57 protein-coding genes and 1 tRNA gene (2 of these 58 cut by a window edge) are annotated in these 56,013 nt (G+C 68.3%); 18 read left to right on the plus strand and 40 right to left on the minus strand.

Annotated features, from left to right (window positions below; translation table 11 throughout):
• The 4 genes from HCX50_RS04850 to HCX50_RS04865 all read right to left on the minus strand — a co-directional run.
• Positions 1-1,370, minus strand: partial view of a DUF4135 domain-containing protein gene (locus HCX50_RS04850; RefSeq protein WP_167633194.1) — the 5' portion only. It extends 1,366 nt beyond the left edge of the window; only the first 1,370 of its 2,736 coding nucleotides appear in the window; it begins with the start codon at positions 1,368-1,370; its stop codon lies beyond the left edge, outside the window.
• A gap of 6 nt (positions 1,371-1,376) precedes the next feature.
• Entirely contained in the window at positions 1,377-1,670 is a 294-nt protein-coding gene (locus HCX50_RS04855; RefSeq protein WP_029263682.1) for a hypothetical protein, read from the minus strand.
• Positions 1,671-1,751: 81 nt separating this feature from the next.
• Positions 1,752-2,336, minus strand: a complete 585-nt coding sequence (locus HCX50_RS04860; RefSeq protein WP_167633195.1) for a GNAT family N-acetyltransferase — start codon at positions 2,334-2,336, stop codon at positions 1,752-1,754.
• Between the two features lie 72 nt (positions 2,337-2,408).
• On the minus strand, positions 2,409-3,722 hold the full coding sequence (locus HCX50_RS04865) for a M50 family metallopeptidase (protein ID WP_029263684.1): 1,314 nt from the start codon (positions 3,720-3,722) through the stop codon (positions 2,409-2,411).
• A gap of 65 nt (positions 3,723-3,787) precedes the next feature.
• Here HCX50_RS04865 and HCX50_RS04870 point away from each other — a divergent pair, with 65 nt between their 5' ends.
• The 3 genes from HCX50_RS04870 (at position 3,788) to HCX50_RS04880 (ending at position 6,878) form a co-directional block, all read left to right on the plus strand.
• The gene (locus HCX50_RS04870) at positions 3,788-4,372 is read left to right on the plus strand and encodes a hypothetical protein (RefSeq protein ID WP_091033677.1); all 585 of its coding nucleotides are present in this window, start codon (positions 3,788-3,790) and stop codon (positions 4,370-4,372) included.
• 109 nt (positions 4,373-4,481) lie between these two features.
• Positions 4,482-5,159 carry a YcnI family copper-binding membrane protein gene (locus HCX50_RS04875; protein WP_167633196.1) on the plus strand — a complete coding sequence of 226 codons (678 nt, stop codon included), beginning with the start codon at positions 4,482-4,484 and terminating at the stop codon, positions 5,157-5,159.
• 96 nt (positions 5,160-5,255) lie between these two features.
• On the plus strand, positions 5,256-6,878 hold the full coding sequence (locus HCX50_RS04880) for a Mur ligase family protein (protein ID WP_205828792.1): 1,623 nt from the start codon (positions 5,256-5,258) through the stop codon (positions 6,876-6,878).
• Positions 6,879-6,918: 40 nt separating this feature from the next.
• Here the strand turns inward: HCX50_RS04880 and dxr are convergent, their stop codons facing one another.
• Together dxr and HCX50_RS04890 are read right to left on the minus strand one after the other, a co-directional pair.
• A complete protein-coding gene (gene dxr, locus HCX50_RS04885; protein ID WP_167633197.1) occupies positions 6,919-8,001 on the minus strand; it encodes a 1-deoxy-D-xylulose-5-phosphate reductoisomerase in 1,083 nt (360 codons plus the stop codon).
• Positions 8,002-8,038: 37 nt separating this feature from the next.
• Positions 8,039-8,995, minus strand: coding sequence for an FKBP-type peptidyl-prolyl cis-trans isomerase (locus tag HCX50_RS04890; RefSeq protein WP_167633198.1), 957 nt, complete (start codon positions 8,993-8,995; stop codon positions 8,039-8,041).
• Positions 8,996-9,118: 123 nt separating this feature from the next.
• On the opposite strand from HCX50_RS04890, the gene HCX50_RS04895 reads away from it, so the two are divergent.
• Complete coding sequence (locus HCX50_RS04895) at positions 9,119-9,919, plus strand: lysophospholipid acyltransferase family protein (RefSeq protein ID WP_167633199.1); 801 nt, start codon at positions 9,119-9,121, stop codon at positions 9,917-9,919.
• An 18-nt stretch (positions 9,920-9,937) separates the two neighbouring features.
• Here the strand turns inward: HCX50_RS04895 and HCX50_RS04900 are convergent, their stop codons facing one another.
• On the minus strand, positions 9,938-10,432 hold the full coding sequence (locus tag HCX50_RS04900) for an OsmC family protein (RefSeq protein WP_029261852.1): 495 nt from the start codon (positions 10,430-10,432) through the stop codon (positions 9,938-9,940).
• A 67-nt stretch (positions 10,433-10,499) separates the two neighbouring features.
• On the opposite strand from HCX50_RS04900, the gene HCX50_RS04905 reads away from it, so the two are divergent.
• Complete coding sequence (locus HCX50_RS04905) at positions 10,500-11,495, plus strand: asparaginase (RefSeq protein WP_091033694.1); 996 nt, start codon at positions 10,500-10,502, stop codon at positions 11,493-11,495.
• Between the two features lie 39 nt (positions 11,496-11,534).
• Here the strand turns inward: HCX50_RS04905 and HCX50_RS04910 are convergent, their stop codons facing one another.
• The 17 genes from HCX50_RS04910 to prmC all read right to left on the minus strand — a co-directional run bounded on the left by HCX50_RS04910 (position 11,535) and on the right by prmC (position 28,294).
• The gene (locus tag HCX50_RS04910) at positions 11,535-14,273 is read right to left on the minus strand and encodes an FtsK/SpoIIIE domain-containing protein (protein ID WP_167633200.1); all 2,739 of its coding nucleotides are present in this window, start codon (positions 14,271-14,273) and stop codon (positions 11,535-11,537) included.
• Positions 14,274-14,330: 57 nt separating this feature from the next.
• Positions 14,331-15,128 (minus strand): protein phosphatase 2C domain-containing protein, encoded by a 798-nt coding sequence (locus HCX50_RS04915; RefSeq protein ID WP_167633201.1) that lies wholly within the window; start codon positions 15,126-15,128, stop codon positions 14,331-14,333.
• Between the two features lie 81 nt (positions 15,129-15,209).
• Positions 15,210-16,193, minus strand: coding sequence for an aldo/keto reductase (locus HCX50_RS04920; RefSeq protein ID WP_167633202.1), 984 nt, complete (start codon positions 16,191-16,193; stop codon positions 15,210-15,212).
• Between the two features lie 89 nt (positions 16,194-16,282).
• On the minus strand, positions 16,283-17,074 hold the full coding sequence (locus tag HCX50_RS04925; RefSeq protein WP_205828793.1) for a DUF5684 domain-containing protein: 792 nt from the start codon (positions 17,072-17,074) through the stop codon (positions 16,283-16,285).
• A gap of 142 nt (positions 17,075-17,216) precedes the next feature.
• Positions 17,217-17,963 carry a peroxide stress protein YaaA gene (gene yaaA, locus HCX50_RS04930; protein ID WP_167633203.1) on the minus strand — a complete coding sequence of 249 codons (747 nt, stop codon included), beginning with the start codon at positions 17,961-17,963 and terminating at the stop codon, positions 17,217-17,219.
• A gap of 76 nt (positions 17,964-18,039) precedes the next feature.
• On the minus strand, positions 18,040-18,300 hold the full coding sequence (locus tag HCX50_RS04935) for a F0F1 ATP synthase subunit epsilon (protein ID WP_017830988.1): 261 nt from the start codon (positions 18,298-18,300) through the stop codon (positions 18,040-18,042).
• 2 nt (positions 18,301-18,302) lie between these two features.
• Complete coding sequence (gene atpD / locus HCX50_RS04940) at positions 18,303-19,757, minus strand: F0F1 ATP synthase subunit beta (RefSeq protein ID WP_017830989.1); 1,455 nt, start codon at positions 19,755-19,757, stop codon at positions 18,303-18,305.
• A 21-nt stretch (positions 19,758-19,778) separates the two neighbouring features.
• The gene (locus tag HCX50_RS04945) at positions 19,779-20,675 is read right to left on the minus strand and encodes a F0F1 ATP synthase subunit gamma (protein ID WP_029261860.1); all 897 of its coding nucleotides are present in this window, start codon (positions 20,673-20,675) and stop codon (positions 19,779-19,781) included.
• Between the two features lie 19 nt (positions 20,676-20,694).
• Positions 20,695-22,335, minus strand: coding sequence for a F0F1 ATP synthase subunit alpha (gene atpA, locus HCX50_RS04950; protein WP_091033706.1), 1,641 nt, complete (start codon positions 22,333-22,335; stop codon positions 20,695-20,697).
• A gap of 47 nt (positions 22,336-22,382) precedes the next feature.
• Positions 22,383-23,174 (minus strand): F0F1 ATP synthase subunit delta, encoded by a 792-nt coding sequence (locus HCX50_RS04955; RefSeq protein WP_167633204.1) that lies wholly within the window; start codon positions 23,172-23,174, stop codon positions 22,383-22,385.
• Entirely contained in the window at positions 23,174-23,728 is a 555-nt protein-coding gene (locus HCX50_RS04960; protein WP_029261863.1) for a F0F1 ATP synthase subunit B, read from the minus strand. Before HCX50_RS04960 ends, HCX50_RS04955 begins: the two co-directional genes overlap by 1 nt.
• 27 nt (positions 23,729-23,755) lie before the next feature.
• Positions 23,756-23,992, minus strand: a complete 237-nt coding sequence (atpE, locus tag HCX50_RS04965) for an ATP synthase F0 subunit C (protein ID WP_017830994.1) — start codon at positions 23,990-23,992, stop codon at positions 23,756-23,758.
• 43 nt (positions 23,993-24,035) lie between these two features.
• Complete coding sequence (gene atpB, locus HCX50_RS04970; protein ID WP_258134098.1) at positions 24,036-24,755, minus strand: F0F1 ATP synthase subunit A; 720 nt, start codon at positions 24,753-24,755, stop codon at positions 24,036-24,038.
• A 210-nt stretch (positions 24,756-24,965) separates the two neighbouring features.
• The gene (locus HCX50_RS04975; RefSeq protein ID WP_091033711.1) at positions 24,966-25,484 is read right to left on the minus strand and encodes a hypothetical protein; all 519 of its coding nucleotides are present in this window, start codon (positions 25,482-25,484) and stop codon (positions 24,966-24,968) included.
• Positions 25,484-26,653, minus strand: a complete 1,170-nt coding sequence (locus HCX50_RS04980) for an MraY family glycosyltransferase (protein WP_029261866.1) — start codon at positions 26,651-26,653, stop codon at positions 25,484-25,486. Before HCX50_RS04980 ends, HCX50_RS04975 begins: the two co-directional genes overlap by 1 nt.
• Complete coding sequence (locus HCX50_RS04985) at positions 26,650-27,381, minus strand: L-threonylcarbamoyladenylate synthase (protein ID WP_091033712.1); 732 nt, start codon at positions 27,379-27,381, stop codon at positions 26,650-26,652. The genes HCX50_RS04980 and HCX50_RS04985 overlap by 4 nt, the downstream gene beginning before the upstream one ends.
• 52 nt (positions 27,382-27,433) lie before the next feature.
• The gene (gene prmC, locus HCX50_RS04990) at positions 27,434-28,294 is read right to left on the minus strand and encodes a peptide chain release factor N(5)-glutamine methyltransferase (RefSeq protein WP_091033715.1); all 861 of its coding nucleotides are present in this window, start codon (positions 28,292-28,294) and stop codon (positions 27,434-27,436) included.
• Between the two features lie 100 nt (positions 28,295-28,394).
• Here prmC and cysK point away from each other — a divergent pair, with 100 nt between their 5' ends.
• Both cysK and epsC read left to right on the plus strand, forming a co-directional pair.
• Positions 28,395-29,333 carry a cysteine synthase A gene (gene cysK / locus HCX50_RS04995; protein ID WP_167633205.1) on the plus strand — a complete coding sequence of 313 codons (939 nt, stop codon included), beginning with the start codon at positions 28,395-28,397 and terminating at the stop codon, positions 29,331-29,333.
• Between the two features lie 7 nt (positions 29,334-29,340).
• On the plus strand, positions 29,341-29,910 hold the full coding sequence (epsC, locus tag HCX50_RS05000; RefSeq protein WP_091033719.1) for a serine O-acetyltransferase EpsC: 570 nt from the start codon (positions 29,341-29,343) through the stop codon (positions 29,908-29,910).
• A 21-nt stretch (positions 29,911-29,931) separates the two neighbouring features.
• Here epsC and HCX50_RS05005 read toward each other — a convergent pair whose 3' ends face one another.
• The 6 genes from HCX50_RS05005 to lysA all read right to left on the minus strand — a co-directional run bounded on the left by HCX50_RS05005 (position 29,932) and on the right by lysA (position 37,348).
• On the minus strand, positions 29,932-30,339 hold the full coding sequence (locus HCX50_RS05005; RefSeq protein ID WP_091033721.1) for a phage holin family protein: 408 nt from the start codon (positions 30,337-30,339) through the stop codon (positions 29,932-29,934).
• 28 nt (positions 30,340-30,367) lie between these two features.
• Positions 30,368-31,447: a peptide chain release factor 1 gene (prfA, locus tag HCX50_RS05010; RefSeq protein WP_091033724.1), complete on the minus strand. Its 1,080-nt coding sequence runs from the start codon at positions 31,445-31,447 to the stop codon at positions 30,368-30,370.
• A gap of 11 nt (positions 31,448-31,458) precedes the next feature.
• Positions 31,459-33,474 (minus strand): transcription termination factor Rho, encoded by a 2,016-nt coding sequence (gene rho, locus HCX50_RS05015; protein WP_167633206.1) that lies wholly within the window; start codon positions 33,472-33,474, stop codon positions 31,459-31,461.
• A gap of 164 nt (positions 33,475-33,638) precedes the next feature.
• Positions 33,639-34,601: a homoserine kinase gene (gene thrB / locus HCX50_RS05020; RefSeq protein ID WP_167633207.1), complete on the minus strand. Its 963-nt coding sequence runs from the start codon at positions 34,599-34,601 to the stop codon at positions 33,639-33,641.
• 2 nt (positions 34,602-34,603) lie between these two features.
• Complete coding sequence (locus HCX50_RS05025; protein WP_091033731.1) at positions 34,604-35,908, minus strand: homoserine dehydrogenase; 1,305 nt, start codon at positions 35,906-35,908, stop codon at positions 34,604-34,606.
• Positions 35,909-35,929: 21 nt separating this feature from the next.
• Positions 35,930-37,348, minus strand: a complete 1,419-nt coding sequence (gene lysA / locus HCX50_RS05030) for a diaminopimelate decarboxylase (protein WP_167633208.1) — start codon at positions 37,346-37,348, stop codon at positions 35,930-35,932.
• Positions 37,349-37,495: 147 nt separating this feature from the next.
• On the opposite strand from lysA, the gene HCX50_RS05035 reads away from it, so the two are divergent.
• The 4 genes from HCX50_RS05035 to HCX50_RS05050 are packed head-to-tail and all read left to right on the plus strand — an operon-like array spanning position 37,496 to position 40,795.
• The gene (locus HCX50_RS05035) at positions 37,496-38,542 is read left to right on the plus strand and encodes a YihY/virulence factor BrkB family protein (protein ID WP_167633209.1); all 1,047 of its coding nucleotides are present in this window, start codon (positions 37,496-37,498) and stop codon (positions 38,540-38,542) included.
• A 57-nt stretch (positions 38,543-38,599) separates the two neighbouring features.
• A complete protein-coding gene (locus HCX50_RS05040; RefSeq protein WP_167633210.1) occupies positions 38,600-39,499 on the plus strand; it encodes an alpha/beta fold hydrolase in 900 nt (299 codons plus the stop codon).
• Positions 39,477-40,061 carry a TetR/AcrR family transcriptional regulator gene (locus HCX50_RS05045; protein WP_091033743.1) on the plus strand — a complete coding sequence of 195 codons (585 nt, stop codon included), beginning with the start codon at positions 39,477-39,479 and terminating at the stop codon, positions 40,059-40,061. The genes HCX50_RS05040 and HCX50_RS05045 overlap by 23 nt, the downstream gene beginning before the upstream one ends.
• A complete protein-coding gene (locus HCX50_RS05050) occupies positions 40,058-40,795 on the plus strand; it encodes an alpha/beta fold hydrolase (protein ID WP_237682348.1) in 738 nt (245 codons plus the stop codon). Before HCX50_RS05045 ends, HCX50_RS05050 begins: the two co-directional genes overlap by 4 nt.
• An 18-nt stretch (positions 40,796-40,813) precedes the next feature.
• Here the strand turns inward: HCX50_RS05050 and HCX50_RS05055 are convergent, their stop codons facing one another.
• Positions 40,814-41,662, minus strand: a complete 849-nt coding sequence (locus tag HCX50_RS05055; RefSeq protein WP_091033745.1) for an LmeA family phospholipid-binding protein — start codon at positions 41,660-41,662, stop codon at positions 40,814-40,816.
• Between the two features lie 40 nt (positions 41,663-41,702).
• Positions 41,703-43,367 carry an arginine--tRNA ligase gene (gene argS / locus HCX50_RS05060; protein ID WP_091033748.1) on the minus strand — a complete coding sequence of 555 codons (1,665 nt, stop codon included), beginning with the start codon at positions 43,365-43,367 and terminating at the stop codon, positions 41,703-41,705.
• 92 nt (positions 43,368-43,459) lie between these two features.
• Between argS and HCX50_RS05065 the strand changes: the two genes are divergently transcribed.
• Both HCX50_RS05065 and HCX50_RS05070 read left to right on the plus strand, forming a co-directional pair.
• The gene (locus tag HCX50_RS05065; RefSeq protein WP_237682349.1) at positions 43,460-44,275 is read left to right on the plus strand and encodes an SGNH/GDSL hydrolase family protein; all 816 of its coding nucleotides are present in this window, start codon (positions 43,460-43,462) and stop codon (positions 44,273-44,275) included.
• A 16-nt stretch (positions 44,276-44,291) separates the two neighbouring features.
• Positions 44,292-44,364 (plus strand) — tRNA-Arg (locus tag HCX50_RS05070).
• A 115-nt stretch (positions 44,365-44,479) separates the two neighbouring features.
• On the opposite strand, the gene HCX50_RS05075 is transcribed toward HCX50_RS05070, so the two are convergent.
• Positions 44,480-44,806: a DUF2188 domain-containing protein gene (locus HCX50_RS05075; RefSeq protein ID WP_167633211.1), complete on the minus strand. Its 327-nt coding sequence runs from the start codon at positions 44,804-44,806 to the stop codon at positions 44,480-44,482.
• A 35-nt stretch (positions 44,807-44,841) separates the two neighbouring features.
• On the minus strand, positions 44,842-45,186 hold the full coding sequence (locus tag HCX50_RS05080; protein WP_140403341.1) for a hypothetical protein: 345 nt from the start codon (positions 45,184-45,186) through the stop codon (positions 44,842-44,844).
• A 277-nt stretch (positions 45,187-45,463) separates the two neighbouring features.
• Between HCX50_RS05080 and HCX50_RS05085 the strand changes: the two genes are divergently transcribed.
• Positions 45,464-46,417, plus strand: coding sequence for an HAD family hydrolase (locus HCX50_RS05085; protein WP_167633212.1), 954 nt, complete (start codon positions 45,464-45,466; stop codon positions 46,415-46,417).
• Positions 46,418-46,475: 58 nt separating this feature from the next.
• On the opposite strand, the gene HCX50_RS05090 is transcribed toward HCX50_RS05085, so the two are convergent.
• The 4 genes from HCX50_RS05090 to HCX50_RS05105 all read right to left on the minus strand — a co-directional run bounded on the left by HCX50_RS05090 (position 46,476) and on the right by HCX50_RS05105 (position 49,863).
• On the minus strand, positions 46,476-47,861 hold the full coding sequence (locus tag HCX50_RS05090; protein WP_167633213.1) for a hypothetical protein: 1,386 nt from the start codon (positions 47,859-47,861) through the stop codon (positions 46,476-46,478).
• A 57-nt stretch (positions 47,862-47,918) separates the two neighbouring features.
• Positions 47,919-48,266: an SHOCT domain-containing protein gene (locus HCX50_RS05095; RefSeq protein ID WP_091033761.1), complete on the minus strand. Its 348-nt coding sequence runs from the start codon at positions 48,264-48,266 to the stop codon at positions 47,919-47,921.
• Between the two features lies 1 nt (position 48,267).
• Entirely contained in the window at positions 48,268-48,702 is a 435-nt protein-coding gene (locus tag HCX50_RS05100) for a DUF6325 family protein (protein ID WP_167633214.1), read from the minus strand.
• 87 nt (positions 48,703-48,789) lie between these two features.
• Positions 48,790-49,863 carry an AI-2E family transporter gene (locus tag HCX50_RS05105; RefSeq protein WP_167633215.1) on the minus strand — a complete coding sequence of 358 codons (1,074 nt, stop codon included), beginning with the start codon at positions 49,861-49,863 and terminating at the stop codon, positions 48,790-48,792.
• Positions 49,864-50,106: 243 nt separating this feature from the next.
• Here HCX50_RS05105 and HCX50_RS05110 point away from each other — a divergent pair, with 243 nt between their 5' ends.
• Together HCX50_RS05110 and HCX50_RS05115 are read left to right on the plus strand one after the other, a co-directional pair.
• Positions 50,107-50,493: an SHOCT domain-containing protein gene (locus tag HCX50_RS05110; protein WP_091033769.1), complete on the plus strand. Its 387-nt coding sequence runs from the start codon at positions 50,107-50,109 to the stop codon at positions 50,491-50,493.
• A 22-nt stretch (positions 50,494-50,515) separates the two neighbouring features.
• Positions 50,516-50,941, plus strand: a complete 426-nt coding sequence (locus HCX50_RS05115; RefSeq protein ID WP_167633216.1) for a DUF6325 family protein — start codon at positions 50,516-50,518, stop codon at positions 50,939-50,941.
• A gap of 48 nt (positions 50,942-50,989) precedes the next feature.
• Here the strand turns inward: HCX50_RS05115 and HCX50_RS05120 are convergent, their stop codons facing one another.
• Positions 50,990-53,446: a LuxR C-terminal-related transcriptional regulator gene (locus HCX50_RS05120; protein ID WP_167633217.1), complete on the minus strand. Its 2,457-nt coding sequence runs from the start codon at positions 53,444-53,446 to the stop codon at positions 50,990-50,992.
• Between the two features lie 148 nt (positions 53,447-53,594).
• Positions 53,595-54,662: a DUF998 domain-containing protein gene (locus HCX50_RS05125; RefSeq protein ID WP_167633218.1), complete on the minus strand. Its 1,068-nt coding sequence runs from the start codon at positions 54,660-54,662 to the stop codon at positions 53,595-53,597.
• Between the two features lie 188 nt (positions 54,663-54,850).
• On the opposite strand from HCX50_RS05125, the gene HCX50_RS05130 reads away from it, so the two are divergent.
• Entirely contained in the window at positions 54,851-55,735 is an 885-nt protein-coding gene (locus HCX50_RS05130) for a mechanosensitive ion channel family protein (RefSeq protein WP_167633219.1), read from the plus strand.
• 74 nt (positions 55,736-55,809) lie between these two features.
• A protein-coding gene (locus tag HCX50_RS05135; protein ID WP_167633261.1) for an AI-2E family transporter crosses the window boundary here: on the plus strand, positions 55,810-56,013 show its beginning. It continues 936 nt past the right edge of the window; the window shows 204 of its 1,140 coding nt (coding positions 1-204); it begins with the start codon at positions 55,810-55,812; the stop codon falls past the right edge of the window.

Raw genomic sequence — 56,013 nt, forward strand, 5'->3', positions numbered from 1 at the left:
GGCACGCAGCCGTCATCGAGCTGCCGTGCCTCTTCCTGCAGGATCCACGCGACCTCTGCGCTCGAAGGCGAGGCCCCGGCCGTCCGCTCGCCGTGCGGCGCCTTCACCTGGAGCAGACTGACGAACGACGCCGTGGAGCGCGTGAGGATCCGGCACCTCAGTTCGTCCCGGCGTGCGACGGCGGTGATGATGCGCTCCTGCACGTCCGGATCGCTCAGGCGGGCCGACGCGTCGCCGAAGCCCTCCTCGAGATCGGCGACATGATCGGCGAACGGGGCGCGGGTCGAGCCGATGTGGGGCTGACTCCCGAACACCTGAGGCTCGAGCAGCCGCTCGTACGATGTGCGCAGCACTCCGTCTCGGCGCGTGATCCTCCGCACCTGCGCCTGCCGCGCAGGGTCGGCGAACGCACCGAGGGCACTCGCGTCGTACGGATCGGCATCCTCGAAGCGTTTGCCCCAGTTGGGGACGAGGAGCGTCGTGAGGAGGCTGGGGGCGTTTCGGGCGAAGTACCCGTCGTCGGCCGGCGACGAGGAGGACAGCCCGGAACCGAACGCGCACTCCGCGTCGATGACGTACGGCGCACCCCGCGCGCACTTCACGTTCTCGTAGTGGAGGTCCTGCATGCCGAGGGCGCTCGCGACCGCGATCAGTGCACCGAATCGTCGGTAGTAGACGGCACGCTCCCGGTCTGTCTCCACGTTCTCGAAGACGATGTACTCCTGCCAGCCGTGCGTCCCGCGATCGAGAGTCCGCGGGATCCTCGGCGGATCGGGCAGCTCCAGGATGCCGAGGATCTCGTCGATGAGCACATCCGGTGCGAGCGAGCGCGGCTTGTACACCAGCACCGGGCGTCCCTCGGCATAGATGCCGAGGACCGCTCCGCGCGGATGCACGTCTCCGAGGACCTTCAGGTGGCTCACAGAGGCGAGCAACTCCGCTGCCCAGGATCCCGACGCGAGTTCGGCACGGAGATCGTCGACGAACAGGCGCGCAGCGCGGCGGAAGACGGTTCCGAGCCGCTCCGCTCTCGGAACGAGATCGCCGAGATCCATCAACTCCGCCCAGCGGTGCCCGGACTCGGCGAACTCGTCCCACATCTCACGGCCGTCGTCAGGGATGGAACGTCCACTCACCCGCTCGTACTCATCCTGCGCAGCAAGCGAGAGAAGCGTCGTCGCCTGCGAAACGAACGAGCTCGCGAACGCGCCCACCAATGCGCCCTCCGCAAGGACGTCACACGTGCGCTCGAGCTCGGACAACTCCTCGCACAGGTCGCTCACCTGGGACCAGATCAGCAGGACGGGCCAGTTATGGCGTTCCGAGTCCCCGATGTCCTCGACCCACGCCGCGGGGGTTGGGCCTGGCATCCGGTGCTAGGCGCGCCAGCCGAACGTCACCGGGGCAGCGGGTTCCGCTGCGAATGTCGGACCGACGGCGCAATTGCACACCGTGTTGTTCTGGCAGGTGGGCCCCATGATCGTCGTGCACATCTGGGGGTTGTTGGTCTCGGTGGCGGACACGGTCGTGTCGATCGCCTCGGTGTCACGGCCGACCAAACTGCGGAAGATGGCCTCGTCGATCGTCTCCCGCCCCGACGAGATGTCGTTCGAGGCTGCGGAGTCCGACGCTTCGCGAACAGCGATCCTGAGATCAGCGATACTCGTCATTTCGTCTCTCCTTCGTTTCGACTGACTGTGCGGCAACTGCGCCGCTCTTCCCTGCCACGGTACGCAGGCACCCGCCGAGAGTCAACGAAGCGCGCTGCCCTCGGCGGTCTCGTCCCGCTTCGTCTGCGTGGCGCGGCCGGCCTCCCACTCCTCGCGGAGGATGGCGTAGATCACCACGTCGTTCCAGCGCCCGTCGCGCCACTGCGCGCTTCTCGCGATTCCCTCCCGCGACATACCGCCAGGACGGGCCGAGGGGTTCTTCGGTGCTGCCGTCGCCGCCGTCGCCGCCTCGATCCGGTGGGTGGCGGTCGTCGAGAACAGGTAGTCGATGAGCAGCACCAGACCACTCGACGCCGCGCGCGTGCGGCGGTGCTCCGGAAGCACGAGGAGACCGATCCCCCAGCCCCGATGACGAGGAGAGCCACCGTAGTCGTACCCGGGAAACCAACTCACCTGGCCGATCGTCGCGCGATCACGCACCAGACGCATCCGACCGCCGTCCGGCGTGATCATCCCCAGCCCCGGGCTCTGCGGCCCGAACGGCGGCACCTGGGTGTATCCGAAGCCGAACCAGTTGTTCGGCTGCCAGGCCTCGGGGTCACGAAGACGCTCCGCCATCTCCGCCTCGGACTGGGGGTCGTATGGTCGCAGTGAGTATCCGTGCATGGGTGCCTCCAGGGAGCGTTCGGTCGATCCACGCTTCACTCTGCCATCCATGACGCCGATCACGGCGACCGGCTACTGGAACAGGGACACCGGCTTCACGATGTCGGCGATCAGGAGGAGCGCACCCATAGCGATGAGCACCACCGAGACGACCACCGTGAGAGGCACGAGGCTCGTGGCGTCCACCGGCGCCGGAGGCGGTCGACGGAAGATCTTCGCCCAAATCCTGCGGATGCCGTCCCAGAGCGCGACGACGATGTGGCCGCCGTCGAGGGGAAGCAGCGGTATCAGGTTGAAGACGAACAGCGCGATGTTGAGCATGCCCAGCAAACTCAGGAGGCCCGCCCATCGATCCAGGACGGGCGCATCCACGGAGGCGACCTCTCCGGCGAGTCGGCCGACGCCCACGACGCTCAGCGGACCGTTCGGGTCACGGTCCGCGCCCGCGAACACCGATGCGCCGATGTCCCACAGGCGCGCCGGGAGGTTGAGGATCATGGTCGCCACGCGTCCGGCGGAATCGACCGCCATCTCCGGTCCGGCCGAGAGCGGCTGCTGGATATAGCCCATCTGGGAGTACATCCCCGCGTAGCCGACCTCCTTCACCACCGGGTCGCCGTTCTCGTCCTGCAGCGGCCGGCCGCTGGCGTCCGTGATCGTACGTTCGGCGGCGATGGGAGTCAGGCTCAGCGACTCGTCGGAGCCGTCACGGCGCACGACGACATCCAGCACTTCGCCCGGCGAGGCCTGAATGATGGCGGTCGCATCGGCGAACGTCGACACCGGCTGTCCGTCGACGGAGAGGATCACGTCGCCGGGCTGCACTCCGGCCTCGGCAGCCGGAGACTCAGGGTCGTCAGGCGAGCACTCGGTGGCCGTGGACGCGGAAGGCACCACGCACTCACTCACCGCGGATATCGTCGTGGTGCCCTGCTGGAGGCCGATCCCGGAAAGCAGGATCGTGAAGATCACGGTCGCGAGCAGCAGGTTCATCACCGGCCCGCCGAGCATCACGATCACTCGCTTCCACACCGGCAGGCGGTAGAAGACGCGATCCTCCGCGCCGTCGGCGATGGTCTCGTCGTTGGCGGATCGGGCGTCCTGGATGAGCGACCGGAAGAGACCGGATGCGGGGCCCGAGCTCTTCGAGGGCGGGTACATCCCGGACATCGAGATGAAGCCACCCAGCGGCAGCATCTTGAATCCGTACTCGGTCTCGCCGATGCGCTTCGACCACAGACGCGGTCCGAAACCGATCATGTACTGGCCGACGCGCACGCCGAAGAGCTTCGCGGGGACGAGATGGCCGACCTCGTGCAGACCGATCGAAAGGCCGAGGCCGATCAGCATGAAGAGGATGCCGCCCAGATAGAGCAGGAATTCCACGTGCCAACGCTACTGCCCCCAGCTAGGAATCCGCCCGACGACGCGGGCGCGGCTAGGGTGGAACCGTGAATGCCCGGCAGCTGCGACTCGTACGCGCCGCCGCCGTCTCATCCGTCGCGACACTGCTCGCCGCGCTCTCGCACACGTTCGGCGGCGGTGCCGCACCGCATCCGCTGCTGATCCTCGCGGTCGCGACCCTGCTCACACCGTTCTCGGCCCTGCTCGTGGGGACCAGACAGTCACGCGGTCGCGTGGCATCCGCCGTCTTCGTCGCGCAGGCCGCGTTTCATGTGCTGTTCCAGGCGCTGGGATCGCCGACCGGCGCCGACACGCTCGGCGGCGTCGGCCACGCCCACCACCTGAATCTCGATCTGCTCGGGCCCGCGACCTCGCAGACGTCCCTCAGCGCGACGATGCTGCTCGCGCACCTCGCCGCCGCCGTGCTCACCACTGTGCTGGTCTGGCACGGCGAGACACTCCTGGGGAGCATCGTGCGGTGGGTCGAGGCGATGTTCCGGCGTGCCGCCGCAACTGCGCCCGCACAACACCGCCGACCGCCCCGCCTGCGCTCCACTCTCCTGCCTTCCTTCAATGCCGCCGTCGCGGCTGCTGTGCCCCGACGCGGGCCTCCTGCGCTCTTCCGCGACTGATCCACACGGATCCGTCGCACCGGAGCAGGCCGCCGTCCTGGCGGAACAACCCCCTCGCCGGGTGCGCCGTCGTCGCGCGCCCGCTCTTTCGAGCACCAGGAGATTCTTCATGTCCCGTACCACCCGTACCCGCACCCACCGCGCAGCCCTCGCCACCGCCGGCATCCTCGGTGGCGCCGTCCTCGCCCTCGCCGTCCCGACGATGGCGGGCGCGCACGTCGGCGTCAGCCCCGATGAACTCGCCGCCGGAGACCATGGCGTACTCACCTTCTCGTTCTCGCACGGATGCGACAACTCCCCCACCACGGCCCTCCGCATCACGATGCCGGACGGACTCGCTTCCGTGGCGCCGACGATGGACGGCGACTGGAACATCGCGGTCGAGCGCGGTGATGACGGCCTCGTGAGCGCAGTCACCTACACCGCGCTGACGCCCGTACCGAACGATCTCCGCGGGGCGGTGAGCATGTCCGTCGGGCTCGACGAGAGCACCCCGGAGACGCTGGCCTTCCCCGTCGTGCAGGAGTGCGTCGACGGCGCGACCGAGTGGACCCAGCTCGCCGAGAAGGGTGAGGACCCCCACAGCCTGGACGCCCCGGCACCGGTGGTCTCCGTCACCGACGCCGCGACCGACGGGCACGGTGATCATGGCTCCGCCGGATCCACCGACGAGGCAGCGGCAACGACGACGACCGATCCGCTGGGGATCGCGCTCGGAGCCGGCGGACTCGTCGCCGGGATCGCCGCACTGATCGTCGCCGTCCTCGCCTACCGCCGCCGCGCCTGACGCCGTCCGACTCCTCGTGCTCCGCTCACCCGGGCGCACGAGGAGTCGTGCCGCGGAGAGGTGTTCACCGTGCCGTCATGAGATCATGGATCCGACATGTCGATTGAACAACAACCGAGCCTGCCTCCCGTGCTCCGCCCCGCGAACCCGCCCCGGCGTGAGCTGTCCGAACTCGCTTCCCGTTTCGCCCGCAGTGTGCGCGGCGACATCGACGGGATCGCCCTCTCCGGCATCACACTCGCCACTGCGGACCTTCGTCCGGGCGAGGCCTTCGTCGCGATCCTGGGCGTCAACAGGCACGGTGCGGATTTCGCCGTCGCCGCGGCCGAGAAGGGCGCCGTCGCCGTCATCACGGACGAGCCCGGCGCTGCGATCGCCGGATCCGCGGGGCTGCCGATCCTCGTGGTCGACGACCCGAGAGCGGTGCTCGGCGACCTGAGCGCCTGGGTGTACGGCACAGGGGCGGATGATCCGCTTCCGCTGCTCTTCGCCACGACGGGAACGAACGGGAAGACCAGCGTCTCCCACCTGCTCGAGGGCATCCTCGACCAGATCGGTGTCGTCACCGGGCTCTCGTCGACCGCCGAACGTCACATCGCCGGCGAAGTCATCGTCTCGCGGCTGACGACCCCCGAGGCCTCCGAGATGCACGCGCTCCTGGCCCTGATGCGCGAGCGCGAGGTCGAAGCCGTCGCGGTCGAGGTCAGCGCTCAGGCTCTGTCACGCCACCGGGTCGACGGGATCCGATTCGACGTCGCCGGCTTCACCAACCTCAGCCACGATCACCTCGACGACTACGCCGACATGGAGGAGTACTTCGAGGCGAAGCTCCCGCTCTTCCGGCCGGACCGCGCCAAGCGCGGCGTCATCTGCCTCGACTCGCCGTCCGGCGCGATCGTGGTCGACCGCTCCGAGATCCCCGTCGTGACGGTGGGGACGCCCTCGATCGCCGCCGACCCCGAGGCGGCGGCCGCCGCGGACTGGGTCGTCGTCATCGACGACGAGCGTGCGGCGGGCACGACTTTCACGATGACCGGCCCCGCAGGCTCCCTCACGACCACGGTTCCGGTGATCGGCCCGCACATGGCCGCGAACGCCGCGCTCGCGATCGTGATGCTCCTCGAGGGCGGCTACGACTGGCAGCGCATCGTCGATGCTCTCGCCCGCGATGAAGGCATCCGCGCCTATCTCCCCGGCCGTACCCAGCTGGTGTCCGGGGAACGCGGGCCTGCGGTGTTCGTCGATTTCGGCCACTCCCCCGACGCGTTCGAGAAGACGCTCGCCGCTGTGCGCCGCGTGACACCGGGCAAGGTGCTGATGCTCTTCGGCGCCGACGGCGACCGCGACGCGAGCAAGCGGTTCGACATGGCGCGCACCGCGGTCGAGGGCAGCGACATCCTCGTCGTCACCGACCATCACCCGCGCTTCGAGGATCCGGCCTCCATCCGCGCGACCCTCATCGAAGGCGCGCGCACGGCGAGACCGGATGCCGAGATCCACGAGGCCTCGCCGCCCGAGAACGCCATCATCACCGCGGTCGGACTCGTGGGCGACGGCGACGCCATCCTCTGGGCAGGCCCGGGCCACCAGGACTACCGCGACATCCGCGGGGTGCGCACGCCGTACTCGGCGCGCGAGCTGGCACGCAGAGCTCTCCGCGCCGCAGGCTGGCCGGTTCCCGAACCCCGCTGGCCCGTCCCGTACCCCGACGAAGACTGACCCGGTCGGCTGGGGCGGCAGACGCCGCTCCGGCGTCGTCTCAGCTCGCCGCGATCATCCGATCTGCGGTCGTGCGCGCCCAGGACTCGGCCGCGGCTAGGGTCTCGACGGTGAGCGCGTCGGGTGCGTCATGGGCGTCGACGACGCGCGCGATCGTGTCGACGATGCCGAGGAACGGCAGTCGACCCTCGTGGAAGGCGTCGACAGCCTGCTCGTTCGCCGCGTTGTAGACAGCGGGGAAAGTGCCGCCCGCACGACCGACGGCCTTCGCGAGTGCGACCGAGGGGAAGGCCTCGCCGTCGAGCGGCTCGAAGGTCCAGGACGACGCCGTGGTCCAGTCGAGCGGTCGTCCGACGCCTCCGACGCGGTGCGGCCAGTCCAGACCGAGCGAGATCGGGAGTCGCATGTCGGGCGGAGAGGCCTGGGCGATCGTGGAGCCGTCGATGAACTCGACCATCGAGTGCACGATGGACTGCGGATGCACGACCACCTCGATGTCGTCGTAGGCGACATCGAACAGGAGGTGCGCCTCGATGACTTCGAGCCCCTTGTTCACGAGAGTGGCCGAATTCGTCGTGACCATGCGGCCCATGTCCCATGTCGGGTGCGCGAGGGCCTCCGAGGGGGTCACGTCGGACAGTTCTGCACGCGTGCGACCACGGAACGGACCGCCGGATGCCGTCACGACGAGCCGGCGCACCTCGGCGTGAGTGCCGGCGAGCAGGGCCTGCGCCAGCGCCGAGTGCTCGGAGTCCACCGGGACGATCTGTCCGGGCGCGGCGGCGGCGAGAACCAGGTCCCCGCCGACGATCAACGACTCCTTGTTCGCCAGGGCCAGCGTGCGGCCTGCCTTCAGCGCCGCGAGAGTCGAGCCGAGTCCGATCGAGCCGGTGATGGCGTTGAGCACGACATCGGCCTCGACATCGCGGACGAGCTGCTCGGCCTCGTCCGCACCGAGCGCCGTGTCCTCGACCTGGAACTGCGCGGCCTGCTCACCCAGCATCTCGGCGTTCGAGCCGGCGGCGAGGCCGACCAGTTCGAACCGACGGGGATTGGCGCGGATCACATCCAACGCCTGGGTGCCGATGGAGCCGGTGGAGCCGAGGACGATGATGCGACGCATGACGCCAGCCTAGGACACGCCCTCGACGCCGCCGCTGCTACTGCTGGACCGGGGTGGTGGCGAGGATGTCGACGACGAAGACGAGGCTCTCCTTCTGGAGCTCGTGTCCCTCGGTTGCCCCGTAACCATCCGACGGCGGCATCACGACGACGACCTGAGAGCCGACCTTCTGTCCCTCGAGCGCCTTCTGGAAGCCCGCGACCACACCCGTGGTCTGGAACTGAGTCGGCGCGGCGTCGCGGCTCCAGCTGGAGTCGAACTCCTTGCCGTCCGACCACTTGACGCCCAGGTACTGCACGACCACGAGGTCGCCGGAGCCGACCGTGGGTCCGTCGCCCTGCTTGAGGACGGCGACCTTCGTCTCGGTCGGTGCATCTCCGTCGGGGATCTTGACGGAGGGCTTGCCGTTGTCATCGAGCTTGACGGTCGGCATGCCCGGGGTCGGGTCGACGTCCTTGCCGGTCGCCACCTCGGGGAGCTGCTCGACGGCCTCGGCGTACACGACCACGCTGCTCGCGCCCTCGCCGAGAGCGCTGCCGGGAAGGGCGAGCACTATGCGCGAGCCGACCGGCTCGCACTCGAGCGCGGCGACGAAGAGCGAGGACTGATTGGTGTCGAGAAGAACAGGCAGCACGCCCCCCTCACCACGGGCGGACGAGTCCAGCACCTTGTTCGTCGTCGCATCGACGATCTGGTACTCGACCGAGACCAGGTCGTTGACGAAGACATCGTCACCATCGCCGGCGGAGACGACCGTCCGTTCGACTCCCTCGAACGCGGCATCGGCCGGGACCGTGACCTTCGTGTCCGCTCCCTTGCCCTCGACGACCACGGCATCGGAGGTCTTCCCCGGCTGCGCGTCCAGCGCGCACGCACTCGACGCGGTCGGGCTCGGCGTATCGGAGCTCGACGGCGCGGAACTGCCGGAGCAGCCTGCCAGCAGCAGAGTCGCCGCGGCGACGGTGGACAGAACGATGAGCGGACGCTTGCGCACAGTGAGACCTCGGGATCGCGGGTGGGAACCTCCATCCTGCCGTATAGCCCTTTGCCCCCGCTGGGAGGCACGGCGCGACCCTTCATTCCCACGCCGGCATGGATCCGGGAGTAACCTGCTCTGATGACCTCTGAGCAGTCCGTCGAGCCCGAATCCTCGTCAGAAGAGGAATCCTCGTCGTCAGATGAGACTGCCAAGCCCCGTCACGCCGGGTTCGCCTACACACTCGGACGCAGTCTCATCACTCCGCTGGCGCGGCTCGTGTACCGGCCGAAGATCGAGGGCCGCGAGAACGTTCCGCTGACCGGGCCCGTCATCTTCGCCAGCAACCACCTGTCATTCATCGACTCGATCGCGATCCCGGTCGCCGCACCCCGGCCCGTGCACTTCCTCGCGAAGTCGACCTACTTCGAAGGCACCGGCTTCCAGGGCTGGATGAGCAAGACCTTCTTCGAGTCGATCGGTGCCATCCCTGTGCGCCGCGGTGCCGGCCAAGCGGCTCTGGATGCTCTCGAACTGCAGCGTCAGCTCCTCGACGAGGGACTCGCCGTCGCGCTCTACCCGGAGGGCACGCGCTCCACCGATGGCCGCCTCTACAAGGGGCGTACCGGGGTCGCGTTCCTCGCGCTCCAGACGGGCGCCCCCGTCGTGCCAGTCGGGCTGATCGGGACCGACAAGGTGATGCCGGTCGGGGCGAAGGTGCCGACGCTCAAGGAGCGCATCACGGTCCGGTTCGGCGCACCGCTGGATCTGTCGCCGCACGGACCTGCGACCAGCGGGCGTGCGCGTCGCCTGGCGACCGACGAGATCATGGCAGCCATCCACGATCTGTCCGGTCAGGAACTCGCCGGAGCCTACAACGAGGCTCCTGCGCAGGGCACGATCGAGAAGATCAAGCAGGCCCTGCCGCACGAGCGCCGTTGACGCCCGTGCCGCGCTGACTCACTCGACGGCGCGGACGGTCGCCTCGTGGCGCACCGGGAAGTTCATCGAGTTCGCGATGAAGCACCATTCGTTCGCCTGCGCGTGGGCACGCTCGGCCGCCTCGATCATCGATGCGTCCGCGACGACGACCTCGGGCCGCAGCATCACCTCGACGAACGCCCCACCGCCCTTGCCGTCTTCGCGCATCATCCCGCTCGCGTCGTCGCGGTAGGAGACGACGACCACGCCGGCCGTCACGCACGCGTGCAGGTACGAGAGCAGGTGGCACTCCGAAAGTGAGGCGAGCAGGAGATCTTCCGGATTCCATCGCGAGGGATCGCCGCGGAACGGCTTGTCCGCCGATGCGAGCAGCTCCGGCTTGCCGTCGACTTCGATGGTGACTTCGCGGCGGTAGTCCCGGTAGCCCGAGGTCCCGGTGCCGGTGTTTCCGGTCCAGACCGAGGTGAGCGCGTAGTGATGTTCGCCGAGGGCGCGGGGGGTCGACTCTGCCATGTCTTCAGTCTGCCAGGGGCCACCGACCCGAGGTGAGCGATGGCGTGCCCGGCGCTAGAGTTGACGGGTGCTGGAGACTCTCACCGTTCAGGATTCCGTGGAACTCGCCGTCGTCGAACGGAGTGGATTCGTCGAATCGCGTCACGCCGGCGCAGCGATCGTGCTCTCGTCCGATGGTGACATCGTCGCCCGCCACGGCAACCCCGACGCGTTGATCCTGCCCCGCTCGAGCCTCAAGCCCCTGCAGGCGGTGGCCTGCATCACGGCTGGTGCGGTGCTCGAGGGCGAACAGCTCGCGATCTCCACGGCGAGCCATGTCGGTACGGACCGGCACGCCTCCGTCGTTCGCGACATCCTCACCGAAGGGGGGCTGACCGAGGACGACCTGGCGTGCCCGGCGTCCTGGCCGACTGATTCGGCGACGCGCGATGACCTCGTCCGCGAGCACGGTGAGCCGACGCGCGTGCGGATGAACTGCTCCGGAAAGCATGCTGCGATGCTGCGTGCGTGCGTGGCGACGGGTTGGCCGACCGCCGGCTACCTCGACCCGTCACATCCGCTGCAGGTGCACATTCGCGATGTCGTCGAGCGTCTCACGGGCGAGAAGGTCGCCCACACGGCGATCGACGGGTGCGGAGCCCCTGTCCACGCGATGACCCTCACCGCCCTCGCGCGAGGCATCCACCGCATCGGCACCGCCTCCGACCGCTCGCCCTTCGCCCTTCATCGCGTCGCCGGTTCGCTGGTGCGAGCGGTACGGGAGAGTCCCTGGACGATCGAAGGGCCCGGCCGCCCCGACACGATCGCGATCGAGAAGCTCGGAGTCTTCACCAAACACGGAGCCGAGGGCGTCATGGTGATGGTCGCCCCGAACGGCACGACCGTCGCGCTGAAGATGCTGGACGGCGCGACGCGCGCTTCGACGATCGTGGCAGCGACGCTCCTCGAGCGCGCAGGGGGCCTGAGCAGCGCCGAGGTCGCCATGCTGGCGGAGGCGCTTCCCCTCACCGTTTCGGGCGGCGGCTCGATCGTCGGTGCGATCCGTCCCGGCGCGGGTATTTAACACGTCCGTCCGCCCGAGCCGAGCCGCGATACTCACTGCTCATCGCGGAGACAGTTCCGGAAGGACGACGCGACGCGGCGCTTCGGCACCGCGCAGGGACCAGGCCCGACCGGCGTGGGTGCGCGCATACGGCGGGAGTTCCCGCACGCCAGCAAGCTGTCGGAGATCGGACTGCTGCTCGGCACGGATCAGCACTTCCCCCTCCCCTCGGATGCGCTGCCATAACGACCAGTTGCGCTGCCACACCTCCGCGTCCCCCACGACGAGGCAGGGACGGTCGCGCTGCGTCGGCTCCGCGCCGGCATCGATCACCTCGGACTCCGGATGCGCCTGACGCAGCATCGCCGAGATCGAGGCAGCTCCGGCGGTCACGACGGCGGTGATCGCGCACGACGGCGCCCAGGCCGGAGGTGTGACGGGAGCAGGGGGGACCCCCGCGCCTTCCGGGACCCAGGCCAGCTGCACCTCGCGGTCGCCGATGTGGGCACGCCCCGGGGAACGGTCGCGGATGAAGGACGAGGCCTCTCCCCCGGCCGCGAGATGTTCCACTCTGCTCGGCTGCCGAAGCAGCGCCCGTCGCGGCAGAGCGTCGATCATGCGTCCCAGCGGTCCCGCCGCTCTGCTCACCGCCAGCACGAAGGTCGTCTCCGCACGGGCACGGAGAAGGTGCTCCCACCGTTGCGCGTATTGCTGACCATACTCGGGTGGCAGTGCCGAGAGGACCCCGTCGACGTCGTCGCCGAGGACGAGCGACGGCATCCGTTCACTCGCCAACACCCACGCGGTGAGGAGGTCCCAGGCCGCCTCGGGGTCGTTCGGCACCCACGACGCATCAGGGCGCTGTACGGCCAGCGCACGCAACGCTGTGGAGCGACCTGACCCCGGCGCGCCCAGCAGCACGATTCCGCGATCCTGTCCGCAGCGCAACAGCTCGAGTGGCTGAGCTTGGCGGGCGGGGTCATCGGCACGCCCGAGCACGATGACATCCGGACCCGGCACGCCAGAATCGACGAGGTCCGTGAGCGGGATCCGTGCGGGAAGAGCAGCGAGCCACGGGCTGCGGGGCGGGTCGGCCGCCGCCCACCGCAGCCCGACGGCTCGCAGATCCGCGGGAGTCGTCAGCGCGATCCGGATCGCCGACGGCTCGGGATCGGCCGGACGGCGCACGAGAGCGAGGCCCCGCGACTCCGCTCCGCCGGGGAGTTCCGCCGCGGCGTCCGTCCCGATCATGAGCCTGCTGTCGGCAGCATCTCCGACCCGCAGACTGACGCGGAGCGGACAGTTGGCCGCCAGCGCATCCCTCACGACACCGGCAGCACGCTGTGTGCCGAGGATGAGGTGCATGCCCAGCGCACGACCCCGTGCGGCGACGTCCGTGAAGACAGCCCCCAGATCGGGATGCTCCGCCAGCAGAGCCGCGAACTCATCGACGACGATGACCAAGCGCGGCATCCCGACCTCTCGCACGTCTCTGGCGCCGGCGTCGGCGAGAACGCCCTCCCGACGGCGAAGCTCGGCTGTGAGACTGGAAACGCCTCTCCGCGCACCGTCCTCATCGAGATCCGTGATCACCGCTGCGACCTGGCGCAGCCCGCGCAACGGCTCGAATGCGGTCCCCCCTTTGAAGTCGGCAAGCACGAATGTCACTCGGTCCGGCCCGTTGGCCGCGGCGATGGCCGTGACCCAACTGACCAGAAGCTCACTCTTGCCGGTGCCCGTCGTTCCGGTCACGAGGGCGTGAGGACCGTCTTCGACGATGTCGACGATCGTCTGTCCGCGCTCGTTCCGACCGATCGCGGCGGCCAGCCCGCTGCCGGGCTGCGGCTGCTCCAGGTCGTGCAGAGCGACGGAGTCCGGAAGCACGTCGATCTCGCTTCCCGTCGCCGCATGCTCGCGAGCGATGATCCCCGCTTGTGCAAGGGAGACGCACTCGACCGCGACGACGGCGGTGCCCTGAGGTGTGCGCAGTCGGGCACACCCTGGCTCGATGATGTCGATCACCGTCGTGATTCCTTCCGGAACCTCGGCGTCGGCCGACGCCAGCCAGATCAAGGCATCCGCGTCCATCCGGTTCGCTTCGCCCGAGCCGACCCCGACCCGGAAGCCACCCCTGCGCGCGCGCCGCGCATGCGGCAGCGGGTCCAGCCCGCACTCGCGGAGTTCAGCGCCCACGAGCGACAGTTGCGCCGCGCTGAAGCGAAGACTCAGTTGCAGCAGGAGCGCGCGCGCCGCGGCGAGGATCACCGGCCGCGCACCGCGCAGACACACTCCTCCGCCCAGCGGCACGACGATCGGGGCGTCGTCGACCACTCCACAACGTTCGCGGAACTCGCGACCACGGCCGTCTTCGCCACCGCTGCATCGGATTCCGCTCGGCGCACTCCCGGCACCCACCACGAGGGAGGTCGCCCCATCCGGCGGCTCCACGCCGCGGAGAGGTGGCTGCAGGAGACTCGCCGCGGTATCAGGGTGACGCAGCCACCGCGCCTCGCGCTCCTCCTGGTGGCGGAGTGCGAGCTCGGCCTCGGCCGCCGCCCAGTCCTGCTCGGACTGTGCCGCGCCCCGCCGACGTTCGCGTCGGCGGTTGCGAGCCGCGTCAGCGAGCGATGCCACGATCATCAACGGTCCCAGCGCCGCGAAGCACAGTGCGAACACGGATCCGGTGACCAGCCACAGCACCACCCCTGCGGCTATCGGCACGATCGCCGCCATGAAAGGCAGTGGGGCACGGCGCGAGGGTACGGGCGCCGAAGGGAGCACGAGCGGGAGGGTTTCCATGCGTCCAGTGGATCGCATGCCTCTCGAGCGAACGGCGCTGTCCACAGCGCCGAGCGGCTACTCCGTCGTGTCTTCGATTGGGGAGGACGAGTCGCCCTCGTCGTCGACCTGCACGATGATGAGCGTCACGTTGTCACGCCCGCCGTTCTCCAACGCGGCGGCGAGCATCGCATCCACGCTCTGGCCCGGATCGCGGTGTTCCCGGAGAAAGTGCTGGATCCCGTAATCGGTGAGCTCCTTGGTGAGCCCGTCGGAGCAGATGACGAACCGGTCGCCGGCGCGTACGTCGATCGTCACGTAGTCCGGTGCCGTGAGTTCACTCGCACCCACCGCCCTCGTGATCACGTTGCTGTACGGGTGCCCCTCGGCCTCTTCCGGGCTCAGCTTGCCCGCGGTGATCAGCTCCTGCACGACGGAATGATCTGTCGTGACCTGGACGAGACGGTCATCGCGAAGAAGGTAGACGCGGGAATCCCCGATGTTCAGAGCCACCCACTGGGCGTGATCGCCCGTGCTCGCGAAGAAGACGCCGGTGAGAGTGGTACCGGTGCCCTCGTCGGTCGTCTCAGGGTGGTCGGCGATGTCGCCCACCGCCCGTTCAAGCGCCTTCTCGATCGCAGGACCGTTGACATCGCCCGCGGAGACCACGGCCTGGAGTCGCTCGACGGTGCTGCGGCTCGCGATCTCTCCACCGGCGTGACCGCCCATGCCGTCTGCGACGACGAACAGGGGGAACTCAGCGAGGAACGCATCCTGATTCGTCTCCCGACGACGACCGAGATCGGTGACCCCTGCCCAGGACAGCAGCAATGGGCGCTGCGCAACCGTGAAGCGATGCGTCTTCGTCTCAGCCACGTGCTGCCTCCGATGGATCTGCGACGGGTCGGGCGTCCGCAGGATACTCACACATCGTAGTAGAACTCCCCCGCACCGCGATCACACTCGGGCGCCCGGGTCGGCGGGCAGAGGGAACAACTCGTCGATGATCCTTTCCTCTTCGGCGCTCGGGCGCCAGGAATCGCCCGCCGCCGCGTTCGCTTCGACCTGCTCCCGTGACGTCGCACCGGCGATGACACTGGAGACGGCCGGCCGCGAGAGGAGCCAGCCGAAGGAGGCCTCCAGCATCGTGAGTCCACGCTCGTCGCAGAAGCCGCGGAACGCGTCGATAGCATTCCAGGGCGCGTTCTCCCAGACATGGCGACGTGCCGACATGATGCGGCTCGAGGCCGGTCCCCCCTCACGCGTGAACTTGCCGGTGAGGAGTCCGTTGTGCAGCGGGAAGTACGGGAAGAAACCCAATTCGTATCTCTCCACGGCCGGCAGCACCTCGCGTTCGGCCGCGCGCGCGAGCAGGGAATAGTGGTTCTGTGCAGAGATGAATCGGCCGGAAGACCGCGCACGGGTCGTGAACTCCGCCTCGGCGATCTGCCATCCGGTGAAGTTCGAGTGCCCGTAGTAGCGGATCTTGCCTTCGCGCACGAGCTCATCGAGAGCGTCTGTGGTCTCGGCGATCGGCGTCTCCGGGTCAGGCAGATGCAGCTGGTACAGGTCGATCCAGTCGGTGCGCAGGCGTCGCAGCGACTCCTCCACCGCCCGCCGGACGTAGCGGCGGGAACCACGTGCCGCGGGGAACTCGTACCCCATGTCGCGCTCCTGCCCGAACTTCGTGGCGAGCACCACGCGATCTCGGCGACCCTCGAGGGCTTCACCCATCAGCGTCTCACTCGCACCGGCGACCGCACCGTACATGTCGGCGGTATCGAAGAAGGTGATGCCGTTCGCGAGTGCCGCATCGATCACCTCGCGCGTTCCGGAGAGAGTCTCGGTCACCGTCCCCGCGCGACCGAAGTTGTTGCAGCCGAGGCCGGTGGTTGACACGAGCAGACCGGAAGCGCCGACCCGGCGCTGAGACAAGACCATGTCCTCCACGTTAGCGGGCGCGTCGGAACAGTGGCCAGCCAGGACAGCACAGAGCCCCCGACCGAAGTCGAGGGCTCTGTGTCAGGTCATCATGCCGGAGGCTGAGTGGGTTCGCTCGGCGGTGCCGGCGGAGCAGCCGGCGGTGCAGGCGGTGCCGTGGGCGGCGCAGGCGGAGTGGTCGGCGGTGCTGCCGGAGGTGCCGGCGGGGTGGTGGGCGGAACCGGCGGCACCGGTGCACCCGTGGCGGGAGCCGCGGGTCCCGCGGGCGGAGCGTAGCCGGGCTGAGCCGGCGGTGCGTAGCCCTGAGGTGCCGGAGGCGCGTACCCCTGCGGTGCGCCGTATCCGGGAGCCGGGGCGGCAGCAGCCTGAACAGGGATGCCCTGCCAGGCCGTGCGGTCGCCGAGCAGCGCGTTCCCTGCCCACGAAGCGGGCTGGATGCGCGAGTTCCACTGCGACTTGTCGAAGGCATTGATGCCAAGCCAGACCGGGGGCAGGAAGAAGTACAGGACGACCCAGACCGCATCCTTCTGCAGCTTGAGACCCACGCGCCATGCCGCGATCAGGTCGATGATACGTCCGGCGATTCCGACGAGCGGAAGGATCAGGAACCAGCCGAGGAAGGGGATGATGGCTCCGACGATACCGGCACCCATCAAGTAGAGAACGAGCCACGGGCTCAGGTCACCGAGCTTGTAGAAGATCATGGTGCTGTACACGGGAACCCATGCACGCCACTTTCCCTGCACTCCCGCCTTCTCGAAGATCCTCATGTAGAACCATGAGTAGAGCGCGTAGATGGCGAGTGGCAGGATCGTATAGACCAGGATCAACGCGACCAGCGCGCCGCCTGACAGGCCGTCATAGCCGTAGTAGTCGTTCATGGTTCCCTCCAGAAATTCATGATGCGGCATCATGCGCTGAACACACTAGCGCGTCCTCTACTTCTCATGCATGACCATTCCGTCCTCGGGCGCGCGTCGGATACATACGCACGCGCGCAGAAGCGCAGCTTCCGCACGCCGCTCACTCGGCGACGACGAGCTCCAGAACACCCGGTTGCTCGGCGTCACGCAGCACGATGCCTCGGCTCTCGGCCCAGCGCCGGAGGGAGCGGAGCGAGGCCACGCGTGGCCGATCTTCGGCCAGGGCGCGCACGAGCAGCCCTTTTGACTTCTTGTTGAAGTGGTTCAGCGCCCGGCCGTGCTCGGTGACGACCCGGACATAGGCGGAAGGCACGGTGTCGGGCACAGGGCCCAGCGCCACATACGCCTCACTGCGCAGATCGAGCACGAACGAGGGCGACGCCTCCGCGATCGCCGCTGACGTGGGTTCCGCCCAGTGCTTCCGCAATGCAGGGAACCGCGGCAGCGACGTCCCGGCGGCCAATCGATAGGTGGGTACCGGGTCCAGCGCGCCGACCGGTCCGAGAGGTGCACTGTGGATCCAGACGTGCTCCCCCAGCCAGCGACGCGATGCCGCGGAGAGACCCCGCGCATCCAGAGCGTCGAAGAGGACACCCGTGTAGCGATCGACCGCCGGCAGGGTGGGCGCCGTCCACAGCCGACGATTGTGCGCGATCTCCCCCATCTGGCGGTCGCTCAGTTTGAGTACGCGTCGCGAGACCTCTTCGTCAGCGGCGAGGTCGACGAGGGCGTCCAGCACGGCGGATCGATGCACCCTCAGCGACGGCAGCGAAAGGGACGCGATGTCGAGCGGGACGTCGTGACCGCCCTCGCGCTTCGTCTCCGACGGCGGAAGCAGGATCTTCATGGAACCTCGGTGAATGCAGACGCGTCCGCCTCGGGACCCGAGTGGGTACCGAGGCGGACGCGTCGAAACGGAACTGCTAGGCGATGAGAGCCGCGTTGCCGGCGACGATCGTCAGGGTGTCGCCCTCCATGGAGAGGAACCCGTCCTGCGCGTTGGCCAGCACCTTCGTGCCATCGGACTGCGTGATGCGGACCTGGCCCTCAGCGAGGATGGCCAGCACCGGCTCGTGGCCGGTCATGAAGCCGATCTCGCCCTCGACGGTCTTGGCGACCACAAGGCTCGCCTCTCCCGTCCAGACCTCCGCATCCGCGGAGACGAGGCTGACGTGGAGCGCCATGGTCAGCCGTTCTCCTTCTGGATCTTCGCCCACTGCTCTTCGACGTCGGAGATGCCACCGACGTTGAAGAAGGCCTGCTCGGCGACGTGGTCGAAGTCACCGCGCGTGATCGCATCGAAGGACTCGATGGTCTCCTTGAGCGGGACCGTCGAACCCTCGACACCGGTGAACTTCTTCGCCATGTAGGTGTTCTGCGAGAGGAACTGCTGGATGCGACGTGCACGCGACACGACGATCTTGTCTTCCTCGGAGAGCTCGTCGACACCGAGGATGGCGATGATCTCCTGCAGTTCCTTGTTCTTCTGGAGGATCTGCTTGACCGTCGTGGCGACGCGGTAGTGGTCCTCGCCCAAGTAGCGGGGGTCCATGATGCGCGACGTCGAGGTCAGCGGGTCGATGGCCGGGTACAGACCCTTCGAGGCGATCTCACGAGAGAGCTCGGTCGTCGCGTCGAGGTGGGCGAACGTGGTCGCCGGAGCCGGGTCGGTGTAGTCATCGGCCGGCACGTAGATCGCCTGCAGCGAGGTGATCGAGTGACCACGCGTCGAGGTGATGCGCTCCTGGAGCACACCCATCTCGTCGGCGAGGTTCGGCTGGTAACCCACAGCGGAGGGCATACGGCCCAGCAGCGTGGAGACCTCGGAGCCGGCCTGCGTGAAGCGGAAGATGTTGTCGATGAAGAGCAGCACGTCCTGCTTCTGCACGTCACGGAAGTACTCCGCCATCGTCAGGGCCGACAGGGCGACGCGCAGACGCGTTCCCGGCGGCTCGTCCATCTGGCCGAACACGAGGGCGGTCTTGTCGAAGACGCCCGCCTCTTCCATCTCGTGGATGAGGTCGTTGCCCTCACGGGTGCGCTCACCGACACCGGCGAACACCGACACACCACCGTGGTCCTGCGCGACGCGCTGGATCATCTCCTGGATGAGAACGGTCTTGCCGACACCGGCGCCACCGAACAGACCGATCTTTCCACCCAGCACGTACGGGGTGAGAAGGTCGATCGACTTGATGCCGGTCTCGAACATCTGAGTCTTGGACTCGAGCTGGTCGAAGTTCGGCGCCTTGCGGTGGATGGGCCAGCGCTCGGTGACCTCGATCGTCTCACCGGGCTCGAGGTTGAGCACCTCGCCGATGACGTTGAACACCTTGCCCTTGGTCACGTCGCCGACGGGGACCGAGATGGCCTCACCGGTGTCGCGGACCTCCTGACCGCGGACGATGCCGTCGGTCGGGTTCAGAGCGATGGCGCGGACGAGGTCGTCGCCGAGGTGCTGTGCGACCTCGAGCGTGATCTCGGTGGACTCTTCGCCCATCGCGATCGTGGTCTTCAGCGCGTTGTAGATGTCGGGGATCGAGTCATGAGGGAACTCGATGTCGACAACCGGACCGTTGACGCGTGCGACGCGCCCGACGACCGCGGTCGCCGGCTGGTCAGCCGGAGCGGTGAGGGTCATTTTCGTCTCTTTCCTGATGGTCTATTTGCTCGAGAGGGCGTCGGCGCCGCCGACGATCTCGGCGATCTGCTGCGTGATCTCCGCCTGGCGCGCGTTGTTGCGCAGACGGGTGTAGTCGGTGATGAGCTTGTCGGCGTTGTCGCTGGCCGACTTCATCGCCTTCTGCGTCGCGGCCTGCTTGGCAGCAGACGACTGCAGGAGAGCGTTGAAGACGCGGCTCTGGATGTACACCGGCAGGATCGCATCGAGAACGGTCTCGGCATCCGGCTCGAACTCGTACAGCGGGTAAACGGTGTTACCTGCCTCCGACTCATCGGCTTCCGTGATCTCCAGCGGGAGCAGACGCACGGACTCGGGCGACTGCGTCATCATGCTGACGAAACGGTTGTACACGAGGTGGATCTCGTCGACGCCGCCGTCCTGTCCCCCGCGGGAGAAGGAATCGAGCAGAGTCGCGGAGATCTCCTCAGCGGTGTGGAACGACGGGGTGTCCGTGTCGCCGGTCCACTCCGCAGCGGCAGCGAGGCGTCGGAACTGGAAGTATCCGACGGCCTTGCGACCGATGAGGTAGAAGACCGGCTCCTTGCCCTGCTCGCGCAGGAGCTCCGCCACCTCGAGACCCTCACGGAGGATCTGCGAGTTGAAGGCTCCGGCGAGACCGCGGTCCGAGGAGAAGATCACGACCGCGGAGCGGGTGATGTTCTCGGACTCGCGGGTCAGCGGGTGATCCACGTTCGAGTGCGTCGCGACGGCCGAAACAGCCCTCGTCACGGCTCGCGCGAAGGGTGTGGACGCTTTGACGCGTGCCATCGCCTTCTGGATGCGCGAAGCCGCGATGAGTTCCATCGCCTTCGTGATCTTCTTGGTCGTCTGAGCAGAAGAGATCTTCTGCTTGTAGACCCTGAGTTGAGCGCCCATATGTCAGTACCTCACGCGGTTACGCGCGACGACCCTTGACGATCTTCTCCTGGTTGACGTCCTCAGCCTCGGCTGCAGCGTGCTCCTCGTGGCCGGGAGCGCCGATGCCGGCGCCCTTGCCACCCTGGAACTCCAGGATGAATGCGTCCGTGTGCTTCTCGAGCTCTGCAACCGTGTCGTCGTCAAGGACGTTGGTGTCGCGCAGGGTCTCGAGAACCTGAGTGTTGCGGCGCAGGTAGTCCAGGAGTTCGCGCTCGAAACGCAGAACGTCGGAGACCTCGAGAGTGTCGAGCTTGCCCTTCGTTCCTGCCCAGATCGAGACGACCTGCTCCTCGACGGGGTACGGGGAGTACTGCGGCTGCTTGAGCAGCTCGGTCAGACGCGCACCACGGGAGAGCTGACGACGCGACGTCGCGTCGAGGTCGGATGCGAACATCGCGAAGGCCTCGAGCGAGCGGTACTGCGCGAGCTCCAGCTTCAACGTTCCCGAGACCTTCTTGATCGACTTGACCTGAGCGTCGCCACCGACTCGCGAGACCGAGATACCCACGTCGACCGCCGGACGCTGGTTGGCGTTGAAGAGGTCGGACTGCAGGAAGATCTGGCCGTCGGTGATCGAGATCACGTTGGTCGGGATGTACGCCGAGACGTCGTTCGCCTTGGTCTCGATGATCGGGAGACCCGTCATGGAACCTGCGCCGAGCTCGTCGGACAGCTTCGCGCAACGCTCGAGCAGACGCGAGTGCAGGTAGAAGACGTCACCCGGGTATGCCTCGCGGCCCGGCGGACGACGAAGGAGCAGGGACACGGCACGGTAGGCCTCGGCCTGCTTCGACAGGTCGTCGAAGATGATGAGGACGTGCTTGCCGCCGTACATCCAGTGCTGACCGATGGCGGAACCGGTGTACGGCGCCAGGTACTTGAAGCCGGCGGGGTCGGATGCCGGAGCTGCCACGATCGTGGTGTACTCCAGAGCACCGGCCTCTTCGAGCGCACCCTTCACCGAAGCGATGGTGGAGCCCTTCTGACCGATGGCGACGTAGATGCAGCGGACCTGCTTGTTGACGTCGCCCGACTCCCAGTTGGCCTTCTGGTTGATGATCGTGTCGATCGCGATGGCGGTCTTACCCGTCTGGCGGTCACCGATGATCAGCTGACGCTGACCACGGCCGACCGGGATCATCGCGTCGATGGCCTTGATGCCGGTCTGCATCGGCTCGTGCACCGACTTACGCTGCATGACGCCGGGCGCCTGCAGCTCGAGAGCGCGGACGCTCTCGGTGGCGATCGAGCCGAGGCCGTCGATCGGGTTGCCGAGCGGGTCGACCACGCGGCCGAGGTAGCCATCGCCGACGGGGACCGAGAGGACCTCGCCGGTGCGGGTGACTTCCTGACCTGCCTGGACACCGGTGAACTCGCCGAGGACGACGACACCGATCTCGTGCTCGTTCAGGCTCTGCGCGAGGCCCTTGGTGCCGTCGGCGAAAATCACGAGCTCGTTGGCCATGACGCCCGGCAGTCCCTCGACGTGCGCGATTCCGTCCGCGGCGTCGATGACGGTGCCGACCTCGGTCGCCCCGGCCCCGGAGGGCTCGTATGCTGCGGCGAAGTCCTTCAGCGCGTCACGGATGACGTCGGGGCTGATCGATAGTTCTGCCATTGTCTTCCCTTTGTATCTGGGTGCGCGGTTCCCCGCGCGAAGTCGTGTTAGCCCGCGAGCTTCTGGCGAAGATCTGCGAGTCGTGCGGAGATGCTGCCGTCGATGACGTCATCGGCGATCTGCACGCGCAGACCTCCGACGACGGCAGGGTCGATGACGACGTTGAGGGATACCTGACCGGCGTAGCGACGCGAAAGCGAGTCGCTGAGACGGGCGCGCTGTGCGTCGGTGAGCGGGGCCGCGGTGTGCACCGTGGCGACCACACGACCACGCTGGCTCGAGACGATGCTCATCGCTCGGTTCAGCAGTCGCCGTGCGCGGCGCTCACGCGGCTGACGCACGAGCGACGTGATGATCAGCGTCGACGCAGCGCTCGTGGAGCCTTCGGCCAGGAGGCGCTCGACGAGAGCACCCTTGGCGTCTTCTCCCCCGAGGCTGCTGCCCAGGGCGAGCTCGAGCTCGGGGTTGGCCGCGATCACGCGGGAGAAGCTGAACAGCTCTCCCTCGATGTCCGTGCCGGGTTCCGCGATCGCGGCGGCGCGGATCGCGAGTTCCTCGATACCGTCCACCATCTCGCCGGCATTCGACCAGTGCTCCGCCACAGCGGTCTTCAGAACGCTGAGAGCGTCTGCAGAGAACCCACCGAAAACCGCGGCGACGACGGACTGTCGCGCCTCGGCGGGAGCGGCAGCATCAGCAAGCGCGCCGCTCAGCTGGGACGACTCGCTCACGGCACGCGCGGCAGCGAGAAGCTCCCGTGCGGTGTCGAGGGAGACGTCCTTCGCTGCGGCAAGCGTCTTGATGGATGCCGCGAGTGCCTGAGTGGTCGCGCTGCCCATTACTGAGCCGCCTTCTCGGATGCCTCGAGGTCGGCGAGGAAGCGGTCGACGACAGCCGTCGCACGCGCGTCGTCGGAGAGCGTCTCGCCGACAACGCCGCCGGCGAGGTCGATGGCGAGCGTTCCGACCTCGCTGCGCAGCGAGACGAGAGCGGTCTGCCGCTCAGCCTCGATCTGCGTGTGCGCGGTGGCGGTGATGCGTGCAGCCTCGGTGGACGCGGCATCCTTCGCCTCGGCGACGATCTTCTTGCCGTCCTCGCGGGCGGCCTCGCGGATCTCTCCAGCCTCGGTACGCGCCTCAGCGAGCTGACGCGTGTACTCCTCGAGTGCCGCCTCCGCCTGCTTCTGCGCCTCGTCGGCCTTGGCGATGTTGCCCTCGATGGCGGCGGACCGCTCGTCGAGCATCTTCGTGAGCCGAGGAAGGGCGACCTTCCAGACCACGATGAGGATGACGATGAACCAGAGGCCCGACCAGATGATGTCGTACCACGCAGGGATGAGGGGGTTGTTCGGCTCACCCTCTGCTGCGAGGTTCGTGACAAGAGCGTTCAGCATCCTGTCTCCTTCAGAAGTCGGTGAGGATTACGGGAAGGGGATGAATGCGACGGCGATGCCGACGAACGCAAGCGCCTCGGTGAAGGCGATACCGATCCACATGAGGACCTGGAGACGACCGGCCAGCTCGGGCTGACGGGCGACGCCCTCGATGGTCTTGCCGACGACGATGCCGACGCCGATGGCCGGGCCGATGGCTGCGAGGCCGTAGCCGACAGCTCCGAGGTGACCGTTGATTTCAGCGAGAACCGTAGTAGCGTCCACGGGGTTTTCCTTTCGTTGGGTGGGAAGGCTGATGCCTGCCCGCTCAGTGCTCTTCTGCGACCGCGAGCTGGATGTAGACCGCGGTGAGGACGGTGAAGACGTATGCCTGGAGGACGGCGACCAGGATCTCGAAGAGAGTGAAGGCGCCGCCGAAGGCGAGGGTTCCGACACCGAGCGCGGCCCAGCCGCCGCCTGCGGTGAAGAAGAAGAACTGGGTCGCGGAGAACGCGAGGACCAGGATCATGTGCCCCACGACGAGGTTCATGAGAAGACGAAGCGTCAGCGTGACCGGACGCAGGATGAATGTCGAGATGAGCTCGATGATCGCGACGATCGGCATCGCGGCGACCGGCACGCCCTGCGGGAACAGAGAGTTCTTGAAGAACTTGAGGCCGTGGCGCTTGATGCCCGCGTAGATGAAGGTCACGTAACTGACCACGGCGAGCGTCAGCGGCACCGCGACGATCGCCGTTCCCGGCATGTTCAGGAACGGGATGATGCCCGTGATGTTCATGAACAGCACCATGAAGAAGATGGTGGTGAGGATCGGCAGGAAGCGATCGCCGTCCTTGCGCCCGAGCATGTCGTGGGCGACGTTGGTGCGGACGAAGCCGAGCCCCATCTCCACCAGGCTCTGGAAGCGTCCGGGGACGACCTTCATGCGGCGGGTGCCGAGCCAGAGGATGAGAACCACGGCGATCACCGCGAGCAACTGGACCAGGTGGATCCGGTTGACGGGGATCGGGCCTACGTGGAAGAGGATCTCCGGGAAGAAATCGTCGATCGAAGGGCCGTGGAACTCGCCGTCGGAGGCAAGTCGAGGGGTCAGGGTCGCAGCAAGATTAAACAGCGCGGGCTCCAGCTTCGGGGCACCGGTCTAAACCGGGGCGACGATGGTCGGTGTGCTACACAGCGCAAGCGCTCGCGGGCGAGCGGCGGGCACGTTTCAACAGTATCAGAATCTGAGGGTCACCTAAGACCGCGGGCCGCCGTCGACGGGACCTTCATCGATGTGATTCGCGTTGCCGGGTGCGCGGTCCTCTGGCACCTCGGTCGGCAGCGTCGTATCGCTCACATTCGGCAGTCGCATGCGGGTGAGCACGATCACATCGATCGCGAGCGACATGAGCACGCCGGCCACGATCGAGAGGAAGAAAACCATCGGCTCCAGCCAGGGCTGGCCGGCGAGCAGGATCATCGCGACGACGAACAGTCCGAGCTTGAGGAGCCAGCCGCCCAGGACGATGGCGAAGAACAGCTGCACGTAGATCGGGTCGCCGTACCAGCGGTTGGCGATGAGGATGCTGATGCCGGTGATCGCCAGGAACACGGCGGCCAGCAGCACTCCCAGCAGCCCGCTGATGAGGCCCTCTCCCCCGGCGACGGCGTAGCCGACACCGCCGGCGACGATCGCGAGTGCCGCGGTGGCGACCGCCGACCAGATGAGGGTGCGACGCAGGATCGGCGTGCTGGAAACGGGGCTCGGGCTCATCAGGACTCCACGGGTGTCGGGTCGGTGTCGGCGGCCGCTGCGCTCTTCCTGCGGCGGGTGGGGCTCAGGGTGACGACGAGGCAGGCGGCGATGCCCACCACGCCGAAGCCGACGCCGGGAAGGTACTGGCCGGGCCAGTCCTCCCGTGCACCGACGTACATCAGCAGGACGGCGAGCGAGATGACGGCGGTCCACGCGTAGAAGATGAGGACCGCGTCGCGGTCGCGGTGGCCGAGGTCCAGCATCCGGTGATGGAGGTGCTTGCGATCGGGTGAGAACGGAGATCGGCCGGCGCTCATGCGCCGGAGCACGGCCAGACCGAAATCGAGCAGCGGCAGCAGCACGACCAGCAGCGGCAGGAGGATCGGGAGGAACGCACCGATCAGCTGCGAGCGGCCGAGGCGCTCGGGGTCCAGAGCCGACGGATCCATCTGGCCGGTGATGGAGATCGCCGACGTCGCCATCAGCAGGCCGATCACCAGAGCACCCGAGTCGCCCATGAACAGCTTCGCCGGACTCCAGTTCAGCGGTAGGAAACCGAGACAGGCGCCGATCAGGACCGCGGCGAGGAAAGTGGAGAGGTTGAAGTAGCTCGAGGCTCCGGAGTCACGCGTGAAGATGTAGGAGTACGCGAAGAACACGCCGTTCGAGATGAGACACACCCCGGCGACCAGTCCGTCGAGTCCGTCGATGAAGTTCACCGCGTTCATCACGATGACGATCGCGAACATGGTGATCGTGATGCTCAGCCAGCTGGATACCACGATGAGGTCGCCGAACGGCAACGACAGGATCTGCAGTCCGCCGCCCACGGTGATGAGTCCGGCGGCAAGGAACTGCGCGCCGAGCTTGATCATCCAGTCGATGTCCCAGAGGTCGTCGACCACGCCGATGATCGCGATCAGGAGAGAGGCGCCCAGGATCGACCACATCGTCTGCGGAGGGATCCAGATGCTCTGGAAGAACGGATTGATCGCCGAGAACCCGAAGGCGGCGGCGATGCCGAGGAAGATCGCCACACCGCCGAGGCGAGGGGTCGGCGTCGTGTGCACGTCGCGCTCGCGGATGCCGGGGTACAGCTTGAACCGGAGGCTGAGTCGCCAGACCGCCCAGGTCAGCGCGAAAGTGATCGCTGCCGTGAGGATGACCGTGGCGAGATACTGCTTCACGAATCCGCGTCCTGCGGCTCCTCCGCATGCACATGCTCCGCGTCCTGCGGCTCCTCGGCTTCGAGCAGATCGCCGAGCACCTCCTGCAGCTGTTCGCGCGTCACCGCACCGTCTCGGAGGATGCGAACAGTGCCGGGTTCGGCGTCCGCACCGCGGCGGACCAGAGACGTGGCGTCGACGATGGTGGAGGCGATGCCGTCCTTGCTCAGGCCGTCGGCGAGGTACACGGCGACGCTGTCACCCAGCATCTGCTCCGCGTCCGATGCCGAGATCGCGGCGGGCTGGCCGGTGAGATTGGCGCTGGACACGGCGAGCGGTCCGGTCTCGGCCAGCAGCTCCAGTGCCACACGTCCCTCCGGCATCCGCACCGCGACGGTCCCGAGCGTCTCGCCGAGATCCCACACCAGAGAGGGCTGGGCGGGGAGCACGATCGTGAGACCGCCGGGCCAGAACGCCTCGATGAGACGTTCGACCGGCTCCGGGACGGACTCGGCCAGGGCGGCGAGCGTCTCCTTCGTACCGATCAGAACGGGCGGCGGCTGATCGCGGCCGCGCCCCTTCGCATCGAGCAGCCGCTGGACGGCGGCGGGAGAGAACGCGTCGGCAGCGACGCCGTACACGGTGTCTGTGGGCATGACGATGAGTTCGCCACGGCCGATCGCCTGGCGCGCATGGCGCATGCCGGCGAGCAGCTGCGAGTCATCGCGGCAGTCGAAGATGGTTGACATGACGGTTCGATTCTATGCGGCGCGGGGGCGGCAGATGCTCAGAGGGTGCTGATCAGGGCCTGAGCGCTGTGGTGGTGCGGTCCCGCAGGGTGAGGTCACGATGCGTCGCCGGTGCGCGCCAGCCGTCCGCGGCGAGGATGTCCCTGATCGATTCCCCCTGCAGCTCGCCGTGCTCGATGACGAGAAGACCACCGGGGTGAAGGAGCGCGAGCGCCCGAGAACTGAGCACTCGCACGATGTCGAGACCGTCCTCTCCCCCGTACAGCGCCATCGCGGGGTCGAAGAGTCGCACCTCAGGATCGCGCGGAATCGCGGCATCCGGCACATAGGGCGGGTTCGAGATGACGACCGATGCTGTGCCGTCGAGCTCGGGGAACGCCTCTCCCAGATCGGACAGCACGAGCGTCAGGTTGTCGACGCCGGCGACGTTCCGACTCGCCCACGCGTGCGCATCCTCGGACAGCTCGGCGGCGAAGACGCGGGCGTGCGGCACCTCCGTCGCCATCGCGAGGGCGATCGCTCCGCTGCCGGTGCCGAGGTCCACGCCGATCGGCTCGGGCTCGGCGGAGTTCAGCAGCGCGTCGATCGCGTACTGCACCACCGTCTCGGTTTCCGGCCGCGGCACGAACACCCCGGGCCCGACCGCCAGCTCGAGGTGACGGAAAGGAGCGGTCCCGGTGATGTGCTGCAGCGGCTCGCGCGCAGCACGGCGCGTCACCAGAGCATCCAGCGCACCCGCTGCCTCGTCGTCGACGTCGTCGCCGCGGATGATCGCGGCCTGCACTTCGCCGCGTCGCCGACCGAGGACGTGGCCCGCGAGCAGCTCCGCGTCGACCAGAGGATCGGGCACGCCGACGTCGGCCAGGCGCTGAGCGGCGGCGCGCACGAGGGCCGCGAGAGAGGTGTCGGACATGGGTTCCAGCGTAGAGCGCGCTGAGCCGTCACAATGCCCCCGCCCATAGGGCCCTCCCCTAGGCTGGACCGGCAGCGAACCCCGCACAGGAAGGCTCCTCATGCCCGGCATCCACTCCGACATCACGACCGCTTTCGGCAACACGCCGCTCGTGCGTCTGAACCGCGTGACCGAGGGCCTCGGGGCCACCGTGCTCGCCAAGCTCGAGTACTACAACCCGGCATCGAGCGTGAAGGACCGCATCGGCATCGCCATGATCAACGCGGCGGAGGCATCGGGCGAGCTAAAGCCCGGTGGCACGATCGTGGAGTCGACGAGCGGCAACACCGGCATCGCCCTCGCGATGGTCGGCGCCGCCCGCGGTTACCGGGTCATCTTGACGATGCCCGCCTCCATGTCGAAGGAGCGCCGCGTGCTGCTCAAGGCGTTCGGTGCGGAGATCGTGCTCACCGATCCCACCAAGGGTATGAGCGGCGCGATCGAGGAGACCAAGCGCATCGTCTCGGAGACGCCCGGCGCGATTTGGATCCGCCAGTTCGAGAACGCGGCCAACCCCCAGATCCACCGCGAGACCACGGCGCAGGAGATCCTCCGCGACACCGATGGCGCCGTCGACATCTTCATCGCCGGGGTCGGCACCGGCGGAACGGTGACCGGGACCGGACAGGCGCTCAAGGCGGCGAAGCCCGGCGTCCAGGTCATCGCCGTCGAGCCCAAGGACTCCCCCGTGCTCAGCGAGGGCCACCCCGGCCCGCACAAGATCCAGGGCATCGGGCCGAACTTCGTCCCCGACGTGCTCGACCGGGATGTGCTCGATGAGATCATGACCGCGGAGTTCGACGAGTCGCTGCGGGTCGCCCGCGAGCTCGCCGCCAAGGAGGGGCTGCTCGTCGGCATGTCTTCCGGCGCGGCCGTCGCTGCGGCGCTGAAGGTCGCCGCGCGCCCTGAGAACGACGGCAAGACGATCGTCGTCGTGATCCCGGACACCGGTGAGCGCTACCTCTCCACCGCCCTGTTCGAGGATCTGCGCGAAGACTGAGACGTCGATGAGCATGATCGGACGAATGCGCGAAGACGTCGCCGCGGCTCGTCTTCGTGACCCCGCCGCACGCAGCGCCGTCGAGGTCGCGCTGCTGTACCCGGGGCTCCACGCCATCTGGGCGCACCGCGTCTCGCACGCGCTCTGGCGACGTCGACTGCGGCTGCTTGCGCGCGCGGGCTCACAGCTGTCGCGCTGGCTGACCGGGATCGAGATCCATCCCGGCGCACACATCGGTCGTCGGTTCTTCATCGATCACGGCATGGGTGTCGTGATCGGCGAGACCAGCGTGATCGGCGACGACGTGATGCTCTACCACGGCGTGACTCTCGGCGGACGGACGCGCACCTCCGGCAAACGCCACCCCACCCTCGGCGACGGAGTGGCCGTCGGTGCCGGTGCGAAGGTCCTCGGCCCCATCACCATCGGCCCCGGTTCGGTCATCGGCGCGAACGCTGTGGTCACCCGTGACGCTCCGGCGGACAGCATCCTCGTCGGGGTTCCGGCGAAGCCGCGCCAGCGTCACACCGGCGAAGACACCAGAGCGCTGCTCGCCGCGCCGGATTACGCGATCTGAGCGGCGCCGACCCGAAACGGCCTAACGGCGCTTGGTCTTGACGGCCTCCACCTTCTTGCGAAGGAAGATGAGAGGAAGAAGGACGCTGCCGAGCGCGGTGATGAGCCACACGATGACCGAGCCGAGAAGCCAGCCGGTGAGGTCGGTGATGCGCAGTCCGCCGATGGGCAGCAGCACCACGATGATGAGGGAGATCAGCGTCGAGAAGATGCCGATGCCGCCCATGAGCACGGGGGCGTAGCGCGTGGCCATCTTGCCCACCCACGGCGCGAGGACGCTCTGCAGGATCGCGAAGATCAGGATGCAGATGACGAAGCCCCACCACTTGTCCCACTCGATCTGGAACCCGTCGAGGGCGAGGTCGGCGGCGATCAGGCCGAGACCGGCCGACACGACATACATGAGGCCGCGGAACAGAAGTGTGATCACGGCCCGAGCATAGCGCTCGCGCGGCTTGTCAGGAGTCGGACCCGACCGCGGCGAGCCGTGCTTCCTCGTCGGTAGTGATCGCGCTCTCGATCAGCGGGTCGAGTGCTCCGTCCATGACCTGATCGAGGTTGTACGCCTTGAAGCCGGTGCGGTGATCAGCGATCCGGTTCTCGGGGAAGTTGTAGGTGCGGATGCGCTCCGAGCGGTCCATGCCTCGGATCTGCGATCGGCGGGCATCGGATGCCGCGGCGTCCAGCTCCTCCTGCTGACGCGCGAGCAGCCGGGCGCGCAGCACACGCATGCCCGCCTCGCGGTTCTGCAGCTGGGACTTCTCGTTCTGCATCGACACCACGATGCCGGTCGGCACGTGAGTGATGCGCACGGCGGAATCGGTCGTGTTCACCGACTGCCCACCCGGACCGGATGAGCGGAACACATCGATCTTGAGGTCGTTCTGGTCGATGTGGATCTCTTCGGGCTCGTCGACCTCGGGGAACACGAGCACCCCGGTGGTCGACGTGTGGATGCGCCCCTGGGACTCCGTCGCCGGCACCCGCTGCACGCGGTGCACGCCGCCCTCGTACTTGAGGTGGGCCCACACGCCCTGCGCGGGGTCGGACGAGGATCCCTTGATGGCGACCTGGACGTCCTTGTACCCGCCGAGGTCGGACTCGTTCCGCTCGAGCAGCTCGGTCTTCCAGCCCTTGGACGCCGCGTACTGGATGTACATGCGCAGCAGGTCGGCGGCGAACAGCGCGGATTCCGCACCGCCCTCCCCCGCCTTGATCTCCATGATCACGTCACGGGCATCGTCAGGGTCGCGCGGGATCAGCAGACGCCGCAGCCGTTCCTGCGCGGACTGCAGCTCTTCTTCCATCGCCGGGATCTCGGCCGCGATCGACTCGTCCTCCCGCGCGAACTCGCGCGCGGTCTCCAGATCATCGGTCGCGGCGATCCACGCTTCATACGCGGCGACGATGCGAGACAGCTCGGCGTAGCGACGGTTCACGCGCTTGGCGCGGGCAGCGTCGGCGTGCACCGCCGGGTCGGAGAGTTCCTCCTGCACCCGGCGATGCTCGTCGATCAGAGTCTGGACGGACTCGAACACGGCTCAGCCGCTCAGCGGATGTTGTTGTCGTGCCCGTGCGCACCCGAGGGAAGCGTCGGGATCGACTTCTGCATCTGCACGAGGAACTCGACGTTCGAGTTCGTCTCCTTGAGCTTGCCGAGGACGACCTCGAGAGCCTGCTGCTGGTCGAGGCCGGCGAGGGCACGACGCAGCTTCCACGTGATCTTGACCTCGTCGGCCGAGAGCAGCATCTCTTCGCGACGGGTGCTCGACGCGTTCACGTCGACCGCCGGGAAGATGCGCTTGTCGGCGAGGGCGCGGGAGAGACGCAGTTCGCTGTTGCCGGTGCCCTTGAACTCCTCGAAGATGACCTCGTCCATCTTGGAGCCGGTCTCGACCAGCGCCGTGGCGAGGATCGTGAGGGATCCGCCATTCTCGATGTTGCGCGCCGCGCCGAAGAACCGCTTGGGCGGGTACAGCGCCGACGCGTCGACGCCACCGGAGAGCACGCGGCCCGATGCCGGCGCAGCCAGGTTGTACGCACGGCCGAGGCGGGTGATCGAGTCGAGCAGCACGACGACGTCGCGTCCGAGCTCGACCAGGCGCTTCGCACGCTCGATGGCGAGCTCGGCGACCGTGGTGTGGTCTTCGGCCGGACGATCGAACGTCGAGGCGATGACCTCGCCCTTGACCGAGCGCTCCATGTCGGTGACCTCTTCGGGGCGCTCGTCGACGAGCACGACCATGAGGTGGACCTCGGGGTTGTTCTGCGCGATCGCGTTCGCGATCTGCTGCAGGACGATCGTCTTGCCGGCCTTGGGCGGCGCGACGATGAGACCGCGCTGGCCCTTGCCGACCGGGGCGACCAGGTCGATGATGCGCTGGGTCAGCTTCTCGGGGGCCGTCTCCATGCGCAGACGCTCCTGCGGGTACAGCGGGGTGAGCTTGCCGAACTCCACACGCGTGGCCGCGTCGTCGACCGACAGACCGTTGATCGAGTCGACCTTGACCAGCGCGTTGTACTTCTGGCGCCCCTGCTGCTCGCCCTCGCGGGGCTGCTTGATCGAGCCGACGACGGCGTCGCCCTTGCGGAGGTTGTACTTCTTCACCTGGCCGAGCGAGACGTACACGTCGCTGGGGCCGGCGAGGTAGCCGGTGGTGCGCACGAAGGCGTAGTTGTCGAGCACGTCGAGGATGCCGGCGATCGGGATCAGGACGTCGTCCTCGCCGATCTCGGTGTCGAACTCATCGGTCGGGACACCGCTGCGGCGCTTGTTGCGCTGACGGTTGCGGTTGTTGCCGCCGGCCTGGTCGTCATCGGCCGCGGGCTGTGCCTGCTGCTCCTGCGCTGTGCCGTTCTGTCCACGTCCACGGTTGCGGCTGCGGCTGCGGTTGCGACCGCGGCCACCCTGCTCCTCGCCACCGTCGGAGTCGTCGTCGCCGTTGTTGCTGTTCTGCGCGTCGTTGTTCTGCGCGTCGTTCTTCTGCGCATCGTTCTTCTGCCCGTTGTTGTTGTTCTGCGCGTTGTTGTTGTTCTGCGCGTTGTTGTTCTGAGCGTTGCGGCCCCGTGCGTTGCCGCTCTGGGCGGGCTCGGCGGCGGCGTCAGACGAGGCATCCGCAGCAGGCGCTGCATCCGTGGCCTCGGCCTCGGGGGCTGCCGTCTTCTGGGCGCCACGTCGTCCGCGGCCGGTCGACTTGGGTGCCGACTCCGCCGCAGCTTCTGCCGGAGCGGCATCCGCGGCCGGTGTCTCTGCCGGAGCGGCTTCTGCTGCCGGGGCCTCGGCGTCGGCCTTCTTGGCACGGCTGCGACGCGGTGCCTTCGCCTTCGGCGCGGCCTCGGTGGTCTCGGCCGACGCCTCAGCGGGCGCGGCATCGGTCGTGGACGCGGTCTCGGTCTTCGACGCGGGCTTCTCGGCCTTCGCTGCTTCGGCCTTCTCGGCCTTCGCGGCCGCGGTGGCGGTGCTGGCGCGACGCGGTGCACGCTTGCGCGCCGGTGCGGCCTCGGTTGCGGGTGCTTCGGACACCGAAGCGGACTGGTCGTTCTGGGTCTCGGAGAGGTTCTCCACGAGTACTCCCTTATATGTCATGGGGAATGAGCGTTGAACGCACACAACGGGTGCTGCGCGCGATCGCACGGGCTGACGCTCGGCGCCAGCCAGCCTCGGCACTTGTGCCACAGGGATTTGCGTGCGGGTCTTGCAAGAGTTGCAATGGGGCCAGATTCACGTAGTTACGTGGAGCCCTCCGCTCGAGTCCCCACTGTACCACCACGCACGTCGACTGCGAGCAGGAGCGCCTCCCACGGGGTGTCGGTGACTCGATCGGCCAGTTCCACCGCGTCTTGACGGCTGCCCGGCCCGTCGGCCAGCACGAGCACACTGGGACCGGCGCCGGACACGACGGCCGCAAAGCCCGCCTTGCGCAGCGCCTGCACGAGCCGCTGTGTCTCGGGCATCGCTTCGGCGCGGTAGTCCTGGTGAAGCCGGTCGGCGGTCGCGTCGAGGAGCAGTTCCGGACTCTGCATCAGGGCCGCGATCAGCAGCGCCGAGCGGGAGACGTTGAACACCGCATCCGCCGTGGACACCTGCGGAGGCTGCAGCGAACGCGCCTGCGAGGTCGACATCGTGTACGCGGGGACGAGCACGAGGGGCGAGACGCCGCGGTGCACGAGCAGCTTCTTGTGCTGCGGTCCGCGCTCCCCCACCCACGCGATCGTCAGCCCGCCGAACAGTGCCGGGGCCACGTTGTCGGGATGACCTTCGAGCTCGGTGGCGAGACGGAGCAGGTCGACATCGTCGATCTCGACGTCGCCGTCGAGCAGTCCTTTCGCCGCGAGCACGCCGGCAGCGACGGCGGCACCCGAGGATCCGAGTCCGCGACCGTGCGGCACGCCGTTCTCGGCGATGATGCGCAGGCCGGGGACCGGACGCCCCGCGTCGGCGAACACGTACGCGATCGTGCGGACGATGAGGTTCGACTCGTCGCGCGGGATCTCGGCGGCACCGGAACCGGTCACCTCGATCTCGAGTTCACCAGCCGGCAGTGCCGTGACCTGCAGGGTGTCGTAGATGCTGAGCGCCAGGCCGAGCGTGTCGAATCCCGGGCCGAGGTTCGCGCTCGTGGCCGGCACCCGCACCTCGACGGTGCGGCCTTCGACCGGGCTGCCCTCGACGGGGGCGAGGGCTGACGCCATCGTCACTCGCCTTCCACCCGGAGCACCGAGACGACTCGGGCGACGACCGCACTGTCGGCGAGAGCGTCGACCGTGGCGCTGAGCGCCTGCTCCGTCGCGCGGTGCGTGCCGATGATCAGTCGTGCGGTCGGCTCGTCCTCGCCCTCGACGGTCTGCACGACCGTCGCGACCGAGACTCCGCCATCGCTGAGGATTCCGGCGACCGTGGCGAGCACGCCCGGCGCATCCGCGACCTCGAGGGTGATCTGGTAGCGGGTGGTGACGTGTCCGATCGGGACGACCGGGAGGTTGGCCCTGGTCGACTCGCCGACTCCGACGCCCCCGGCGATGTGACGGCGGGCTGCGGAGACGACGTCGCCCAGCACGGCGGAGGCGGTCTGGACGCCACCCGCACCCGCGCCGTAGAACATCAGGGAGCCGGCGGCCTCAGCCTCGACGAAGACCGCGTTGTTGGCTCCGTGCACGGAGGCGAGGGGGTGCGAGTTCGGCACCAGCGCCGGGTACACGCGCACCGAGATCGATTCGGCGCCGTTGGCCTCGATGCGCTCGCACACCGCGAGCAGCTTGATGACGAACCCGGCGGCGCGGGCCTCCTCGATCATCGACGGGGTGATCGAGGTGATGCCCTCGCGGTAGACGGCTTCGAGCGGCACGGCGGTGTGGAACGCGAGACTCGCGAGGATGGCGGCCTTCTGCGCGGCGTCGTAACCCTCCACGTCGGCGGTCGGGTCGGCCTCGGCGTAGCCCAGGCGCTGGGCGTCGGCGAGCACGTCGGCGAAGTCGGCGCCCTCGGAGTCCATCCGGTCCAGGATGTAGTTCGTGGTGCCGTTCACGATGCCCATGATGCGCACCACCCGGTCGCCGGCGAGCGAGTCGCGCAGCGGACGGATGATGGGGATCGCGCCGGCGGCCGCGGCCTCGTAGTAGACGGACGCGCCCACGCGGTCGGCGGCCTCGAACAACTCGGGGCCGTGCGTGGCGAGGAGGGCCTTGTTGGCCGTGACGACGTCGGCGCCGGAGCCGATCGCCTGCAGGATGCTGGTGCGGGCCGGCTCGATGCCGCCGATGAGCTCGATCACGATGTCGGCGCCCAGGATCAGCGTCTCGGCGTCGGTGGTGAAGAGCTCCTTGGGGAGGTCGACGTCACGCGGCGCATCGACGTCGCGCACGGCGATGCCGGCGAGCTCGAGTTCGGCACCGGCACGGTCGGCCAGCTCGTCGCCGTGGCGCAGCAGGAGCGCCGCGACCTGCGAGCCGACCGCTCCGGCACCCAGCAGTGCCACACGAAGTCGTCGGTATTCAGTCATGGTTGCTCCTTCGGAGGTGGGTCATTGGTCTCCCTCGGGGGCTTTCGCCCCGTCGATGCCCGCGTCACGGGCCAGCACGTCGTCGACGGTCTCGCCTCGGACGATGACCGTCGAGTGTCCGTCGCGCACGGCGATCACCGGCGGACGCGGTACATGGTTGTAGTTGCTCGCGAGCGGCACGCAGTACGCACCGGTGGTCGGCACGGCGAGCAGGTCGCCCGGCACCAGATCCTCCGGCAGGTACTCGTGGTCGACCACGATGTCGCCGGATTCGCAGTGCTTGCCGACGACCCGGCTGAGGCGAGGCTCACCGGATCCCGCGCGCGAGGCGAGGCGCGCGGAGTACTGGGCGCCGTACAGCGCAGGACGCGCGTTGTCGCTCATGCCGCCGTCGACGCTCACGTACCGGCGCACGGCACCCGTCGCGACGGTCACGTCTTTGGTCGTGCCGACTTCGTAGAGCGTGACGCCCGCGGTGCCGACGATGGCACGGCCCGGCTCGAACGACAGGGCGGGAACGGGGATGCCGCGCGCGGCGCAGCCCTCCGCGACCGAGGTGACGATCGCATCCGCGAGCTCTTCGATCGGGGTCGGGTCGTCGACGCGCGTGTAGGCGATGCCGAAGCCGCCGCCGAGGTTGAGCTGCGGGACCGGACCGCCGTCGAGCAGCGTGGCGTGCAGATCGAGCACGCGGGATGCGGACTCGCGGAAGCCGGCGACGCCGAAGATCTGCGAACCGATGTGGCAGTGCAGCCCGGCGAACACCAGACCCGGGATCTCGCGGATGCGGGCGACCGCCGCCTCTGCCTCCGGGAGCGGGAAACCGAACTTCTGGTCCTCGTGGGCCGTGGCGAGGAAGTCGTGTGTCTCGGCGTGCACGCCGCTGATGACACGGACCAGCACCCGCTGGGTCGCGCCGGTGCGGGCGATGATCGCCGCGAGCCTTTCGACCTCGATGGCACTGTCGACGATGATCGTCCCGACGCCGACCTCGACGGCACGCTCGAGCTCGGAGACGGACTTGTTGTTGCCGTGGAACCCGAGCGATGCGGGTGCGACGCCGGCGGCTAGGGCCACAGCCAGCTCTCCCCCGGTGCAGACGTCGACGCGCAGACCTTCGTCGACCACCCAGCGCGCGACCGTCGTGCAGAGGAACGCCTTACCCGCGTAGTACACCTGGGCCGTGGTGGCGTGCTCCGCGGCGGCACGGTCGAAGGCCAGCCGGAACCGCCGCGCACGACCGCGCACCTCAGCTTCGTCGAGCACGAGCAGCGGCGTGCCATAGGTGCGGGCGAGGGCGGTGGCGCTGACACCGGCGATGTCGAGTACCCCATCGGCATCGCGCACTGCGGATGCCGGCCAGACGCCGTCGGCGAGGTCGTTCGCGTCATCGGGCACGGCGAGCCATTCCGGAGCGAGCGAATCGGCAGAGAGAAGCACTGATCACCAATCGTGGGAAGGATCTCGGGCAGGTCGCGCACATCGAGGTTGACCCGATTCTAGGGCACCGGTCGCGTCTCCCTGGTCATGGTGACGCGCCGCGTCAAGCCCCTGCGGCAGCCCGTCTCCGCCTCCTAGGGTGGGGGCGTGGCGAACACTGAAACGACGAAAGACTCTTCCGCGCGTCCTGGTCTGATCCCCCGCATCACCGGACCGGTCATCGCGTGGGCTCTCGCGCGCCGGCCGGTGCGCGCGGCGCTGTTGTACACCGAGCGCCGCGGGCCGATGCTCGCCGACAGCGTCACCTACCGTGCGTTGTTCAGCGTGTTCGCGGGCGTGCTGCTGGGCTTCTCGATCGCGGCTCTGTGGCTCGCCGGGAACCCGGTGGCATGGCAGGCGATCATCGACGCCGTACAGTCGGCCGTGCCCGGGCTCATCGGTGAGGACGGTGTGATCAAGACGAAGGACCTCCAGGCTCCGGCGTCCCTGTCGCTCGCCGGGATCATCTCGTTGATCGCTCTCGTCGGCGCGGCCCTCGGTGCCATCGGGTCGCTCCGCACGGCCGTGCGGGTTCTCGCGGGCACGCTGCAGGATGACATCCTCTGGATCTGGGTGATCCTCCGCAACCTCGCGCTGGCGATCGGCATCGGCCTGGCCTTCGTCCTCTCGGCGGCCGTCACCTTCGCCGGACAGTTGGGGGTCTCCTGGATCGCAGACCTGCTCGGGCTGCCCGCTGATGCGCCGGTCGTGGCCTGGACCGTGCGGCTGCTCTCCCTCGTCGTCGTCTTCGCTCTCGACACGGCGATCATCATCGGCGTGTTCCTCCTCCTCTCCGGGGTACGACCGTCGAGGCGGTCGCTCTGGTCGGGAGCACTGCTCGGCGCCGTGGGCCTGCTGGTCCTGCAGGAGCTGTCCGGACTGTTCGTGGGAGGAGCGACCAGCAACCCGCTTCTCGCGTCCTTCGCCTCCCTACTCGCGCTGCTGATCTGGTTGAACTTCTCGGCGCAGGTGATGCTGTTCGCGTGTGCGTACATCGTGACCGCCGAGGAGGAGAAGGCCGACCGCGTGCACGCCCGCTTCGCGGCGACGACCTTCGTCCAGCGGCGTCTGCAGCGCGCCGAGGTCGACGTCCAGGTCGCCACCGCGGAGCTGCGTGCCGCGCAGGAGGCCGCGTCCGCCGAGAAGTCCGCCTAGCCGTATCGAACCTCGTTGTGACCGGATGAGCTAATCTGGTCACAACGAGAGGACGCCATGGACGCCCGCCGCACGATCATCGATCTTCCGCACGCCACCGTCTCCGCTCTGGAGTGGCGACCGACCGCCGAGACCGGGCTTCCCGTCCTGCTCCTGCACGGCGGCGGAGCCGACAGCGCCGAGCTCTCGTGGGGCGAGGTCGGGCCGGCCCTCGCACAGGCAGGACACCGCGTCGTCGCGCCGGACCTTCCCGGCTTCGGGCACAGCCCCCGGACCGCATGGCCACTCACTCAGGAGCTTCTCGTCCGACACGTCGGCGAGCTCGTCGACGCTCTCGACCTCACCGACTACGCGATCGCCGGGCTCTCCCTCGGCGGGGGGATGACGGTCGGACATCTGCTCGATCAGCCCGGCCGCGCTCGAACCGCCGTACTGCTGGGCTGCTACGGCTTGATGCCCCGCCTCGCCGACGGCTTCCGCGGACGGATCACCCATCTGACATCGTTTCTCCTGCTGCGCTCCGGGCTACTGGCCGCGATGACCCGCTCCTATGCACGGAACCGCTCCGCACTGGAGCGCGGGTTGCGTGATCTCGTACGCAACCCGGAGGCGCGCACGCCTGAGCTCGTCGATGCGGTCCTCGCCGAAGCCGCCGGCGGCACGAGCCTGGAGACGTTCGGCGAGTGGCAGCGCGATCAGGTGCTGTGGAATCGGCTCCGTACCGTCTACACCGATCAGCTTGCGGGCATCCGCACACCCACACTGCTGGTGCACGGCGATCGTGACACCGGAGTTCCCCTCGCTCGCATCGAGACGGCGGCAGCACTGTTGCCGTCCGGCTCGCTCCGACCCATCCCCGGCGCCGGCCACTGGGTGCAGCGCGACCGACCCGACCTCGTCATCCCGGCGATGCTCGAGCAGCTGAGGAGGGATGATGCCTCGACCGCGCGTTCCTGAGCGACGCGAGCGCATCCTCGATGCGGCCCGAGCACTCGTGCTCGCGCACGGGTTCGACGCGATGAGCGTCGCCGCAATCGCCGAGCGCGCCGGCATCGCCAAGGGTGCCGTGTACCTGGAGTTCGCCGGCAAGCGTGACATCCTCGACGCCCTGCTGCTGCAGGGCAACGTGCGCATGGCCGACCGGGTCCGCGGCGAGCTGGGTGACCATCCTCGTCTCAGCGACGCCTGTCGGGCGACGGCTCGGGCGCTGCTCGACGACCCGCTGATGACCGCTGCGTTCCTCGACGATCGGGGCATCCTCGGCTCCCACGTGATGGAAGAGACCGATGGTCGCTACCGCGAGCGTCATCGGCGGGTCGTGGACTGGTTCCGCGAGCTGCAGGAGCGCGGCCTGATCGTCACGGATGTCGATCCGCGCACACTCGCTCTGGCGCTGTCGAGCACGACGATCGGACTGCTGTCGGCGGCACGACTGCTCGGCCCGCTCGACCCCGCACTGCTGGAGGGCACGATCGACACCATCGGGCGGATGGCCGCGACCTTCGAGACGGAGCGATGATGCACCTGGACGCCTTCGGGCAAGCGGGCGAACCACCACTGCTGCTCCTGCACGGCGGGGGCGTCGCCGGATGGATGTGGGAGCCGATGCGCGCCCACCTGCCCCCTCACGCGAGGGTGCTGGTGCCGGACCTTCCGGGTCACGGCCGCAGCGCGGCGGAGAACTACACCTCCCACCGCGAGACCGTCGACCTGCTCGCGCGCATTCTCGAGGACGAGGGCCGCCCGGCCACGGTCGTCGGCTTCTCGCTCGGGGCGCAGCTCGCCGTGCTGCTCGCGGCTGTGCGACCCGACATCGTCGAACGAGTCGTCGTCATCAGCGCACAGGCCGCGCCTCTGCGCATGACAGGTCCGACAGTGGCGCTCCTCGGCGCGACCGCCGGGCTCGCGAAGAACGAGAGGTTCGCGCGCCTGCAGGCCCGGGAGCTCTTCGTACCGGAATCGCACATGGCCGCCTACCTGCAGACGTCGTCGTCGCTTTCCCGGGAGACGCTGCTCACCTCGGTCGAGGAGAACCTGCGATTCGTGCCGCCCGCCGGGTGGTCGACGTTCCCCGGGTCCGCACTGATCCTGGTCGGAGCCGCGGAGAAGAAGCTCATGAGGCGCTCGGCCGCGGCGCTGCACGCAGCGCTCCCCCACAGCACGCTGGAGGTCGTCGACGGATGCGGACACGGTATCCCGCTGCAGAGACCCGAATGGCTCGCGCACCGCATCGAGGAGGCCCGCGGCGGATGACGGCGCGGCCCGAGCGGTTCAGCTCGGGCAGACGCCCTTCTCCTGGAGCGACTCGTCGGTGACGATCGCGCCGTTCACGTCGATGTCGATCACCGCCGCACCGTCGACGATCTCCAGTCCGGTGAGGGTGAGCCCGGCCGGCAGCTGATCGGCGATGCACACCCGCTGCGGTTGCGTCAGGCCCTCGCCGAGCGAGCCCAGCGTCGAGCCGACCTGGTCGAGGTCGATGTCGAGTCCGCCGATGCTCGCCGCGACCGGCGTGAGCTCCAGGTCGCCCTCCACCGCGCCGGGTGTGAGCGTCAAAGAGAGCGGCACGGCCGCCCCGAACACGGTGATCGAGCCGCTCACCGTCGCGTTCGGCGCCGCGAACTCGACCGACTCGACGGGCAGCTCGGTTCCGGCGAGCAGGGAGGTGAACTCCGCCTGGTCGATGCGGATCGTGCCGGCAGCACCTCCGAGGTCGCCGCCGCGCAACGGGACTCCGGTCGCGGTGACGTCGGCCGCCCCCGTGATGCCCTCCAGCGTCACCGAGTCCGTCGACAGGTGCAGCGTGTCGAGGGAACCGCCGAGGAGCTGCGGGAGCAGCAGGCCCTGCGTCTCGACGTCGAGCTGCTGGTCGGCGGGGAGGTCCAGCTGCTCGATGACGATCGACCGCACGATCCCCGGGAGCACCGCGCGGGCGATGAACTCGGCGGCGACCACGAGCAGCGCCAGCACGACCACCACGATCAGCAGAACCCAGGGCCAGCGGCGGCGGGTGCGCGGCGCAGCATCGGCAGGCTGTTCGGCGACGTTCCCCGGGATCACGAGCGTCGGATGATCGGCCGAGGCGTCCGGATACGGCAGGGTGTGGTTGTCGTCGCTCATGCCTGCCATCCTGCCGTACCCGACGGGATGGCCGCGCGCATCACATGCGCTCGGGGGCGCTCACTCCGAGGAGATCGAGACCGTTGCGGAAGACCTGGCCGGCGGCGTCGTTCAGCCACAGACGCGTGCGGTGCACGGTCTCGATCGGGTCGTCACCCTGCGGGATCACGCGGCAGTTGTCGTACCACCGGTGGTAGAGCCCGGCGAGCTCCTCGAGGTAGCGGGCGACACGGTGCGGTTCGCGGACCTCGGCGGCGAAAGCGACGATGCGCGGGAACTCCTGCAGCGCGCCCAGCAGAGCGGCCTCGGATTCGTGCGTGAGCGTCTCGGGGGCGAATTCCGACCGATCGACACCCGAATCAGCGGCGTTCCGCGCGACGTTGTGCGTGCGGGCGTGGGCGTACTGTACGTAGAAGACCGGGTTGTCGTTCGTGCGCTTCTGCAGCAGTTCGGGGTCGAGGTCGAGCGGCGAGTCCGCGGGCGACCGCTCCAGCGAGTACCGCAGCGCATCGGTGCCGAGCCAGTCGAGCAGGTCGTCCATTTCGATGATGTTGCCGGCGCGCTTGCTGAGGCGGGCGCCGTTGATCGAGACCATCTGCCCGATCAGCACCTGGACGTTCTTCTCCGGGTCTTCACCCGCGGCTCCCGCGACCGCCTTCAGACGGTGCACGTAGCCGTGGTGGTCGGCGCCGAGGAGGTAGATCTTGTTCTGGAACCCGCGGTCACCCTTGTTCAGGTAGTACGCGGCGTCGGCGGCGAAGTAGGTGTACTCGCCGTTCGAGCGACGGATCACGCGGTCCTTGTCGTCGCCGAAGTCGGTCGTGCGCACCCACACCGCGCCATCCTCATCGAAGACGTGCCCCTGCTCGCGCAGACGGTCGACGGCCTGGTCGATCAGGCTCGTGCCGGACGCATCCTTGGCGTGCAGGGTGCGCTCGGAGAACCAGACGTCGAACGGCACGTTGAACCGATCGAGCGAACTCTTGATCTCGGCGAGCTGGAACTCGTAGGCGAGCTCGAGCGCGACGGACGACTGCTCGCTCTCGGGAAGCTGCAGCAGGTCGGGACGCGACTCGAGCACCCGGCCGGCGAGCGTCGCGATGTACGCACCGGGGTAGCCGCCCTCGGGAGTCGGCTCGCCCTTGGCAGCCGCGAGGATGGAGACGGCGAAGCGGTCCATCTGCGCGCCGGCGTCGTTGATGTAGTACTCGCGCACCGCATGCGCGCCGCTCGCCAGCAGCAGACGCACGATCGAGTCGCCGAGCGCCGCCCAGCGGGTGTGCGCGATGTGGAGAGGACCGGTCGGGTTCGCGGAGACGAACTCGACGTTCACGCTGACGCCCTCCTGCGACGCATTCGTGCCGTAGGTGGTGCCGGCGTCGACGATGACCTTCGCCAGTGCGCCCGCGGCGGCGGCATCGAGACGGATGTTGATGAACCCCGGACCGGCGACCTCGGTGCTCGCGATGCCGTCGACAGCGGCGAGACCGTCGGCGATCTGCTGCGCGAGCTCGCGCGGGTTCGTGCCGAACGGCTTCGCGAGCCGCATGGCGATGTTCGATGCCCAGTCGCCGTGGTCACGGTTGCGCGGGCGCTCCAGCACGATGTCGGCTGCGGAGACTCCGAGCGGCTCGCCGGGACGTCGTTCCTCGGCGATCGGGGCGAGGACGGCGAGGAAGGCGGCAGCAAGGGTTTCGGGGTTCATAGCCCCCTCAGTTTACGGGTCGGGGACAGGCCGTCCGACGGCGCGGGGCGCGCGGAATTCGCAATCGGCGCGCAGTGATCTACTCTCAACCCATGAAGGCCCCCGCCACCCGTCGTCGACTGCGCACCGCAGGGGTCGCCATCGCACTCCTCCTCGCCGTCGCGGCAGGCGTCCTCGGCATGTGGCGGCCGTGGACATCGCCGCCCTCCGCCGCCCCCATCGGTGCCCCGGTCGCGGCCGCCGGCGCGGCCTCCGAAGCCATCGCGCCAGCTCCCCTCACACTGCCGGACCACCCGACCGTGCTGGTGTTCGGAGACAGCTGGACCTACGGCTCGGCGGCGACCGTCCCGACGCTCGGCTACGCGTACCTCCTGGCCGATCTGATCGACGGCGAGACGATCGTGAACGGTGTCCGCGGCAGCGGTTATCTGAAGCCCGGCCTCGACGGCCCGACCTTCGGCGAGCGCATCGCGACACTCGACCCCTCGCTCGCGCCCGACCTCGTGATCATCCAGGGCTCGATCAACGACCGGGCGCAGGGCGTCGAGGGCTACCGCGAGGCCGTGACCTCCGCGTGGGACGCCCTGGCCGCCACATATCCGGATGCGGTCATCGTCGTGCTGGGCCCGGCACCGCACGAGCTGCCGGTCGGGGCTGCGACCGCGCGCATCGACACGGATCTCGGTGAGCTCGCCGGAGCCCGCGGCTGGTGGTACATCTCCCCCATCGCCCGGAGCTGGATCACCGAGCAGAACTATCTCGACGTGATCGACGTCGAGGTCGGACGCAAGCATCCCTCCACCGACGGGCACCGGTATCTGGCCGAGAAACTCGCCGCAGCGCTCGAAGAGCTGCGCGCCGCGCCGGTCACCGAAGCCGGTGGGTCGGAGACGACCCCCGACGAGTGATATTGTCGATCGGTACGCCTCCGTAGCTCAGTGGATAGAGCGCCGGTTTCCGGTACCGTAGGTCGCAGGTTCGACTCCTGTCGGGGGCACACAGACCAACTGCACAATGAAGAGACCCCGCCTGATCCAGGCGGGGTCTCTTCGTTTCGGGCGCGGCGACGCCGAGCGGACGAGTCGACGCCGGACGCACTCGCTTCAGGCGGATCAGCCGGAGGGATTCTCCAGCGGGAAACCGTTCTCGTCGGTCGTGTCCGTCCCCGCCCCGGTGAGGGGCTTCTCCCCCACGACAGCCACATCGTCGTCCGGTCCACCGCCGTCGGTGATCGTTCCCGTCGGCTCGCTGTCTTGAACGACGTGCGTCACGCCGTGTGCTTGGGCGAGGGCATCCGCCTCCTCTATCGCCTCGTCGCGGCTGCTGTAGCTGCGCGAGAGATCAGGCGCACCTTCGACCTCGTTCACCCATTGGCCGTTCTTCGCTCTCGTGACGACTCGCTTCACGCCGTCAGAAACGCCTTCCGGTGTCGATTCCATCTCTCTCCTCCTCCTTCATCACGTCACCCGCATCGTCACATCAGGGATGAGTCGTACCCGTCGGGATGCTCCGGCTCCTCGCCCGGCTCGAACGCCGGTCCAGCTTTCGGTGTCAGTGCGTGCGCACGCGCGAGAAGTCGTCTCGCTGCGCCTTCATCGTCATCGATCTCCGGGGCGAGGCCCGCGTCGATCACGGCGATGGGAAGCATCGTTCCGAGCGCCAGGCGGACATTCGAGCGCTCACCACCGGAGCCGACGACGGGGATCTCGACGACGTCGTTGCGTCGCTCCTCCGTCAATGCCAGCCAGTACTGGACCACCGCATCGGCCGTCGCGTCGCCGGTCAGATAGCTTCCGACCTGGGTGATGAGCGTCTTCATGGTCACTCCCTGGACTCGTCCGGCTGCTTCGCCGCCGGGTCCGTGGCGGCGCTTTCACACTAGGTCGAGCCATTCCCACACGTGACCCCCTTGCGAATTCGGCCTCGCGATGATTCAGTACGGATCCTCGACCGACGGTGACCCGACTGGAGGTACACATCGCGGCCCTACGGTCGACGGCATCGCCCCCACCGGGTGACCGATGACTGCGCGATGACACCGCGGGTGCGACCCTGGAGGCGATTGCCGCCCACTCATCGAGACGCGAGGACCCGACATGACCGATCACAGTTCTCTCCCGTCCTGGCGCGACACCACGACGCGCAAGGACATCGAGGCCTTCGTCGCCTCCGTCACGGAAGGCCCGGATGCGGTGCCTGTCGAGGAGCGCATCGCCGTGTTCGACAACGACGGCACACTGTGGTCCGAGAAGCCGATGCCCACGCAACTGCACTACGTGGTCGAGCAATGGCGCGCGGCTGCGGAACGCACGCCGGAACTCGCCGAGCGGCAACCCTACCTCGCCGCGGTGAGCGGCGACTTCGGCTGGCTGAGCACGGCGATCGACAAGCACTACGGCGGCGACGACTCCGATCTGAAGACCATCATCCAGGCGCTCGTCGGCCTCACCGACGGGATGAGCGTGGAGGACTACGCACTGTCCGTCGGGGAGTTCTATCGCACAGCGCAGCATCCCGTCATGAAGCGGCCGTATGCCGACGCCGTGTACCAGCCGATGGTCGAGCTGCTCCGGTACCTGGAGGGGCACGGCTTCACCTGCTACATCGTGTCGGGCGGCGAGCGCGACTTCATGCGCCCCATGACGCAGGCCAACTACGGCATCCCGCCGGAGCGGGTCGTGGGCTCGGCGTTCGGTCTCACCTGGGACGACGCCGACGCGACCGTGAAGTACTCGTCGTCCCTCGCCTTCTTCGACGACGGGCCCGAGAAGCCGGTGCGCATCTGGAGCCGTATCGGCCGACGACCGCTGTTTGCGGGCGGCAACTCGAACGGCGACACGGCCATGCTCGACTTCGCCCGCAAAGGGCCGCGTCCCGGATTCGCGATGCTGATCCACCACGACGATCCCGACCGCGGCGACGCGCCTTACGACGCGGGCGCCGAGAAAGCACTCGCGGCAGCCGATGACAGCGGGTACACCGTCGTGAGCGTCAAAGACGACTGGGCAACCGTGTTCCCCCAGGCATCATCCGAGGTCGACGGCGCCTGAGCCACAAACGGAGGATGCCCGGGGAGCACGTCTCTCCGGGCATCCTCCGTGTGGCTGCTCACGAAGCGGCGGTGACCACCGGAGATTCCGGGTCTGCGGTCTCGATCCCCACGCCATCCGTCTCGGGCGTCCCCGGCTCTTCCGGAGGAGCCGCCACCGCGGTCGGACGCCGCAGCAGCTCGATCAGGATCATGAACACGATCAGTCCGATCGTCACGCCGATCACGCTCCCGAATGAGACGGGTCGTGTCACGATCAGGACGAGCAGTGCGAGGGCCATCCCGACGATGACGATCGGGCCGTGGAACCTCTCGACCGCGAGCCCGAATCGTCCGGTGGACAGTCCCCGTCGCTCCCAGGTCCCGCGCACCGCGGAGAAGCCGGAGTCGAGGATGCCGCGCGCGGCCCTGGCGCTGCGGCTCGAACCGGCGAGCCAGGCCCACACCGCGATGAGAACGCCGACCATCGCCAGTGCCACGATCGTCGAGCTCAGCAGCGAGGTCACCTCGTCGAACAGCGCCTGCGCGGCCGCCGACGTCATGATCGACGGGCTCACAGCACCGATGAAGAACGTGCGTCCGATGCCCATCCCCGCGGAGAGCAGGAGGAAGGCGACCGCGAAGGCGGCACTGGTCCAGAAGAGCGCCCGGGGACGGTTGCGGGCGATCAGGATGCCGGCGACCACGAGTCCGAGCACCACCCAGGGCAGCCAGAACCCCGCGGCGACCGCGATCTGGTAGACGGTCCGGACGAGCACCAGAGCGTCCGCCTGGGCGATAGGGATCGACCGGTCGATCTCCGGGATCAGATCGGCGAAGCCGACACCACGCTCCGTCAGCACGGACTTGACCCGCTCGACGACGAGGCCGAGGTCGATCGAGAGCACCCCGTCGTCCGCCAGCTGCAAGGCGGTGTCCGGGCTGTTCTGCATGATCGCGACCGCGCGCTCATGCGTGAAGCGCAGCGACTGCGCCCAGATGTCGGCGAACTGATCCGAGGCGACGACGTCGTGGATCACCCCGTCGACGAGCGATGTCAGTCCGCTCGCCGCCGGTGCCTCCAGGAGGGTCAGCGCCGATGCCGCACGCGGAGGGAGATCGAGCTCGCGTAGTCCATCGAACACCTCGCCGACCACGGCGGTGAGGTCGACCTGCTCCTGGATAGCGGCGCTGGCCTGGGCGGCGACGAAGTCCTGCACGTCGGGATCCTCGGCCAGGGGCGCGAACGTCGCCACGAACCGATCGGCGTCGACCAGCTGCAGGCGTGCCCACGTACCCATCGCCGCGATCGGCGCCAGCAGCACCGCCACCGCGAGCACGATTCCGGCGACGATGCTCCGGCCGACGGGTCGGCGACGAGGCTTCTCGCGCGTCTCGATCTTGAGCGTCTGGTTCTCCTGCTCGAGGAGCAGCACCCGCGCTCGCAGATCATCCAGTTCGCTCATTCGCTCTCCTCCTCTATGCGTCGCATCACACGCGTCCGTCCCCGCCGATCGCTCCCCTCAGCTCAGGAGCTTCTGCTTCGCCGCAGCGAACTCCGTCTCGGACAGCACACCTGCGTCTTTCAGCGACGCCAGCTGCTGCAGCTTCGCGATCAGATCGTCTGTTCCGCCCGTCGCACTCGCCGGGGCCGGTGGGGCCGCGTATTGAGAAGCCGCATTCTGCGCCGCGGCATCGACCTGTGCCTGCTGCTGCGCGGCCTCATACTGCTGCTGCTCGTACTGGCCCTGCGCACGCTCCTGCTGATGCCGGGACATCGCACCACCGACAGCCGACGCCGTCCCCGCGACCACCGCCGTCCTGGCGGCCAGTCCGATCAGTCCCGGGCGACCGAATCTTCTCAAGGGCATGTCATTCACCTTCCTGATCGAGGATGTCCATCATGGCGTTCACGACGGGGGCGGGCACGCGCTCGCTGCGGAGCACCTGACCACCGGAGGCGGCGAGGGTCTGCGCGAGGGTGCGGGCGAAGGCAAGCTCCAGGACGACGACGGCAGCGGACTGGCCGGGGGCGAGGGCACTCGCCAGAGCCTCCACGTCTTCTTCGCCGGCGAGCCCAGCGGCGAGCGGCTCGAAGTCATCGAGCCCGAGTGAGCCGTCGTCCGAGTCGAGTTCGACGATCTCGACCTCCCCGGCGGCCGATTTCGACAACAGAACGAAGTCGAGCAGGCGCACGACCCCACTGTCGATGAGGTCGGTCAGCGCGCGGAACGTCGACGGGTCTGGACGCTCACCCTCGAACCCGACGAGGTAGAACTCGGCGGGGCCGAATCGGAAGTCATTCATGGATTGTCCTTTCTCACGGTGGCGACGTACCGGGACTCTGCCGCCATGTTCGCACCGTCGCGCTCGAGGTCATGGCCGCGCTCACCCCTATCGGATGAGAACTTCGCCGTCCGGCGGCTCGGTCTGGCGATTCTGGCGCGGGATCCACACCTGGCGGATGACGATGAGGATCGAGGCCGTCAGAGGGATCGCGACGAGCGCTCCGAGCAGCCCCAGCAGGGTGGCCCCGATCATCGCGCCGATGATCACCAGCACACCGGGAACGGCCGCCGCCTTCCCCATGATGCGCGGGGTCACGACGTAGGCCTCCACCTGGATGTACACGAGGTAGGCGATCACGAAGACCAGGGCCTCCGTCGGGCTGACGAACAGCGTGGCGATGCCGCCGATGACAAGGAACACCAGCGAGCCGATCATCGGCACCAGCGTCACGAAGAAGGCGACGATCGCCATCACCGCGGGTATCGACGAGCCGACCACGAGCTGGATCACGAAGACGATGCCCGCGTTGATCGCAGACAGTGTGACGCCGCCGGCGACCACTCCCCCGACGGACTGCGTGATCTCATCGAGGACCCCGGCGAATCGGGCCCGCCGATACAACGGCAGGAGGTTCGCGAGCGCCCCTTTGATGCTCTGCGGGGAGGAGACGAAGTACAGCGTGAGGACGGTGACCATCACGAAGCTCGAGACGGCCCCGATGACGCCGAATCCTGCTTTCAGCACCCCTCCGGAGATCGCGAGGAAGGAGGAGAACGTCGTGAGTGAGCGGATGCTGTCGGCGATGACCGCCGACAGGTCGACTCCGAGGTCGGCCTCCAACGCCCGATACCACTCGCTCTGCTGCATCGCGGCGATCGTCTCTAGTGCGGCCCCGATCGCCACGGCGATCTGGCGGATGGTCGCCGGCATGAGAACCGGGAGGATCACCGCGACGATCCCCAGAAAAATGATCGCGACGATCGTCACGCCCGCCGCTCTGCTCATCCCCCGACGCTCGAGGGCGCGTACGGCCGGATCGAGTCCGAGTGCCAGGAACATGCCGAGGAAGATCGAGATCAGCACCGTCGAGATGCCGGCGATCGTCGCTGCGAGGGCGATCGCGAAGAGGACGCCGATGGCGATGGAGAAACCGGAGAGCAGCGGCTTCGCCGGCAGCACGAGCTGAATCCTGGAGCGTCGCCGCCCCCGCCGTCTTCTGCGTCGTGCTCCTGCCGGTTCGCTTCCACGAGGGGCACGCTACGCGGGGAGGCCGACGGAACCCCCGCCCCCTTCACCCGTTCGTGATGACCATCGCGGCGCCGATCGACACGGGGTCGCCCGCTAGGGGTGAGCGGCTTTCCCACGCCGATGGTCGCGCTGTCACGATCACCGTACGCAGTAACTCAACGAAAGGGGTCCGAAGTGTCCATTTGGGAAAGCTTCTGGGACATCATCTGGTGGTTCTTCTGGGTCTTCGTGTTCATCTCCTACCTGATGGTGCTCTTCAACATCGTGGCCGACCTGTTCCGCGATCACGCTCTCAACGGGTGGTGGAAGGCCGTGTGGATCATCTTCCTCATCTTCGTCCCCTTCCTCACGGCGCTGGTCTACCTGATCGCGCGCGGCAAGGGAATGGGCGAACGCAGCGTCTCGTCGTACCGGGAGCAGCAGCACGCTGCCGACTCCTACATCCGCAGCGTCGCCGGATCCAGTCCCAGCGATGAGATCGACAAGGCGTCGAAGCTCCTTGCCGCGGGGACCATCACTCCCGAGGAGTTCGCCGCCATCAAGACGCGCGCACTGAGCTGACATCGTGGCTGAGGTGGTCGACATGACTCTGGAGGCGCTCGGCGACGTCGAATTCGTCGTCGTGCGCCTGGAGGACGACCGCCTCAGCCCCGATATCCTCGAGGCCCTGCTCCGGCAGGTCGAGAGCGGCGCCATCCGCCTCTTGGACTTCCTTCTCATCCAGCGGCTCGATGTGGAGGACTGGCGCCTCATCGAGATCGACGCCGATGAGTTCACCCTCGCCGGTCTCGGGCTGGACACCCCGGGCCTCGTCTGCGAAGAGGACGCCCGTCACTTCGCTTCGGGTCTTCCGATCGGGTCGCTCGCGGCGCTCATCCTCGTCGAGCCGACGTGGAGCGAGCGATTCTCCCGCGATGTCGACCGACGAGGTGATCGCATCCTCGCGACCCAGCCGATCCCTGCGGCGATCGCGAACACCGTCCTCGCATCGGCACTGCGCCAAGACTGACGCCACCCGCACCGAGACCGCGTCGAGCGAGCGACCGCCCTCCGCGGGTCAGACCGTCGTCCGCACAGCCTCTCGACGAGAGGAGACACCGAGCTTGCGGTAGATGGCGCGCTGGTGGGTCTTCACCGTGTTGATCGACACGGCCAGCTCCCCTGCGATCTCGTGCAGTGTGCGGGCCGTCTGCAATTGCTGGAACACATCGCGCTCTCGCTCCGAGAGCGTCTCGACCAGCGAGCCGGCGGCATCGTTGGCGAGGCACCGGCCGATGAAGTCCTCGAACTGCGTACCGAAGTGCACGTGTTCGCCCAGCAGCTTGCGCACCGCAGCCTCGCGAGGCCCGAACGGCAGCCGGATGTTCTCGCCGGACGCGACCGCGACGGCCGCTTCGCACAGCTCGTGAGCCTCGTCGTGGTGCCCGGCATGGCGACGCAGGACCGCGGCGGTGATCAGCGTCGCGGACTTCACATACGACACCTCGCCGAAAGCCCGCAGTGATCTCAGCATCTCCAGTGCCGCCGGGTAGTCGCCGGCGCGGCGCAGCAGCCCGGCGAGCGCGACGTTCACGACGGGCAGATCAGGGCAGTGGATGTACTTCCTGGCGATCCGCATCGCCCGATCATGCCGACCGACCGCCTCTTCCAGCAGGGCGACGGACGACTCGCGGAACGCCGGCCACGAGACGCCGTGGACGACCTCGAGCGGGATCTCCTGAACGCCGATCGCCGCACGACGGCATGCCGGGACATCACCGGTCTCGGCCGCGGTGTACGCGATCATCATCCGCGCCACGCCCGTGAAGGAGCGGTCGGAGCTTCCGTTGGAGATCACCGCCCCGAACGCGCGGGTCGCCTCGTCGAACTCGCCCGACCAGTACGCGACGTACCCGGCGGCGGCCGCGGCGCTTCCTCCGGCATAGGTGCTCCAGGGAAGGCTCACATCCTCCTCGTCCTGTGCTGCCGCAAGCGATGCGCGCGCGTCGATGAAGCGTCCGGCCCAGGTCTGCCCGAATGCCAGGTGCCCGAGCGACCGTTTCGCGAGTTCGCGGTCATCGGAGCTCTGTGCCTCCCTGGCGGCGGCCGAGAAGTACTCGAGCGGGATCATCGGATTGCCGCGGTGCCGGATCTCGGTCCACCCGAGGAGGTAGTTGAGGGCCGCGCGATCTCCGAGCTCGGTCGAATCCGCGTCGAGCAGCATCCGGCGCACCTTCGCACTCGCCTCGGCGACCTCGTCGCGCTCATCGGCGATGAACAGACGCGCGATCTGCAGTACGGCGGGCTCGGTCCCGTTCCCTGTCCGTCCGATCGTCGCCTCTGCACGCCGGAAGAGCTCGCGCGCAACGCGGTGGTCGCCGAGCACATCGCTCGCACAGGCACGGACGAGGAGCACCTGAGCATCGTCGGGTGTGCGTCGCAGCATCTCGGTCGCGGTGCGCTCGACCTCTGCCGCGCGGGCGCCGACCACGAGCCCGAGCCAGCGGTGCAGCAGGGTCTTCCTCGCGGTATCCGAATCCCCCGCGCGGAGGGAGTGCGCGATCGAGGCGGTGGGATCCGTGGCCTCGAGCGCGATAGCGGCACGACGGTGGCAGGCCGCAGCCCGGGCGGTGTCGAGCGCGACGATGTCGGCACACTGCTTGGCGAACGAGGCGTGCCACCGGTAGACGACGCCGTGCGGACCCTCGAACCGATCGAGGAACAGGCCGAGCCGTACGCAGGTCTCCAGCAGCTCCGCGGCATCCTGACGAGCGGTCACGGCGACAGCGAGTTCCGGAGTCAGCTCGCCGCAGACGCTGCCGTCAAGCACGAAGTCGGCGATGTCGGGGGGCAGCGCTGCCAGCACATGCTCGCGCACGTAGGTCCCGAGGAAGCTCGACGCGCTCTGCGCGCGGGAGTCCGGCCGCGCTCCGCCGATCATCAGGAGCCGGACGGCGATCGGCCATCCCCGAGACTCCGCGAAGATCGTGTCGGCGGCGAGCCCGCTCGCTCCCGCCTTGTGGAGCAGGGTCACCTCCGGGGCGGTGAAACTGAGGGTCTCCGCTCCGACGAACGAATCGGGATGCGTAATCCGATGCCGGGAGAGGGTGACCTCGAGCAGCGTCGTGCCGACCAGCACCACCCTCAGATTCTCCGGTGCCTGCTCGGCGAGCATCCCGAGGAGCCCGCTGCGCCAGCACTCCCCTGCGCGGTGTGCGTCGTCGACGATCAGGTGCACGGGAGCGTCGAGAGCGTCGAGGGCGCCGCAGATCTCCTGGTAGGCGTGCTCGGGGTCATCCAGATCGCGCGCGAGTGCGAGGGGATGCCCCGCACGTTCGGCACCGGCGAGCAGCGCATGCACGACGCCCTGCGTCAGACGCGAAGGGTCGGAGTCGAAGGAGCTGAGGCCGAGCCAGGCGACCTGCTCGAGCCCCGACGCCCAGTCGGAAACCGCGGTCGTCTTGCCGAAACCGCTCGGCGCGCTGATGACCGTCAGTGGGTCGATCGCCACTGCATCGGCGATCGCGGTGCTCACCCGTTCACGGCGGATGGCACCCGGTTGGGGCCCCGGTGGGCGGAAGCGCACTGTGGGTCCCGGCGTCGTCGATCGTACGGGGGGCGACATGGCACCAAAGCTAGTGGCGTCGACGACCCGCTCTCAAGGGCATCCTCCGGGTGATCTTTCAGTCCTCCCCACCCTTCCTCGCATCACGCTTGAGCGCATCGGCGGTGCGAATGAACAGGATGATCCAGGTGAACACCACGGTTCCCGCCACCAGTTCGACCGCCGTCAGGGTGTAGTAGCCGACGGCGAAGAACACCGAGAGCAGCAGGATGAGCAGCGTGAAGACGTATCCGACGAGCAGGAATGTACGAGAGACGCCGGGCACCCACCGGCGGACGGCGATGATGAGCACCGCGTATGCCACCACCATTCCGGATGCCACACCGGTGTGCAGGGCGAAGTGCTCGTCGACGGGGAACACCCCCACGAGACCGAGGAAGATGCCGACGATCACGAGGCACGTGCGCACCGAGGCCGCTCCGCGGGGGTGGGTCGTCGGGATTCCCTTCGTCGCGTAGCGGGCGAGGGTCGTCACGAGGATCCCCGCGACGATCAGGGTCAGGTTGAAAGCACGGGCGGAGAGGTCGTCGGTCATGCCGAGGGCGCTCAGATTCTCCTTCCACCACTGCGGGTCGCTCGCCGTGAGCATGCTCGCCAGCACCCCGAGCACGAGGAACACGGCGAGCACGGTCGCCAGCAGCTGCAGGTCGAGGTGCGTGGCGGAGTAGTAGGTCACGTACGCGGTCAGGGCCGCTCCGGCACCGGCCAACATGAGCACGGGCACCGGGTACACGACGGCCCCGATGAGACCCGCCTCGACGATCGTGGCTGCCAGGGTCCACCCGAGCAGGGCGATGATGGCATGGGCGAAGGCGAAGGCGGCGATGTCGACGATGTCGAGCACGCCGAGCCGTTTCCGATGGGCGGGATCGGCCGCGATCACGCGTCCCAGGACGAAGACGACGATCGCCGTCACCGCCGACATCAGCGCCGCGAACTGTCCGAGCGAGTCGGGACCCGCGATGGGCGCGGCATGCAGCCGGAAGACGGGCAGTGCGACGAGCGCTGCGAGGATGAACGAGAAGATCGAGATCTGAAGCCCGATCGCCTCGCGAGCACGCTCGCGTGTGGCCCCGCGCGAGCGGGCCTCCGTGAGGAGGTCCTGTCCTGATGGCATCGACGACATGCGCTCAGTCTCCTTCTCCGCTGCACCACCGGCGAGAGCGGCTCATCCCTTCGGGGCGATGCGGCTCCGTGAAGCGTGCTTCGATGGACTCCCCGAGCGGGCCGTCGTGCCCTGCGGCGCGCGTGTCGCGCGGTGCTCACCCGCTGAGGATGAGTGTCGTGGGCACCGGGGAGTAGCGTCGCGCATGCTTGTCGGATGAGGTCGAGGAGCCGGAGCCGGACGCCGAGCGGACGGCGATCGTGACGCTGGGCGATCTGTTCCCGGAGGGCCTGTCGGGGTGGCAGATCGTGCTCGCGCTGCTGTCGGTACTCGTCGGCTGGCTGCTGTCGCGGCTCGCTCGCAAGGGCGTGCTGAAGTTGGCGGCGCGGACCCCGGGGATCTCCGACTCCGTGTCCCAGTTGGCTGCGCGCTTCACGCAGTATGGTCTGCTCCTGGTCGGGATCGGAGTCGGGCTGGCGTTCCTCGGGGCGAACGTGCAGCCGCTGCTCGCGATGACGGTGATCGCCGCGATCGTCCTGGTGCTGGTGCTGCGCGGTGTCGCGGACAACTTCGCGGCCGGTGTCCTGATCCAGTCCCGCCAGTCGGTGAAGATCGGCGAGGAGATCGGCATCGACGGCCCCGACGGGGTGATCCGAGGCACCGTGCAGGAGCTCAACGGTCGCTCGGTCATCCTCACGACGGTCGACGGCCGCACGGTGCACGTGCCGAACGCCGCGCTGCTCACCGGGGTCCTGGTGAACGACTCACGTCACGGCGCGCGCCGGAGCGACGTCGACATCCGCATCGCGCGATCGGCGGGACTCGACCTGGACGAGGTGATCACGACCATCACGGGTGCGGCGAGCGGTGTCGACGGCGTGCACGCACGAGAGCATCCGAACGTGCGCATCGCCGCGATCTCACCCACTCGCTGGACGCTCACCCTCCAGATCTGGCACCACCCGCTGCACGGCAGCGCGGTGGTCTCCGACACCGTTCGCGGAGTCGCCGAGGCGATCGAGGCGGTCGGGTTGCAGGCCGTAGTCACTCCGCAGCAGGGTGTGCCGCCCCTCGTGCCGCCGGAGCCGTTCTGAGCGCCCGGGCCGCCGGGTCGCCGTCCGCGAGGCGACCGGGCGCCGATCCGACCGGGGGCTACGCTGGCCGCGTGATGACCTCGCCTGCGCCCGAGCGCGCCACCGACCGCTCGCTCTCCCCCAGCCTGCGCGTGCTTCTTCTGCTTGCAGCGAGCGTGGTGACGCTGGCCGGTGTTTATCTCGCACGCGATCTGTTCGGACCGATCGCCCTCGCCATCGTGATCGTGGTCATCTGCGAGCCGCTCCGCCGCCCGCTCGATCGGCACGGTTGGCCGCAG

It is taken from the genome of Microbacterium sp. B19(2022) (assembly GCF_012030385.1).
Taxonomy (GTDB): Bacteria; Actinomycetota; Actinomycetes; order Actinomycetales; family Microbacteriaceae; genus Microbacterium; species Microbacterium oxydans_B.

Excerpts from the sequence above, each read along its gene's own strand:
- HCX50_RS04855 (WP_029263682.1), bottom strand. The coding sequence starts at position 1,670 with ATGACGAGTATCGCTGATCTCAGGATCGCTGTTCGCGAAGCGTCGGAC.
- HCX50_RS04860 (WP_167633195.1), bottom strand. The coding sequence starts at position 2,336 with ATGCACGGATACTCACTGCGACCATACGACCCCCAGTCCGAGGCGGAG.
- HCX50_RS04875 (WP_167633196.1), top strand. The coding sequence starts at position 4,482 with ATGTCCCGTACCACCCGTACCCGCACCCACCGCGCAGCCCTCGCCACC.
- HCX50_RS04880 (WP_205828792.1), top strand. The coding sequence starts at position 5,256 with ATGTCGATTGAACAACAACCGAGCCTGCCTCCCGTGCTCCGCCCCGCG.
- dxr (WP_167633197.1), bottom strand. The coding sequence starts at position 8,001 with ATGCGTCGCATCATCGTCCTCGGCTCCACCGGCTCCATCGGCACCCAG.
- HCX50_RS04895 (WP_167633199.1), top strand. The coding sequence starts at position 9,119 with ATGACCTCTGAGCAGTCCGTCGAGCCCGAATCCTCGTCAGAAGAGGAA.
- HCX50_RS04900 (WP_029261852.1), bottom strand. The coding sequence starts at position 10,432 with ATGGCAGAGTCGACCCCCCGCGCCCTCGGCGAACATCACTACGCGCTC.
- HCX50_RS04910 (WP_167633200.1), bottom strand. The coding sequence starts at position 14,273 with ATGGAAACCCTCCCGCTCGTGCTCCCTTCGGCGCCCGTACCCTCGCGC.
- HCX50_RS04920 (WP_167633202.1), bottom strand. The coding sequence starts at position 16,193 with ATGGTCTTGTCTCAGCGCCGGGTCGGCGCTTCCGGTCTGCTCGTGTCA.
- HCX50_RS04925 (WP_205828793.1), bottom strand. The coding sequence starts at position 17,074 with ATGAACGACTACTACGGCTATGACGGCCTGTCAGGCGGCGCGCTGGTC.
- yaaA (WP_167633203.1), bottom strand. The coding sequence starts at position 17,963 with ATGAAGATCCTGCTTCCGCCGTCGGAGACGAAGCGCGAGGGCGGTCAC.
- HCX50_RS04935 (WP_017830988.1), bottom strand. The coding sequence starts at position 18,300 with ATGGCGCTCCACGTCAGCCTCGTCTCCGCGGATGCGGAGGTCTGGACG.
- atpD (WP_017830989.1), bottom strand. The coding sequence starts at position 19,757 with ATGACCCTCACCGCTCCGGCTGACCAGCCGGCGACCGCGGTCGTCGGG.
- HCX50_RS04945 (WP_029261860.1), bottom strand. The coding sequence starts at position 20,675 with ATGGGCGCTCAACTCAGGGTCTACAAGCAGAAGATCTCTTCTGCTCAG.
- atpA (WP_091033706.1), bottom strand. The coding sequence starts at position 22,335 with ATGGCAGAACTATCGATCAGCCCCGACGTCATCCGTGACGCGCTGAAG.
- HCX50_RS04955 (WP_167633204.1), bottom strand. The coding sequence starts at position 23,174 with ATGGGCAGCGCGACCACTCAGGCACTCGCGGCATCCATCAAGACGCTT.
- HCX50_RS04960 (WP_029261863.1), bottom strand. The coding sequence starts at position 23,728 with ATGCTGAACGCTCTTGTCACGAACCTCGCAGCAGAGGGTGAGCCGAAC.
- HCX50_RS04975 (WP_091033711.1), bottom strand. The coding sequence starts at position 25,484 with ATGAGCCCGAGCCCCGTTTCCAGCACGCCGATCCTGCGTCGCACCCTC.
- HCX50_RS04985 (WP_091033712.1), bottom strand. The coding sequence starts at position 27,381 with ATGTCAACCATCTTCGACTGCCGCGATGACTCGCAGCTGCTCGCCGGC.
- prmC (WP_091033715.1), bottom strand. The coding sequence starts at position 28,294 with ATGTCCGACACCTCTCTCGCGGCCCTCGTGCGCGCCGCCGCTCAGCGC.
- cysK (WP_167633205.1), top strand. The coding sequence starts at position 28,395 with ATGCCCGGCATCCACTCCGACATCACGACCGCTTTCGGCAACACGCCG.
- epsC (WP_091033719.1), top strand. The coding sequence starts at position 29,341 with ATGAGCATGATCGGACGAATGCGCGAAGACGTCGCCGCGGCTCGTCTT.
- thrB (WP_167633207.1), bottom strand. The coding sequence starts at position 34,601 with ATGGCGTCAGCCCTCGCCCCCGTCGAGGGCAGCCCGGTCGAAGGCCGC.
- HCX50_RS05025 (WP_091033731.1), bottom strand. The coding sequence starts at position 35,908 with ATGACTGAATACCGACGACTTCGTGTGGCACTGCTGGGTGCCGGAGCG.
- HCX50_RS05040 (WP_167633210.1), top strand. The coding sequence starts at position 38,600 with ATGGACGCCCGCCGCACGATCATCGATCTTCCGCACGCCACCGTCTCC.
- HCX50_RS05045 (WP_091033743.1), top strand. The coding sequence starts at position 39,477 with ATGCCTCGACCGCGCGTTCCTGAGCGACGCGAGCGCATCCTCGATGCG.
- HCX50_RS05050 (WP_237682348.1), top strand. The coding sequence starts at position 40,058 with ATGATGCACCTGGACGCCTTCGGGCAAGCGGGCGAACCACCACTGCTG.
- HCX50_RS05055 (WP_091033745.1), bottom strand. The coding sequence starts at position 41,662 with ATGAGCGACGACAACCACACCCTGCCGTATCCGGACGCCTCGGCCGAT.
- argS (WP_091033748.1), bottom strand. The coding sequence starts at position 43,367 with ATGAACCCCGAAACCCTTGCTGCCGCCTTCCTCGCCGTCCTCGCCCCG.
- HCX50_RS05065 (WP_237682349.1), top strand. The coding sequence starts at position 43,460 with ATGAAGGCCCCCGCCACCCGTCGTCGACTGCGCACCGCAGGGGTCGCC.
- HCX50_RS05075 (WP_167633211.1), bottom strand. The coding sequence starts at position 44,806 with ATGGAATCGACACCGGAAGGCGTTTCTGACGGCGTGAAGCGAGTCGTC.
- HCX50_RS05080 (WP_140403341.1), bottom strand. The coding sequence starts at position 45,186 with ATGAAGACGCTCATCACCCAGGTCGGAAGCTATCTGACCGGCGACGCG.
- HCX50_RS05085 (WP_167633212.1), top strand. The coding sequence starts at position 45,464 with ATGACCGATCACAGTTCTCTCCCGTCCTGGCGCGACACCACGACGCGC.
- HCX50_RS05090 (WP_167633213.1), bottom strand. The coding sequence starts at position 47,861 with ATGAGCGAACTGGATGATCTGCGAGCGCGGGTGCTGCTCCTCGAGCAG.
- HCX50_RS05095 (WP_091033761.1), bottom strand. The coding sequence starts at position 48,266 with ATGCCCTTGAGAAGATTCGGTCGCCCGGGACTGATCGGACTGGCCGCC.
- HCX50_RS05100 (WP_167633214.1), bottom strand. The coding sequence starts at position 48,702 with ATGAATGACTTCCGATTCGGCCCCGCCGAGTTCTACCTCGTCGGGTTC.
- HCX50_RS05115 (WP_167633216.1), top strand. The coding sequence starts at position 50,516 with ATGACTCTGGAGGCGCTCGGCGACGTCGAATTCGTCGTCGTGCGCCTG.
- HCX50_RS05125 (WP_167633218.1), bottom strand. The coding sequence starts at position 54,662 with ATGTCGTCGATGCCATCAGGACAGGACCTCCTCACGGAGGCCCGCTCG.